The organism is Brevibacillus borstelensis, from assembly GCF_037834415.1.
In the GTDB taxonomy this organism is placed as follows: Bacteria; Bacillota; Bacilli; order Brevibacillales; family Brevibacillaceae; genus Brevibacillus; species Brevibacillus borstelensis_A.
In genome coordinates this window covers 57,672-105,746 of the sequence record NZ_JAUMSJ010000016.1, presented here as the reverse complement: position 1 = coordinate 105,746, position 48,075 = coordinate 57,672, and the positions used below count along the sequence as shown (strand labels likewise).

Annotated in this window: 48 protein-coding genes (1 of these 48 cut by a window edge); 38 read left to right on the top strand and 10 right to left on the bottom strand. The window is 48.9% G+C overall.

What is annotated here, in order from left to right; translation table 11 throughout:
• Window positions 1–386 precede the first annotated feature (386 nt).
• From Q3F21_RS14650 to Q3F21_RS14625, 6 genes are all read right to left on the bottom strand, one after another.
• Window positions 387–830 carry an NUDIX domain-containing protein gene (locus Q3F21_RS14650; RefSeq protein ID WP_340254150.1) on the bottom strand — a complete coding sequence of 148 codons (444 nt, stop codon included), beginning with the start codon at window positions 828–830 and terminating at the stop codon, window positions 387–389.
• Window positions 831–1,637: 807 nt separating this feature from the next.
• Entirely contained in the window at window positions 1,638–2,027 is a 390-nt protein-coding gene (locus tag Q3F21_RS14645) for a hypothetical protein (RefSeq protein WP_340254147.1), read from the bottom strand.
• Window positions 2,028–2,416: 389 nt separating this feature from the next.
• Window positions 2,417–2,845 (bottom strand): IS3 family transposase, encoded by a 429-nt coding sequence (locus tag Q3F21_RS14640; RefSeq protein WP_340254145.1) that lies wholly within the window; start codon window positions 2,843–2,845, stop codon window positions 2,417–2,419.
• Between the two features lie 89 nt (window positions 2,846–2,934).
• Entirely contained in the window at window positions 2,935–3,219 is a 285-nt protein-coding gene (locus Q3F21_RS14635) for a hypothetical protein (protein ID WP_340254143.1), read from the bottom strand.
• 538 nt (window positions 3,220–3,757) lie between these two features.
• Window positions 3,758–4,081, bottom strand: coding sequence for a hypothetical protein (locus tag Q3F21_RS14630; RefSeq protein WP_340254141.1), 324 nt, complete (start codon window positions 4,079–4,081; stop codon window positions 3,758–3,760).
• 78 nt (window positions 4,082–4,159) lie between these two features.
• Window positions 4,160–4,594 carry a DUF3888 domain-containing protein gene (locus tag Q3F21_RS14625; RefSeq protein ID WP_340254139.1) on the bottom strand — a complete coding sequence of 145 codons (435 nt, stop codon included), beginning with the start codon at window positions 4,592–4,594 and terminating at the stop codon, window positions 4,160–4,162.
• Between the two features lie 675 nt (window positions 4,595–5,269).
• Between Q3F21_RS14625 and Q3F21_RS14620 the strand changes: the two genes are divergently transcribed.
• Window positions 5,270–6,802, top strand: coding sequence for a YifB family Mg chelatase-like AAA ATPase (locus tag Q3F21_RS14620; protein ID WP_340254136.1), 1,533 nt, complete (start codon window positions 5,270–5,272; stop codon window positions 6,800–6,802).
• Window positions 6,803–7,333: 531 nt separating this feature from the next.
• Here Q3F21_RS14620 and Q3F21_RS14615 read toward each other — a convergent pair.
• Entirely contained in the window at window positions 7,334–7,963 is a 630-nt protein-coding gene (locus Q3F21_RS14615; protein WP_340254134.1) for a hypothetical protein, read from the bottom strand.
• Between the two features lie 2,366 nt (window positions 7,964–10,329).
• On the opposite strand from Q3F21_RS14615, the gene Q3F21_RS14610 reads away from it, so the two are divergent.
• Window positions 10,330–10,791, top strand: coding sequence for a hypothetical protein (locus Q3F21_RS14610; RefSeq protein ID WP_340254132.1), 462 nt, complete (start codon window positions 10,330–10,332; stop codon window positions 10,789–10,791).
• Window positions 10,792–11,022: 231 nt separating this feature from the next.
• On the opposite strand, the gene Q3F21_RS14605 is transcribed toward Q3F21_RS14610, so the two are convergent.
• The 3 genes from Q3F21_RS14605 to Q3F21_RS14595 form a co-directional block, all read right to left on the bottom strand.
• Entirely contained in the window at window positions 11,023–12,408 is a 1,386-nt protein-coding gene (locus Q3F21_RS14605; protein WP_425341258.1) for a TrkH family potassium uptake protein, read from the bottom strand.
• Between the two features lie 38 nt (window positions 12,409–12,446).
• Complete coding sequence (locus Q3F21_RS14600) at window positions 12,447–14,651, bottom strand: YhgE/Pip family protein (protein WP_340254126.1); 2,205 nt, start codon at window positions 14,649–14,651, stop codon at window positions 12,447–12,449.
• A gap of 125 nt (window positions 14,652–14,776) precedes the next feature.
• Window positions 14,777–14,953: a hypothetical protein gene (locus Q3F21_RS14595; protein ID WP_340254124.1), complete on the bottom strand. Its 177-nt coding sequence runs from the start codon at window positions 14,951–14,953 to the stop codon at window positions 14,777–14,779.
• 326 nt (window positions 14,954–15,279) lie between these two features.
• Here Q3F21_RS14595 and Q3F21_RS14590 point away from each other — a divergent pair, with 326 nt between their 5' ends.
• From Q3F21_RS14590 to flhA, 36 genes are all read left to right on the top strand, one after another.
• Window positions 15,280–15,594 (top strand): YbjQ family protein, encoded by a 315-nt coding sequence (locus Q3F21_RS14590; RefSeq protein ID WP_340254121.1) that lies wholly within the window; start codon window positions 15,280–15,282, stop codon window positions 15,592–15,594.
• Between the two features lie 201 nt (window positions 15,595–15,795).
• Window positions 15,796–16,119, top strand: a complete 324-nt coding sequence (locus Q3F21_RS14585; RefSeq protein WP_340254118.1) for an SCP2 sterol-binding domain-containing protein — start codon at window positions 15,796–15,798, stop codon at window positions 16,117–16,119.
• Between the two features lie 131 nt (window positions 16,120–16,250).
• Window positions 16,251–17,144: an AlbA family DNA-binding domain-containing protein gene (locus tag Q3F21_RS14580; RefSeq protein WP_340254115.1), complete on the top strand. Its 894-nt coding sequence runs from the start codon at window positions 16,251–16,253 to the stop codon at window positions 17,142–17,144.
• 41 nt (window positions 17,145–17,185) lie between these two features.
• A complete protein-coding gene (locus Q3F21_RS14575; protein ID WP_340254112.1) occupies window positions 17,186–18,241 on the top strand; it encodes a hypothetical protein in 1,056 nt (351 codons plus the stop codon).
• 191 nt (window positions 18,242–18,432) lie between these two features.
• Window positions 18,433–19,593, top strand: coding sequence for an ADP-forming succinate--CoA ligase subunit beta (sucC, locus tag Q3F21_RS14570; protein WP_340254109.1), 1,161 nt, complete (start codon window positions 18,433–18,435; stop codon window positions 19,591–19,593).
• An 84-nt stretch (window positions 19,594–19,677) separates the two neighbouring features.
• Window positions 19,678–20,580 carry a succinate--CoA ligase subunit alpha gene (gene sucD, locus Q3F21_RS14565; RefSeq protein WP_340254106.1) on the top strand — a complete coding sequence of 301 codons (903 nt, stop codon included), beginning with the start codon at window positions 19,678–19,680 and terminating at the stop codon, window positions 20,578–20,580.
• A gap of 219 nt (window positions 20,581–20,799) precedes the next feature.
• Window positions 20,800–21,927, top strand: coding sequence for a DNA-processing protein DprA (dprA, locus tag Q3F21_RS14560; RefSeq protein WP_340254104.1), 1,128 nt, complete (start codon window positions 20,800–20,802; stop codon window positions 21,925–21,927).
• Between the two features lie 109 nt (window positions 21,928–22,036).
• A complete protein-coding gene (gene topA, locus Q3F21_RS14555; RefSeq protein WP_340254101.1) occupies window positions 22,037–24,115 on the top strand; it encodes a type I DNA topoisomerase in 2,079 nt (692 codons plus the stop codon).
• A gap of 21 nt (window positions 24,116–24,136) precedes the next feature.
• Window positions 24,137–25,459 (top strand): FADH(2)-oxidizing methylenetetrahydrofolate--tRNA-(uracil(54)-C(5))-methyltransferase TrmFO, encoded by a 1,323-nt coding sequence (gene trmFO, locus Q3F21_RS14550; protein WP_340254098.1) that lies wholly within the window; start codon window positions 24,137–24,139, stop codon window positions 25,457–25,459.
• A 55-nt stretch (window positions 25,460–25,514) separates the two neighbouring features.
• Window positions 25,515–26,456 (top strand): tyrosine recombinase XerC, encoded by a 942-nt coding sequence (gene xerC, locus Q3F21_RS14545; protein ID WP_340254095.1) that lies wholly within the window; start codon window positions 25,515–25,517, stop codon window positions 26,454–26,456.
• 16 nt (window positions 26,457–26,472) lie between these two features.
• On the top strand, window positions 26,473–27,015 hold the full coding sequence (gene hslV, locus Q3F21_RS14540; RefSeq protein ID WP_340254092.1) for an ATP-dependent protease subunit HslV: 543 nt from the start codon (window positions 26,473–26,475) through the stop codon (window positions 27,013–27,015).
• 19 nt (window positions 27,016–27,034) lie between these two features.
• The gene (gene hslU, locus Q3F21_RS14535) at window positions 27,035–28,429 is read left to right on the top strand and encodes an ATP-dependent protease ATPase subunit HslU (RefSeq protein ID WP_340254089.1); all 1,395 of its coding nucleotides are present in this window, start codon (window positions 27,035–27,037) and stop codon (window positions 28,427–28,429) included.
• A 39-nt stretch (window positions 28,430–28,468) separates the two neighbouring features.
• A complete protein-coding gene (gene codY, locus Q3F21_RS14530) occupies window positions 28,469–29,248 on the top strand; it encodes a GTP-sensing pleiotropic transcriptional regulator CodY (RefSeq protein ID WP_340254086.1) in 780 nt (259 codons plus the stop codon).
• Between the two features lie 407 nt (window positions 29,249–29,655).
• Entirely contained in the window at window positions 29,656–30,069 is a 414-nt protein-coding gene (gene flgB, locus Q3F21_RS14525) for a flagellar basal body rod protein FlgB (RefSeq protein ID WP_340254162.1), read from the top strand.
• 2 nt (window positions 30,070–30,071) lie between these two features.
• Window positions 30,072–30,530 (top strand): flagellar basal body rod protein FlgC, encoded by a 459-nt coding sequence (flgC, locus tag Q3F21_RS14520; protein ID WP_340254083.1) that lies wholly within the window; start codon window positions 30,072–30,074, stop codon window positions 30,528–30,530.
• An 18-nt stretch (window positions 30,531–30,548) separates the two neighbouring features.
• Window positions 30,549–30,848, top strand: coding sequence for a flagellar hook-basal body complex protein FliE (gene fliE / locus Q3F21_RS14515; RefSeq protein WP_340254080.1), 300 nt, complete (start codon window positions 30,549–30,551; stop codon window positions 30,846–30,848).
• Window positions 30,849–30,879: 31 nt separating this feature from the next.
• A complete protein-coding gene (gene fliF / locus Q3F21_RS14510) occupies window positions 30,880–32,460 on the top strand; it encodes a flagellar basal-body MS-ring/collar protein FliF (protein ID WP_340254078.1) in 1,581 nt (526 codons plus the stop codon).
• Between the two features lie 13 nt (window positions 32,461–32,473).
• Window positions 32,474–33,487: a flagellar motor switch protein FliG gene (gene fliG, locus Q3F21_RS14505; RefSeq protein WP_340254076.1), complete on the top strand. Its 1,014-nt coding sequence runs from the start codon at window positions 32,474–32,476 to the stop codon at window positions 33,485–33,487.
• Window positions 33,471–34,289 (top strand): flagellar assembly protein FliH, encoded by an 819-nt coding sequence (gene fliH, locus Q3F21_RS14500; protein WP_340254074.1) that lies wholly within the window; start codon window positions 33,471–33,473, stop codon window positions 34,287–34,289. Before fliG ends, fliH begins: the two co-directional genes overlap by 17 nt.
• Window positions 34,286–35,605, top strand: coding sequence for a flagellar protein export ATPase FliI (fliI, locus tag Q3F21_RS14495; protein ID WP_340254071.1), 1,320 nt, complete (start codon window positions 34,286–34,288; stop codon window positions 35,603–35,605). The genes fliH and fliI overlap by 4 nt, the downstream gene beginning before the upstream one ends.
• Window position 35,606: 1 nt before the next feature.
• On the top strand, window positions 35,607–36,053 hold the full coding sequence (gene fliJ / locus Q3F21_RS14490) for a flagellar export protein FliJ (RefSeq protein ID WP_340254068.1): 447 nt from the start codon (window positions 35,607–35,609) through the stop codon (window positions 36,051–36,053).
• 12 nt (window positions 36,054–36,065) lie between these two features.
• Window positions 36,066–36,965, top strand: a complete 900-nt coding sequence (locus tag Q3F21_RS14485; RefSeq protein ID WP_340254065.1) for a magnesium transporter MgtE N-terminal domain-containing protein — start codon at window positions 36,066–36,068, stop codon at window positions 36,963–36,965.
• Window positions 36,966–37,037: 72 nt separating this feature from the next.
• Window positions 37,038–38,375, top strand: a complete 1,338-nt coding sequence (locus Q3F21_RS14480) for a flagellar hook-length control protein FliK (protein ID WP_340254060.1) — start codon at window positions 37,038–37,040, stop codon at window positions 38,373–38,375.
• Between the two features lie 24 nt (window positions 38,376–38,399).
• Window positions 38,400–38,795 carry a TIGR02530 family flagellar biosynthesis protein gene (locus Q3F21_RS14475; RefSeq protein ID WP_340254057.1) on the top strand — a complete coding sequence of 132 codons (396 nt, stop codon included), beginning with the start codon at window positions 38,400–38,402 and terminating at the stop codon, window positions 38,793–38,795.
• 98 nt (window positions 38,796–38,893) lie between these two features.
• Complete coding sequence (gene flgG / locus Q3F21_RS14470) at window positions 38,894–39,712, top strand: flagellar basal body rod protein FlgG (protein ID WP_340254053.1); 819 nt, start codon at window positions 38,894–38,896, stop codon at window positions 39,710–39,712.
• A gap of 66 nt (window positions 39,713–39,778) precedes the next feature.
• Window positions 39,779–40,003: a flagellar FlbD family protein gene (locus Q3F21_RS14465; RefSeq protein WP_340254048.1), complete on the top strand. Its 225-nt coding sequence runs from the start codon at window positions 39,779–39,781 to the stop codon at window positions 40,001–40,003.
• Between the two features lie 15 nt (window positions 40,004–40,018).
• A complete protein-coding gene (locus Q3F21_RS14460; protein WP_340254045.1) occupies window positions 40,019–40,477 on the top strand; it encodes a flagellar basal body-associated FliL family protein in 459 nt (152 codons plus the stop codon).
• 38 nt (window positions 40,478–40,515) lie between these two features.
• Window positions 40,516–41,511: a flagellar motor switch protein FliM gene (fliM, locus tag Q3F21_RS14455; protein WP_340254040.1), complete on the top strand. Its 996-nt coding sequence runs from the start codon at window positions 40,516–40,518 to the stop codon at window positions 41,509–41,511.
• Window positions 41,504–42,829: a flagellar motor switch phosphatase FliY gene (fliY, locus tag Q3F21_RS14450; RefSeq protein ID WP_340254037.1), complete on the top strand. Its 1,326-nt coding sequence runs from the start codon at window positions 41,504–41,506 to the stop codon at window positions 42,827–42,829. The genes fliM and fliY overlap by 8 nt, the downstream gene beginning before the upstream one ends.
• 29 nt (window positions 42,830–42,858) lie before the next feature.
• The gene (locus Q3F21_RS14445) at window positions 42,859–43,221 is read left to right on the top strand and encodes a response regulator (protein ID WP_340254031.1); all 363 of its coding nucleotides are present in this window, start codon (window positions 42,859–42,861) and stop codon (window positions 43,219–43,221) included.
• The gene (locus Q3F21_RS14440) at window positions 43,221–43,895 is read left to right on the top strand and encodes a flagellar biosynthetic protein FliO (RefSeq protein WP_340254028.1); all 675 of its coding nucleotides are present in this window, start codon (window positions 43,221–43,223) and stop codon (window positions 43,893–43,895) included. The genes Q3F21_RS14445 and Q3F21_RS14440 overlap by 1 nt, the downstream gene beginning before the upstream one ends.
• A complete protein-coding gene (fliP, locus tag Q3F21_RS14435) occupies window positions 43,892–44,653 on the top strand; it encodes a flagellar type III secretion system pore protein FliP (RefSeq protein ID WP_340254023.1) in 762 nt (253 codons plus the stop codon). Before Q3F21_RS14440 ends, fliP begins: the two co-directional genes overlap by 4 nt.
• 36 nt (window positions 44,654–44,689) lie before the next feature.
• A complete protein-coding gene (gene fliQ, locus Q3F21_RS14430) occupies window positions 44,690–44,959 on the top strand; it encodes a flagellar biosynthesis protein FliQ (RefSeq protein WP_340254019.1) in 270 nt (89 codons plus the stop codon).
• 3 nt (window positions 44,960–44,962) lie between these two features.
• Window positions 44,963–45,745, top strand: coding sequence for a flagellar biosynthetic protein FliR (gene fliR, locus Q3F21_RS14425; RefSeq protein ID WP_340254014.1), 783 nt, complete (start codon window positions 44,963–44,965; stop codon window positions 45,743–45,745).
• Complete coding sequence (flhB, locus tag Q3F21_RS14420) at window positions 45,742–46,839, top strand: flagellar biosynthesis protein FlhB (protein WP_340254011.1); 1,098 nt, start codon at window positions 45,742–45,744, stop codon at window positions 46,837–46,839. The genes fliR and flhB overlap by 4 nt, the downstream gene beginning before the upstream one ends.
• A 26-nt stretch (window positions 46,840–46,865) precedes the next feature.
• Window positions 46,866–48,075: the 5' portion of a flagellar biosynthesis protein FlhA gene (gene flhA / locus Q3F21_RS14415; protein ID WP_340254008.1), read on the top strand. It continues 833 nt past the right edge of the window; 1,210 of the gene's 2,043 nt are visible here — the first part of the coding sequence; it begins with the start codon at window positions 46,866–46,868; its stop codon lies beyond the right edge, outside the window.

Here is a 48,075-nt window from a genome sequence, read left to right as displayed (position 1 = left end):
AAGATACAGGAAAGAGGTGCTCAGGTGGTCAACTTTTTTATGAGCGATGTGCCACTAGGTGGTCAATTATTAGATTAGCATTCACAGATAGTTTTCTTCACTAAAAAGTGTTAGTCTTGGAAGGCGAAGTCGGGTCTTAAGCATTGTTCCATTCCCCCTAATGTGAATTCCTATAAATTATGCTTGGATGCGAGCTGGGGGTTGGACTATCATCACGTACGCCTCTATAATTGGCCTTTTTCACTGACGGGCGAATTTTGATTCACCGATTATGAGGATTTGGGTAAAATCCATACCCAATTATCCATGAAAAAGAAACTGCATCTCCCATAGTACACATGTTGACTTGGCTGCTTATCAAAATGTATATTTTGTCACACAAGATACTATGAAATTTGTCCGACGTAAATTGGAGTTTGTTTACTGCCTACCTTCTCAAGAATTAATTCTCGCAATTCGACAGGATAGAGCGGTTGTTGGAGCAAATTACCGATCGGCAACCAATCAATTCCAACTTGTTTATCGTCATAGACGGATAAGGAGCAATCCAATGGTTGATCTGGATTAAGATTACAGGCAAACATAAATTCTACACGATGGATATTGGACTGCATAAAGCATTCTCGGATGAAGAGCAACTCGTCCGGAGTAACCGAAAACCCAGTTTCCTCCAGGCATTCTCGTATTAAAGTTTGATGAAGAGTCTCACCTGGTTCTTGTCCGCCACCTGGCAAAAGGTAATAAGTACCCTCTACCTCATCTTCATACTTCGAAACGAGTAGTTTACCTTGATCTATAATGATCGCTTTTACAGAGTTTTTAATCTTCATAATAATCACCTATGACGATAAAGAGTTTCAGCTACTTCGAAAAATGGATACCCTGAGCCCGTTCTGGATTGGCTCAGCGACGACGAATGTGAAGGCGAATGCGAGACGGTGGAAATCGTATGACCGAGCAACAGAGCATTACGGAGTTGGCCACGAAGATGATATTAGAGTTGATCTTCTTTTACAAGGATTATTCCTACGACGTAAGCGATAAATTCAAAAACATAGAGGACAGCCGCGAAAATAAATTCCAAGGCACTACACCCCCATTATTATTCATCCGTATTAAATACGAAAGTTACAGAATTTGGTTTCGAAACATCTGACAACAAAATACCTAAAGGAGAAAAGAGCATGAAGATCGGTGACAAAGTGAAATGGAGGCAGGCGCAACTCCTAATTGAAGGTGTGAAATATTGTTGCGAGCAGGATGAGTCTTTGGAATGTCGTTGATTTAACACGATAGCTGTGATGTCAACTGGTAAAATATATAGCCCCCAATAAAGAAAGCCTGTGGTGCCATTAACGACGTAATGGATGTATCATCATTCTATGGTGATGTGCCTTCATGCAATGGAAATATTCCCTTTCAGCAAACGCATGATGCCTCATTCGGTCATGTCGATGTTGGATACTTAAAGAACGAAAGTGATCGGCTCGCCTTAGGTGATGACGCTTCTCTCCCAATGAAAATCAATGGTTTAGGAAAATCATCATCTACACCTCATTGCAAGATAGCAAATATTTGTCTTAGATTACAGGCTGGCAGTATTTTACACAACATTGCCTGTGTAAATGAGGTGAAGATCAGTCCACTTTTGATTCGGAATAAGAAACACTAAACTCCTCATTTATCCAGATATCACCTTGTTTCTTAATCTTTGCATCAACGTTGCGAATAGAACCTTTCCCAGAGTATGAGGCACGAATAATGTACACATCGCCTACCTGTTTTGCTTCATGAATATGAAAATCTCTAATCCAGGTAGCACCGCCGATTTTTGATGATTCATATTGCTCGCAGGTATATCTGATATGCCTTTCTAAAGTAAAACCCTTTCGATACCATTGGTCTAACCAGTTAATAAGTTTCCTAATGGGAGGCTCCGGATATTTTTCTTCAGCAAGTGCAATTAATGGGAAAGTGGGTAAGTAACAAAGCAAAATAAGTGAGGTGAGGAATTTTTTCAGATACACCACTCCTTTTCAAATATGTTTCCCTGTGGAATGGTGAATATTATGGTCGCAAAGAGAAATTGTGTGGAGGAGATGGAAATGTCGGTTTTTAAGAGAAAACTGTTCTGGAAGTTGTTAGGGGTTCTGCTTATTGTCGTTCACATCATCCTCCAAACCAATCTCTCACCTTTTCCAAAGTATCTGGTTATTTTACCGGTACTTGGGATAGTTTGCTTTTTTGTCTCAGATCATTTTGAAAAGAAATGACTTAACACATATTTCAAGAGTAAAAAAAGAAAGACCCCAGCAAGGACAAAGTGAACTGTGACCTTAAATGTAGACAGTTTAAAAAAAGTCCATTGGCTAGGCAGTCAAAAGATGGCTTCTGAATTCATCAGGAGTCATCTTTTTTAATGACCAATCTGTTTTGTCGACCCATCTTTGACTACCGAGAGGTAGGCACATTGACCATTACCGTAGTGCATATAAGTAATATCCGTGAGCAGTACTTTCTCTGGCTCCCCTTGGTCAAACTGGCGATTCAACAGATTAGGGCATATCTGATGCTGTTGTGTTGCTTTCGCCATTTTGCGATAGGGATTAGCACGCCTAATCGTAGCTGTAAGATTATATTTGCGCATTAATCGACGAATCTTTTTATGGTTCATAATGATTCCATTTACACGTTCCAGCCGCATTTTAATCACAAGAGCTCCTGCCTTGCCACGAAGAGCATCAAAGTGCTCTTTGATAAGTCGGAAGTCGTTTTGATCAGTATTCTCACGGAACTGGCGAACCTCTTCGGCAGTACGCCAGCGATAATAACCGCTCGCACTCACACAAGCAAGCTTCCACAGATAACGCGTCATTCGCTGCAAGTTGTGTTGACGGATGGTCTGGTTGATCAATTGGTAGCGCTCGGAAGGCGTTAATGTTTCCTTTGCATCTTCTGCTTTTCGAGCGCATCGAGCTTTTTTAGAAAGTCGTTCTCCGCCTCTAGCAGCTTGATGCGGGCTTCGGCACGTTTTAGCTTTTCCTCGGTAGACAACCTTTCTCCTGTTGGTCTGCCAGTACTTCCTTTCCCTCGTTGTTCCTCTAAAAGTCCGTTCTCTCCAAGAGCTGTATATGTGTTGCGCCAACGTTTTAAGCACTGCTTGGGTTTCTCATGACCAATGACATCTAGGTCAAAACCTGCGCTACGAAAGATCACCATAGGTGTTTAATCGCTGATGTATGCTTTAACGGCAGCTAGATTAAATGCTGGAGCATATGTAATACTTTTATCCGTTTCATGCAAGACGTTTGGATTCGACTCCAGTGCTTTATTTCATGCTCCGAAAAAATCTTTGCACTGTTCCTTTTTTTGCCCATTAATTTTTCCCCCGCTCTTTTCGAATTAGGTTGATTAAAACACAAAATGCCCCACAAGAAGGTCACTTTTTTTAAAGTGTCCATCTTGTGGGGCACAGTTCAAAGGAGTCCAAACGTTTTTTTCTCCAAGAAAAATAGACCATGGGCAACCTGAAAAGGGGAAGCGAAGATGAGCATACCTCTTGACTGGTAGCATCCGATAGCACTCCAACGGCTGAGGTGGAAGAGGCAACATGCTCGCCTTATCTTCAACAAAAGCATCTGCTTGCTGCCGTAATTGTTGACAATCCACCGATCCAAGTGAGAGCCGGAAAACAAGGCGGCCAAGTTTGCTAAAAAGCTAAAAAAGCTAGTTCCTGCCATGAATGATACGCTGCCGATCACTTGCCCCGTTCTTCAAGCGTGCCATTGAGGCGGAGAAGAACACAGCCGAGCGGGTTGTCCTGATGAAAGAGGTGCAAGCTGGCAAAGAGTCGGGAGGAGGGGCCTTTCAGCATGACCAGAGCTATGTCGCCCTCCCGAATGCTATCCACTGCGGCGGCAAACGGCGACAAGCTGGAGGGCTGGAACAATCTGGGCTTGTCAAGAAAAGGCGCTGGCGGGCTGCCAACAACAAGCGGTCGCGAAAGGATCATCGAGAGGCCAACGGCCAAACAATCGATATCGACAAGCCTTTCAAAGTAGGAGGTGAAAAGCTGATGCATCCAGGCGCCCCGGCAGGAAGTGCAAAGCAAATCGTACAGTGCCGTTGTAGCATGCAGGCTTTGTTTGATCAGGGACCGTTATCTATATTTCATAATGCGTTTCCAGTGTGCCGGTAGCTCAAATGTTTTTATATGCTGAAACTTTGTCATTTCAACTGTGCCGGTTCCACCTATTCGAAACGTTAGGTGGTCAATTCCAACACCAATATGCGGCCCAACAACTGGAACAACCTTTAGTTTTACCAAAAAGTCGAAAGAGCGATAGCCTTGAATTCTCTCCGCGGTTAAGACATCTACGAAATATGGATAAACAGTTGGTGATTCCGTTAAGAAATCTTTGTAATAATTATCTACCGCTTTCTCAATATGCGGCATGAGTAAGGATACAAAGATATCTTGATACAGTTCTTCTTTTGATTGCTCAGGAGGCGTGTAATTACTTTCAGCATAACTAAAGGGCATACCGACGCCAAAACTCATCGATAAGCATATTACGATCGCTATTATCTTCATGGATCACCTCGGAGAGAAAAGTATTACTTAGATTTCCCTTAGTTGTACTCATTAATGAAAAACTCTATTTCCTTGGCGGACAAGGGAGCCAATGGTCGGCCTTTTGCAATCATCCTTTTGCAATCATCAAGGAAGAAGGTGAGGAACCATTACAAAAAGATATCCCAATCACAAAAGCTGACGCTTCTAAACAAATTGTTGATAGAGTCGTGTATGAGCCGGATACTGAGGATGCCCACGGCTTCAGGGAGCGGCAAAACACGTACAACAACGCGATCTGGATGCAGACACCTGGGCACAAATTGAAAGAGACGAAATTACCGAATTCTCCATGTACGGGAGTAGGAAAACGAGAAGAAACTGAGGAAACCTCTTCGGATACCGATGATGAAACGGTAGAGAAGGGGCTTTTGCATTTAATTGCAAAGGCCGTGTTCCCGATACTCAAGGGTGACGTCAACGGCTAATACGAAAAGGAGATTACCAAAGCTGGCGGTAAGATTTCCGTCCGTATGGAGAAGCAGAAAGAAGCCCAGACCACTCTTATTCTGAAAAGATGGAATAAAAGGAGAGGCTCGATGCTGAATCAGCAGTCCACATCCCCTTCCCGGAAAATTTCTTTGCAAGCCACCGCTATCTTTTCCTACAGTGGCAGCAAGAGGTGATACTTGTCCTATGTACGCACGCAGTTTTTCTGGAACCGTTTACGGGATCAACGGTATGGTGGTCGCTGTTGAAACCGATATAGCAAATGGACTGCCGCAGTTTGATCTGGTCGGCTTGGGGGGTTCAGCTGTGAAGGAATCGCGGGATCGCGTCAGGGCCGCACTTCGCAACTCCGGCTTTGAGTATCCGATGCAGCGGATTACAGTCAATCTCGCGCCCGCTGACCTGAGAAAGGAAGGCTCCGGCTTTGATTTGTCCATCGCGATGGGAATCCTGCTTGCTTCCAAACAAATCCAACCGCGAAAAGAGGCTGTTTTGCTGCTGGGAGAGCTTGCCCTGGACGGCTCTTTGCGGCCAGTCAGCGGAGTTCTTCCCATTTTGCTGCAGGCACAGGCAGAAGGGTTTACACATGTGATCCTGCCTGAACAAAACGCGGCCGAGGCAAAATTGGCAGAACTGGTAGTGCTTCCTGCTGCCAGTTTGTGTATGGCTGTAAAGTATTGGTCAACTACCTTGGAAGCGCCGGATGCTGTGGAGGACTGTCCAGCCGACTCTTCTTCCGGTCATTCCTTGCCCGACTTCGCCAACGTATACGGGCAGACTTTTGTCAAACGGGGCCTTGAAGTGGCGGCTGCCGGTTTTCACAATGTCATGCTCATAGGGCCACCCGGCTCGGGAAAGACGATGCTGGCGACATGCTTGCCCTCGATTATGCCAAAAATGAATCTGGACGAATCGTATGATGTTACAAAAATTTACAGTATCGCCGGACAATTGACGGAGAAAAGAGGACTCATCCGGGAGCGGCCGTTTCGCTCGCCGCATCACACCGTTACGACAGCTGCGCTCGTTGGGGGCGGAGCGCAATGTCCAAGACCGGGGGAATGCAGCCTGGCACATGGCGGAATCTTGTTTCTTGATGAGCTGCCAGAGTTTTCCCGGCATGTATTGGAGGCGCTCCGGCAGCCACTGGAATCGGGAGTAGTCACGATCGCCAGATCCCGGCATGTATTTACGTACCCCGCCAGATTTTTGCTGATCTCATCGTTAAATCCTTGTCCGTGCGGATTCTTCGGCTCAAAAGACCAGCGTGAATGCACATGTACGCCACAACAAATCTTCAGATACCGCGCCAAGCTCTCCGGACCTTTGCTTGATCGAATCGATCTTCATCTCGAAGTGCCCCGGGTCCCGGTGCAGCTGTTGAACGAAAGGAACGCAGCCGAGAGTTCAGCCGAAATTCGCGCGAGAGTAGAGGCGGCCAGGGCTGTTCAAAGCGAGAGATTTGCGAAACGCCCAGCGTCACCGTTCAACAGCGCCATGAACGGAGAAGAGCTGCGCCGTTGCTGCAAATTGGATAAAGAAGGGCAGGAGCTCCTTCAGATGGCGTTTGAAACACTGGGGCTGAGCGCGAGAGCATATGACAGGATCGTAAAGCTGGCCCGGACGATAGCCGATTTGGCTGGAGCGATTGATATTGCATCCGCGCACGTGGCAGAAGCTATCCGATACAGGGCGCTGGATCGCAATATAGCGGTGTGAAAAGCACGTCACGTCGCCTAAACAATCGTGACGACATGGAACACGAACTGAGCGCACTCCTTATCATCCTACGGCCGGCAATATTTAAAGGAAAGACTGGTTGCTCAGACTGCACGAAATAGGATTGGTTGCCCATATTGCCCAACCAGATGAGATTTACCCGTTTGGATCGGAAGAACTGGAACTGCTCAATTCAACACGATAGTTACTGAAAAAAACCTTGGGTTTCCTAAGGGATTGTTGATGGAAATTACGATATATTTTCTAGCCTGCACCGTTCGGGCGAATATCATCGCACACGGCGTAAATCAATCTTCAGGATATGATAGGAAATTTCAGGTAATAAACCACACGATTTGTTAAATGTAGAGGTTCTAAATACTCTTGAGCCAAAGGCATATCCGAAAAAATGAACAGGAAGCTGGCCAAAGCAAGAATTCACGAGTTTTTACAGAAACAATGAAAAGGGTGTGCCCCTTTTGAAACAGAGACACACCGAATGCTGTTTGGCGTAAAAAGAATATACGGTTTTCAGTTATTACTGATAGGAATGATCTTATGTGTTTTGAAATCCCATTTGTATAGATCGGTTTTAACGTGTTTTTCCTCACCAGTTGTAGTGTCAAGCACACTCGCCCACAACTTTAGACCATCATAGGAAAAGTCTAGAATGTGCATGTCAGGTAATTTTTCGGTGGTAAGTTTATCCACTTCAACCAAGCTAGCTTGCTGGTATTTCAGTACTGACACCTGAATATAATCCGGATCGACACCTCCATCTGAATTTTTCTTATGCATCATGTAATACACAAGGAGGTATAGGTTTCCATCTTTCTCATCTTTGATAGTGTCCAGTACCCCGAAAAAAATGTTTTCACTGTTTGGGCCGTATTGCATTGCATCGATCTTAACCACTTTTCCATTCTTCTTCCCTAAAAAAGCATAAGTTGTATCTGCAGCCTTGTGGTTTTGCTCTAGCAGGTATAAATCATCCTTAATATGTCCAATGTTGTCCATTGCACCCGAATCGAATACTTGATATTCACTCGGAATAACCAGGTTTGATGGGTAGTGAACAGAACTACCATTTTGAGGCAAAGCATATGCGGTACTGGCAATCGACATCAGTGCGACTAACAAAGAAACTGCCCTTTTTTTCAAAATAAATCCTCCTATTTCAAATTTGTGGAAATATTTTATCATGTTTCCTGTAACCTGCACAAGATAAGCCTGGGTCAAGGGTATTAAATTCAAATGAAACACAGCCATTCTTACAAAACACTTTGGTTACAGCATAAACCAACCGTTTAACAAACATTACGTTTGTTCCCAAGGTCGTCATTGGAATTAGGGAGGGGAACAGGATGCATTCAGGACGTGAGTTGGAAATAAGAACACGTGACGCAGAGGAGGATCTGGATCTTTGCAGATTGCTGCTACAGGGTCTTGGGTAGCCAATGGAGAAATCGCGATAGAGCTAGGTGGAAATGAGAGTCCAGAGGATCATGATTTCATCGCAGAAACCCGTGAAGCGCCGCCTTACTGTTTAAACGAGCAATAGCGGCTGATAAAAAGCTGAAGTGGGAAGCCGGGATGCGGCGTGAATGCTTGACGATTGGATAGATTCTTCGCCAAGGGCAACGGCTGCTGGACTGCATCCTCTTCATACCTTGCATAAAAGCCTAAGCTTCGTCCCCTCGCTTACATACGATGCGATTCTCCGCAAAAAGCCAACCCCAGAAAGTGACAGCTTCCTGAGCCGTCGCTTCGCTATATGGCTGGCTTTCAGCTTCACGAATTTTGAGCTGCGTCGGAGGGGCCGGAAAACCTTTACGATTTCATCTGGCCGCCGGAGTATTTACTACTCATTAAACAAAACGTCGCGGGTGTCAGGATCAGCAAACTGACGCACTGCATTTCACCCACATTCGTTCTATTGATATTGAGAATTGTTAATTTTCAAGCAAGGAACCTCTCATATAAACCGGAACACTTGCATAGTTAACAAACTCTAAGTAATACGTGCCGGGCTCTAGAATAAAGTCTTCTTCCTTATAATCTCTTGCAACAATCGACATGGACACACTTTTTCGGTCACTGACTCTAACAATACTGACCTTTGAATCCGGATACACGGGAGCCCAATATATATTAGCTGTACGGACTTGTAGCTTTACTGATTTCGTTGAGTCGATAAAGAACGTGTCTGAGTTATGCCAACGATCTAATCTAGAAATATCAAACGAAAGAAGAACCTGACCTTGGGCTTGTGCTTGGGTTTGAACTTTCTCCTGACTTAGTTTCTGGATTCCAGTCTGTGTGTTTTCATTCGCGAATGCAGCTTGAGAGCTAAATGTTAATGCAGAAGAACAGCAACACCACATAGTAGAAGCTTTTTGAATGTATTACTCAGCATCTTCTCTCCCTCCGAAATTTCCATTTAATTACATTTATAGATTATCAGTGGAATACACTTCCTGCAAGAGGTTTTTAAAAAAGACTTATGGAAATACCCATTAAGCAATAGGCAGGTGGCCGGAGCCTTCAAAAGCGTAGTCACCGCTGTGTGTGTGCTCCAACTCCAGTTTAGGCTGCGATTTGCGTTTTTCTTTCACTCTAAACATCAGAACGCAATCTTTCTACTCTTTGATCGGTAGTGTGATCTTAATCAATTTTTATCCTCAACGTCAACAGAACCGCTCCAACTTAAAAGCACCCTGAATCGCGGGTGCCTAATAGCCATCGTTTATTTTGCAGTAAGAGGTCGTAAGCAGGCTAATTTTCTCTTGTATAACATCGCTTTCCTACCTTGCCACAGATGATCTGTGGTTTTGGTCAGGCCTACACCGAGCGGGCGATTTTCATCGCACACGGCGTTTCATCGACGGATAAGAAGACATTTAGAACGGACAGTTTCAATTGTAACAGGTGTATTCTCAGACTCGAGTCACCATTTGGTCAAAAGAGAGCCGCGTTTTCTGCTGCTCCCCCATGAAGAAACGCCTATTCCGTTTTGAGAAAAGGCATTAGGCAAGCGGCTTGTGAACGACGACTCGGAGGGCTTGGAATGCTTTCAATTCCCGGATCACCGCATAACGAACTTCTCTTCGTTCACTGGCTGTTGAAACAATAATTGTTTCTGTGCGCTTATCTTCCGTCCCCCTCGAGGATTGTTCATGTTCTCATGTTAGAAGCGAAACTACTTTCGGTTCCCTGGGCGGGTTCCTTCTTTCGGCTCCCTACGAGGGGGCTTTTTTGTTGATATAAGAATTGTTTCGATTTCCAATGAAATTTTTAAAATTGCTCAACCGTATTCGTTTTAGGGATTTATTCCCTTTGGATACATTTAATTGAAAAATGGTGATTCTATCGAAAAGGTTTCTATACTGTTCTACTTTTGATCTGCTTTGACAGTCGCTGTCTATTGTTTTATTGCTGTACCCCAAAACGTTTATCAGGAGGTTCTCAAAAAATCCATATATAAACTATTAATATAATTAAATGGAAATTAAAAAGGAGAGAAGATGATGAAAAGAGCATTCAGAAAGATTCTGCTATGTGGTGTTGCTGTATCAGCTTTAACGCTTGGCAGTCAAGCCGCTTTTGCAAGCGAGATCAAACAAAACCAAACGCAACAATTGAACAAAGGGGAAAGCAAGGTTCAAGCTGAAACACAAAATCAGAATGCATTCTTTTGGTTTAACCGTTCCAGATTGGATAGCCGTGGCGTAGCTTCCTCAGGAAAATTCACCATTGATTCAAGAACATCAGTTAAGCTAGCTGCATTTTTAGGTAGTGTAAGCTATCCAGTGTTCCCAGATGCAAAGGTCTATATCGTTAATGATTATGGCCAAGTCTTGTCTATGTCCATCATTGGAAAACAATATAATGAGGAAAATTTTGTACTTGAGCCTGGAGCCTACTATTTAGAGTGTGTCAACTATTCCAGTGGACCCATTTATATGAACGTATCCTTATACAAAAATTAGCATACGTGAAGATCAAAGCCAGCCAAAAAGGCAATGCGATGGCCGAGGAAGCCGTCACTCGCTTTGAAGACCGCACGATATACAAGCGAGGGGAACAGTAGCCAAAAGTTGTCGGCGTCGGCGAGAAAAGCTTACACTTTCCCGCAAAGCAACGACCCTCTTCATCGGAAGAGGGCCGCAAGAAACGGATGCATGGCAAGAACGCATCCCGTGTTACTATTTTCAAACAGTTTATTGACCAATGATAATCCGTTCCTTCGGATAGTGATACGTAATAATGCGCTCGTCTTTTTTGAGAAACAGCAGCAGGTTGATGATCCCGATCCGGCCGATGACCATCATGACGATCAATATCATCTTTCCGGCACCGCTCAGTTCGGATGTGATGCCCATCGATAGCCCTGTTGTTCCAAAGGCCGAGCACACCTCAAACAGCACTTGCGGAAGCGGGAGCTGCTCGATCCACATCAAGGACACAACCGCAGCGATGACGAGCATGATGGCAACAAAAAAGACGATGAACGAACGAATGATGTCTTCTTCGACAAGCTCTCTGCGAAAAACCTTCACGTCTTTTCGGCCTCTCATATATGCGACCACCGTAGCGACGAGGACGAAAAAGGTTGTCGTCCGAATCCCGCCTCCCACGCTGCTTGGAGAAGCCCCAATGAACATGAGCGCTGAGAGAACCACGATCGTAGGCGTGGACAAAAGGCTGCTGTCCATGGTGGACAACCCGGCGCTTCGCGTAGTGACAGACTGAAACAAAGAGTAAAACAGCGATTCGTGCCAGGTTTTTCCTTGCAAAAAAGAGTCTTTTTCAAACAGGAAAAACAGCAGGGTCCCAACTGCAATCAAGGAAAAAAAGGTAACAGTTGTAATCTTTGTGAATAGAGAGAAGGCAAACCGTTGCCTCACTCTCCGATGGGCCAGGTAGTTTCTCAGTTCGATCAGCACAGGAAAGCCCACCGCGCCGCAGATGATCAGGCCCATCGTAATGGATTGCAGGATATAGTCATGGGAAAAGCTCTGCAGCGAATTTCCGTAGATGTCAAATCCGGCATTGGTAAAGGCGCTGACCGCCCCAAAAAATCCGTAGTAATAAGCTTCATACCAGTCTTGGTGATAGCCGGCGATCAGAAAATAGCTGCCGAGAAGAATGGTCCCAACGAGTTCAATCACGACAGCAAGAACGATGATGTTGCGCATCAATTCCACAAGGCCGGCCAATGTCGGGCGATTGTGGTCAGTTGCAATCCACTTGCGGTACTCCAAGCCGATTCGCTGTCCCAGCATCATCCAAAAAAAGGTTCCCAAGGTCATAATCCCGATCCCGCCCACCTGAAAGAGCAGGGTAAGCAGGATGATTCCCTTTTGATTGAAGACCTCATGAATCGTGATGACGTTCAGTCCTGTTACGCTGATGGCACTGGCCGCGGTAAACATGGCATCAATAAAGGACAGCTTTACGCCCGGAAGGTGGAAGAACGGCAACCATAACAATAGAGAGGATACCAGTACACTGCATAAATACAAGAACACGATAATCTGAACGGAACTAAATCTCTTCTTTTTATAGGTGAGTGCCAAAAAAACTGCCTCCTGACCATGATTCATACCGGTAATCATAACGGAATCACAGACAACTTGCAAAGCTAAGCCGATTGACTGATCTCCTCAAAAATGCTCCGGCGCTTTGTGACGTAAAGCAGAACCAACGCTCCGAGCCCAAACAAAAAGAGAGCCAATGCGTCGATCTGCAGGATTCCCGTGTTTCCGACAGAGATAAGCTGTCGAAGCCCCTCTACCGCATAGGTCATCGGCAAAAACGGCTGAATAAAGGAGAACAGACCAGGCTCCAGTTCAACCGGGTAAGATCCGCTGCTAGACGTAAGCTGGAGCATTAATATGAGTACAGCAGCAAATCTTCCCACATCATTGCCGAGAACAGACAAGAGCATAAACAATATGGCGGTAAAGCACAGTCCGATCAGGATGGCAAAACCGTAAAGCAGAAGAGGGGGCAGCTCTGTATGGACGCCAAGCCCAGCGTGCAGGATGAACACGGAAATAACCGCCTGCAGGATGCTGACCGAGGCTAGGGCAAAATATTTATTCGTGATATAGGAAATCGGACGCTTCGGCATCGCGTACACCTTTTTTATGTCGATCACAAAGAACAGCACCAGCGAGCCTACCCATAGCGAAAGCGCGAGAAAATAAGGGGCAAACCCAGTGCCGTTATTGGGCACGGGATGCAGGTTTTGCTCAACCGCAAGGACCGGGTCGGCGATAACCTGTACCCGCTGATCAACCTTCCCATCTTGCTTGGCCATCCCTGCCGCTTCTTGGAGCTTCTGGGTCAGCTCATGCTGTCCGCGGGAGATTTCCCCAAGACCGCTGCTTAATTGGTTGGCACCGTCCAACAGTCGGGTGTTTCCTTCCTGCAAGCGGGAGAACCCTTGGCTGAAGGTCTGTAAACCGTTGACTAGAGCAGTACTGCCCTCCTGTAGCTTGTGGATATTTTCAGACAAGCTACTAAGCTGTTCAGGCAACGAAGCGAGGGCAGCGTCATTCTTTAGTTTGCCGGAAAGGCTGCTTATTCCGCTATGAATACGGTTCAGTGCAGTCTTTAATTGATCGGTTTGTTTTTGAATGCTCTGGTCTGTTTCCTTTAGTCGGGAATGGGCATTGGCCATATCGGCGCGAAGCTGCTCGACAGATCGCTTTGCCTGCTCCATATCATCCCGTACGGTTTGGCGGTAGCTATAGGCATTTTCCAAAGCAGTCAAGACCCTTTTTCCCGCTTCCGAATTCTTCAGCTCCGGATTGGTTTCAAACAAGCCGACGAGCGAACGGTTAAGTTCGTCCATCGCTGCCCGCTGCTTCTCCAGAGTTGTGTTGACCGGAGCCAATGCGTCATCGCGGAGTTTAGCCGCAGCCTGTGCGCTTGTATTGATGGAGTCCGCAACAGACGCGATAGCCTGACGGCCGCTGCGAAGCTCGCTGATTGACGCTTGTGCTCCAGCGGAAAGGGCATCCAAATCACTGGACAGCTTTTCAGAAGCTGAAACGACCGATTGCAGGCGCTCCGCAGTTTTCCCAATTGCCGCTGACGATAGACCGGCCACAGTGTCCAGGCGAATAATCCCGTTTTCCAGTTGATTGGCACCCTTTGATAGATCAGCAAGTCCCGCGGACAATTTTTCCATGCCCGAGTGCGTCTCCTGCAATCCGGCTGTGAGTGCGCTGGCTCCGTTTAAGGCTTGATCTGTTCCGGCAGCAAGCGCGGCTGATCCATCGGCCGCTTTTTGAAGGCCTTCTCCACCTTCCATCAGATTTTCAAAGACAACCTGAAGATATCTGGTTGTCAGCTCATGCTGGAGCTGTTTTTCCACCGTTTCTGCTATCGTTCTGGAAATTTTTGCACCCAGCATGCTTGCTCCCTCATTGATACGGTATTGAAGCTGCGTCTGTTCAGGAGCGGAGGTACCTGCACTGTACGCTTTCTCAGAAAAATCCTCAGGGATAATCAGCAAGATGAAAAAGTCAAGCTTGTTAATCCCTTCTTCGCCTTCAGGCAAGCTGACTTCCTTCCAATTGGTTTTCTCGTCGGCAATCAGTTTATTCGCCAAGTCTTGTCCCAGGTTAACCTTGCTCGCTCCCTGTGTCATTCCCCGATCCAGATTGACCACAGCCAGGGGAAGTCGATTGACAAGCTCAGTTGGATTCCAAAACGCCCACAGATAGAGAAAACTGTACAAGAGGGGGAGAACCATCAAGCCGAGCACGGATCTTCGCAAGATGTGGGATGACCACATCTCTTTAATGTCTTGTAAAGCAAGCCGAATTCCATTCATCTCCAAGTTCCTCCGAATCAATTCCTTCGCTTTCAAATTCAATACGAATAATGTATCACCAAAAGAGTTGGGGGAAAACCAAAAAAGAGTTCCTCCTGTATAGAAGGATACTCTTTTTCAGATTGTCAGGGCCGAAGATCGTCTGCTTCGGAAAGCGGTTCACTACCGTTTGATCCGCTCTCTGACAGTATCTGTTCGATTTCGCCGGTGTCTCCCTTCGCGTTTATGAGCTCAACCAGCTGCTGCAGGCCTGTTGAATCTTCCATCTCCGTATGCTGTCTTGTCCTTAAAGGCTCTTTCATCAGGTGCCTCCTACGTTTCCATTATCGTATAGAATGCACTTCGGCTTATGATAATATGAGGGGTTGTTCCGGAGCATACTGAAGAAAACGATTGTCCCAGGAGGATATCCAATGTCCAAAAACAAAAACATCGATTTGCACAAGCAAGGTAGCAAAGGCAAAGCTGCAGAAGTGGCACCGCAGAAAGAGCGTACACCCGTAGAGCGGACGCAAACGAATCGCTAGTGGGCAAATATTATGTAACGACTACAAGTGAAACCCAACGTAAATTTCGACGTATTACATAGAAAGAGCGACTTAGTTTGATACAAACGGGAGGGTCCGGAATGATTGTTACAACAACCAATACATTGCAAGGGAAAGAGATCGAAGAGTATATCGATATTGTAAGCGGGGAAATTATCTTGGGCGCCAATGTTGTGCGCGATTTCTTGGCAGGCATTACGGACATTATCGGCGGAAGAAGCGGCGCATACGAAAGCAAGCTGGCAGAAGGCCGGGAGATGGCCCTTCGCGAGATGAAAGACAAAGCGCGTGCTTTAGGCGCGAATGCCGTCATTGGTGTCGATCTTGACTTCGAAACGCTCCGTGAGGGCATGATGATGGTGATCGCCACCGGAACCGCAGTTAGAGTCAGATAGCCATAGCCATTTCTGCACCGCAAAATCGTACCCGTGACAGCAGCGATACACGTTCACAAAAAGAAGAGAAGCCGGTTACTAGGTTAGTCCGGCTTCTTTTTTTGTCTTTACTCCATACCTTGTATGAGACTATGCTGTAAATAGAAGGAATATTTGGGCAGAGCGGACAGAAGCTGATAATTCCGGTTAGGAGTGATCCAAATGACAGTACAAGAAACGATTTCAACGTTGGCAGAAAAAATAAACGCTAATCCGGCTGGTTTGGAGGGGCTTCGCGCAATTTTCCATTTCCAGCTGAAGGACAGCGGCCTATTCCAGATAGCCTTTTCAGGGAATGCTGTAACGGTAGTCGAAGGGGGCCAGGAAGAAGCGGCTTGTGTATTGGAGATGTCGGACGCAAACTTCATCAAGCTGGTTCGGGGAGAATTAAATCCGACAGTTGCCTTCATGATGGGAAAGCTTAAAGTAAAGGGTGATATAGGGTTGTCCTTAAAGCTGCAGTCGATTCTGCAAAGATATCAATAACGCCGGGATCAAAAGCAAGTCATTTTTCTGGAAAAACCGGTTCATTTCCGCAATTAACAGAAAAATACTGGTCAATGGTCGAAAGGCTGATATAGAATAAGACAAATGAATCAGGAGCAAAAGAGGGAACTATGCGCCATACATGTACATTCTTAGCGATCATCAAGGAAGTGGATGAACAAAGTGTTCTCTTTGACTTTTACAACGTTACGAAACGGCCGGCAATGTCGAAAGAGCTGCTGAAGAATGCTGTCATACTGCCTCGCCATTACTTCGACTACCTGATGTACAACGGAGTTATGGAAGTGGAAAGCAGCGTTCTTTATCAGCCGCTGGAGGCGCAACCGGCAGCCATCGGGATGAATATTCGTTCCCTGGGAAGTTCTGTATTGTTTGATATGTGTTTTTCGCCACAAACCTACAAGCTCTGGCAAAACGCGGACATGATTATCACCGACATCGCATTGCCGGCTGACATTTTCGAGGAGTATGTGTACCGCTTGGGCGCAATCAGCCGCTTTCGTTATTTGGGGCGTGTGGATGACCCTGCCGTGGCCACGCAACTCGGCGAAAATGACATGATTGAGTTCAAGCGGGACTTTCTGCTTTCCAAAAGCGGCATTATTAAAACGGTGGTAGCCTTTGCCAATTCCAATAACGGCAATCTGTTTTTAGGAATTTCCGATGAGGGGGAAATCATCGGCGTAAACCATGAAGTAGAGCATTATGGGGACCCGGACAAATACGTTTTGGCCATCACGCAGTACATCCAGGACAAAACGGTTCCGTTTTTGACTCCATTTCCCAAGATAACGTTACGAAAAGTGCAGGATAAATATGTGGTCGCTATTTTCGTGGAAGTGGGCTCAGAATTGGTATGTGGCTTGGACAAGAACAACGAGAAATTCGTGGCCATTCGAACGAACAATCGCTCTGTCGCTGTTAAAGATCCGCATCAGATCGGTGAAATCTACGTGAAGCGTAAATTGGGCAGCGAAATCAGCCGTCGATTGGGGCTTCTGTGAGTGTATAGACAGAAAAGCGAACACGATGGGGAGGTACCTGCATGAAAGTGAATTTGCGGACGTATCTGTTTCCGGTGCTGATGGCCGGCTTGCTTTTGGCTGGGTGTGCAGAAAACTCAAATGGACAGCCGGATGACATGAAAAAGCAGATCGACAACGAACTAGGGTCGGTTGAAAAGGTTACCGTGCTGTCTACAGATGGTGTCGAAGTTCCTCTGGAATTGCAAACATTTCTCAAGGAATTGCCCCAGCAAGGGGGAGACTTGCAAAAGTCGGATCAATTGCTGGCCCGCGATGAAATCAGGTACACGCTTGTCTTATACAGGGCAAAACAGGCTCCGTTGGTTGTCGAAGTAGGAGAACAGGCAAGCCAGTACGGAGAAAATACGTACCGGGGACAGGGGGCAGTGAAGCTGTATCAATGGATTTACCGTCAGGCCGGAATGGGCCTGATTTCGGGCACATACCGGAACGCTGTGCTGTCGGCGGTGGATCTGAACCAGACCTTGTCGCTTGACAACGGACAGACGGAAGTTGTGCAGCAGACGTTTTTGGCGGCAGAACCGCTTGCCGAAAAAGAAAAGCAGCAATATCCGCTTCATCCGTACTATCAACTGAGGATAGACACCGGGGAGAGAATGCTGGACGTGACTTTGCTTACTCCGACGATGATCGCCATTCCGTTCGGTCGGGAGACGCAGTATTACCGGATTCAAGGTTCGCTGTTTTCCAAACTGACCCAGTGGATGCCTCCTCGCAAAACGACCGATGATTCCTTTCAGCAGCTTTATCAAGCTACGACGATCCGCTTGGTTGCGACCGGGGACGAAAAGGTGGCCGCGATGGAACAAAAGCCGACGGAGACCACTGTCGAGCAGGGAATGGCCCATCAATGCATCCGGTTGTTAAAAAACAGTGTTCCGCTCGCAAAGGCACCGCAAAATGCAGGGCAGGAAAGATACCAGCTGACGTTTATAGTAGGCGAGAAAAATCTTACCATACACTTTTTCAACGACTATTTCCGCTACCAAGGGAAGTGGTATGCGCAAAACAAGCTTGATGACGAAATTATGCGCCTCCTTGGGGCAAAAAAGTAGAAGCCAAATTTCATGAAGTTCGCCTCATATGGTCAGGATAAAAGAGAAGAAACCGATGATGAGACTACCACTTTTGCGAATTTTGTCGTAGAATAGTCATGTTGCACTGATAGTGGCAGTTTTTATCATGCAAAAGTTAGCGTCTGGCACGGTTGGACTGCCGATCTTTATCTGCCATAGGAGGATGGAGAATGAACATTCATGAGTATCAAGGCAAACAGATACTTAAGCAGTACGGTGTAAAAGTTCCTGAGGGAAAAGTTGCCTTCACAGTTGATGAAGCGGTTGAAGCGGCGAAAGCACTGGGCACTTCGGTCGTTGTGGTGAAAGCGCAAATCCATGCAGGTGGCCGTGGTAAGGCTGGTGGCGTGAAGGTTGCGAAAAACCTCGATGAGGTTCGTACATACGCCCAAGAAATCCTCGGCAAAGTTCTGGTGACACACCAAACCGGCCCGGAAGGAAAAGAAGTGAAGCGCCTTTTGATCGAACAAGGCTGCGACATCAAGAAAGAATACTATGTAGGTGTTGTTGTTGACCGTGCAACGGGTCGCGTCGTGATGATGGCATCTGAAGAGGGCGGTACGGAGATTGAGGAAGTTGCAGAGCGCACTCCAGAGAAAATCATCAAAGAAGTAATCGACCCTGTGACTGGCTTGACTGCTTTCCAGGCACGAAAGCTGGCATATGCGATCAACATTCCGAAAGAACTGGTTAACAAGGCTGTCAAGTTCATGATGGGCTTGTATCAGGCATTTGTTGACAAAGATTGCTCCATCGCTGAAATCAACCCGCTTGTTGTTACCGGCGACGGCGAAGTTATGGCACTCGATGCCAAGCTGAACTTCGACAGTAACGCTCTGTTCCGCCACCCTGACATCCAAGAGCTGCGCGATCTGGACGAAGAGGATGAAAAAGAAATCGAAGCTTCCAAATACGACCTGTCCTACATTGCCCTTGATGGAAACATCGGCTGCATGGTAAACGGTGCCGGTCTTGCCATGGCAACCATGGATATCGTGAAATTCTACGGCGGCGACCCAGCCAACTTCCTCGATGTAGGCGGCGGCGCAACGGAAGAAAAAGTTACGGAAGCGTTCAAGATCATCCTGAAAGACCCGAAAGTAAAAGGGATCTTCGTCAACATCTTCGGCGGTATCATGAAGTGCGATGTCATCGCAAATGGTGTCGTGGCCGCTGCCAAACAAGTGAAGCTTGATCGTCCGTTGGTGGTACGTCTGGAAGGTACCAACGTCGATTTGGGTAAAAAAATTCTTAACGAATCCGGTCTGAACATCGTTGCTGCCGAGTCCATGGCGGACGGCGCTGAAAAGATCGTAGCGTTGGTAAAATAACGAACATCCCCTGACGTACAGGTTCGATGGGCCATATTTTCGAACGGTATCTACACGTGATGAAAAAGGTGGGAAATATACGCGATGAGTATTCTTGTTAATAAAGACACGAAAGTCATTACCGTAAACATTACTGGTGCAACTGGACGTTTCCACGCGCAAGGTGCTGTCGAGTACGGAACAAAAATGGTCGGCGGCGTGAACCCTGGCAAAGGCGGCATGGAAGTTGACGGCATTCCTGTATTCGACACTGTGCAAGAAGCGGTAGACAAAACGGGCGCGAACGTTTCCGTGATCTACGTGCCAGCTGCGTTCGCTGCCGACTCCATCATGGAGTCTGTCGATGCTGGCCTTGACCTCGTAATCTGCATCACTGAAGGCATCCCTGTCCTGGACATGGTGAAAGTAAAACGCTATATGGAAGGCAAAAAGACAAAACTGATCGGACCGAACTGCCCTGGCGTCATCACTCCGGGCGAGTGCAAGATCGGCATCATGCCAGGCTACATTCACAAGCCAGGTAAAGTGGGGATCGTTTCCCGTTCCGGTACCTTGACTTATGAAGCGGTGCACCAAACTTCCACCCGCGGCATCGGTCAATCGACAGCGGTAGGTATCGGTGGAGACCCTGTAAAAGGAATGGAATTCATCGACGTTCTGGAAATGTTCAATGAAGATCCGGATACCGAAGCTGTTATCATGATCGGTGAAATCGGCGGTACTGCCGAAGAGGAAGCAGCAGAGTGGATTAAAGCCAACATGAAAAAACCGGTTATCGGTTTCATTGGCGGCCAAACAGCGCCTCCAGGAAAACGCATGGGCCATGCTGGTGCCATCATTTCTGGCGGTAAAGGAACAGCCGCTGAAAAAATCGCCAAGTTGGAAGAATGCGGTGTTCGCGTAGCGAAAACTCCGGCAGTAATTGGAGAAACCCTGGTTGAAGTTCTGAAAGAACGCGGCCTTCTCGAAAAAGTAATGAGCAACTAAGCAGAATTTCTGCTTGTGCAATAGAAAAGGACAGGCTCTGTGCCTGCCCTTTCTTTTTTTGTCCCTTTTCATGGCTGCGTCTTGCCAGTGCCCTGTTTTTACAGAAGTCCAACACGTTTCGACAAACAGGAAAAGACCTGAGCAGTCAAGTTTTCTAGAGCACCCCTCTGTCTCTTTGTAGAATAAAAGCAAAAGAGTGCGAGGGAGGTTGCAATGTAGATGACAGCTGTCGACAGACATGCAGAGGAGATGGGGTGGTATTGCGGGCTTGTGAGCATTCCGGGTCTGGGAAGAAAGAAGCTGCGAGAACTGTACGAAAAGCATGGATCGTTTTCGACAGTGGGAAAAGAGTGGCGTCACGTGGCGGCAGAGGCAGGCTTCTCAGCCAGAGTGATCGGAGCGGGAGTCGAGAGGCTGACCGAAGAAAGGACGTCGAAACAGCTTTCTTTTTTGAGAGCAAACAAAATCGGATTGATTGGATGCTGGGAAGAGGCCTTTCCTCCTTTGCTCCTCGATATACCCGATCCTCCGCTGGCTCTCTTCTACAAAGGCGACCGTGACCTCATGATTGGCCCGGCTATCGGCATTGTTGGCTCCAGAAAACCAACCCACTATGGACGTGCCGCCTGTACACATCTGGTAAAGCAGCTGTGCGGCGAAGGGCTGGTGATCGTCTCCGGCCTCGCGCACGGGATCGACGCGGAAGCCCATAAGACTGCTCTGCGGGTCAATGGGGCGACGATTGGCGTATTGGGTTGCGGCATTGATATCGTTTACCCTACTGCTCACCGTTCCCTGTTCCGGGAGGTTGAATCCGCAGGCTTGCTCATTTCCGAGTATCCGCCCGGCGTACCGCCTGTTCCGGGGCTGTTTCCCGAGCGCAACCGGATCATCAGCGGTTTAAGCGCAGGAGTAATCGTGATTGAAGCCGCGGAGAGGAGCGGCTCTTTGGTTACGGCCGATTGCGCGCTGGATCAAGGGCGTGAGGTTTTTGCCGTGCCCGGTCCGATTTTTTCCGAGGTGAGCGTCGGACCGAATAACTTGGTCAAACAAGGAGCAAAGCTAGTAACAGGTATCGAGGATGTCCTGAATGAGCTCCCTGCACACTGGAAGCCGATCGCGCAAGGAAAGAAAAGCAGTTCGGCGGCGGGCGAGGAAGGAATTGCCTTGCTGGATGCCGAAGAACAAAGGCTGTTTGCGCATATCCGCTACGAGCCGATCCATATGGATGAAGTAGGCCGGCACCTTACGGAAGCGGACCAGGCCCATTTGTATCGAACGCTGCTTAAGCTGGAAAGCAAAAATGTGATTGCCAGCCTACCGGGAGGGTATTATGTGAGACGATAGTCACTTCTGTCTGGAATCCTCCCGGAGCCTCAGTACTTCAACTGTTTGACAAATCGGATAAGCATATTTAATAATAGGGGAGATTCCTAACAGAAAGGGGAGGAAAAAAATGGCTGACACGCTAGTGATTGTCGAATCCCCGGCGAAAGCAAAAACAATCGGTAAATACTTGGGAAGCAAATATATAGTAAAAGCGTCCATGGGCCATGTGCGCGACCTCCCAAAAAGCCAAATGGGCGTTGATGTTACGCAGCAGTATCAACCGAAATACATAACCATTCGCGGCAAAGGCGACGTGCTGAAGACGTTGAAAGACGCTGCGAAAAAAGTAAAAAAAGTCTATCTCGCAGCCGACCCGGACCGCGAAGGGGAGGCGATCGCCTGGCATCTGGCTCAATATCTCGGCCTTGATCTGAACCAGCCTCTGCGGGTAGTTTTCAACGAAATTACGAAAGACGCCATCAAGGAAGCTTTCAAGCACCCGCGCCATATCAACATGGATCTGGTGAATGCGCAGCAGGCGAGGAGGATTCTGGACCGTCTCGTTGGCTACAATATCAGTCCGATATTGTGGAAAAAGGTGCGCAAGGGTCTGAGTGCCGGGCGGGTTCAGTCCGTCACTGTCAAGATGATCATGGACAGGGAACGGGAAATCCAGCAGTTTATTCCCGAAGAGTACTGGACGATCAGCAGCATGTTGATCAGCAAAGGAAAAGCTTTTGAAGCCAAATTTTACGGGATTGGCGACGAAAAAACAGAGCTGAAGTCCGAAGCTGATGTAAAACAGGTCATGGAGCGGATTGGCGACAATCCTTACCGGGTAAAAAAAGTCACCAAGCGGGAAAGAAAGCGAAATCCCGCACCGCCTTTCATCACCAGCTCGCTTCAGCAGGAAGCTGCTCGCAAGCTGAATTTCCGGACAGCGAAAACGATGCGGATTGCCCAAGAGCTTTACGAAGGGATTGACCTGGGCAACAAAGAAGGTGCAGTAGGTCTAATTACCTATATGCGAACGGATTCAACGAGAGTTTCCGTGACCGCCCAGAATGAAGCAAAAGAGTACATCTTGGAGAATTTCGGTGCAGACTACATATTGACAGAACAGCGTACACAGGCAAAAAACGAAAATGCGCAGGATGCGCACGAGGCGATACGCCCGACCTCTGTGCTGCGGGCTCCAGATCAGCTGAAGGAGGTGCTCAGCCGTGATCAGCTTCGCTTGTATCGCCTGATCTGGGAGCGCTTCCTGGCGAGCCAAATGGCATCTGCTGTTCTGGACACGATGAGTGTGGATATCGACGTAAACGGGGTAATCTTCCGGGCAACAGGCTCCAAGGTAAAATTCCCCGGATTTATGAAGGTATATATAGAAGGAAGCGACGACAATAAAGAGGAAGAGTCCTTCCTGCCCCCGATTGAGGAAGGCGAAACCCTCGAATTGAAGGAAATCGAACCCGCCCAGCACTTTACACAGCCGCCTCCACGCTATTCGGAAGCAAGGCTGATCAAGACGCTGGAGGAGCAGGGAATCGGGCGTCCTTCGACCTATGCTCCTACGCTCGAAACCATTCAAAAGCGCGGCTATGTGACTTTGGAGGAAAAACGCTTTCTGCCGACAGAGCTGGGGGAAATCGTCATCACCCTGATCGAAGAATTTTTTCCGGAGATTCTCGATGTGGAGTTTACGGCAAACATGGAGTCGGATCTGGACGGAGTGGAAGACGGCAAGGCGGATTGGGTAAAGGTGCTGGATGAGTTTTATCAAGGTTTCGCCAAACGGGTGTCCGTCGCTGAAGAGCAGATGGAGGAAGTCGAAATAAAAGACGAAGAATCAGACGAGTTTTGTGAGCTCTGCGGAAGTGTCATGGTTTACAAGCTTGGACGCTTCGGGAAGTTTCTCGCCTGCTCCGGATTCCCTGATTGCCGAAATACAAAGCCGATCGTTAAAGAGATTGGCGTAAAGTGCCCAAACTGTGAAACCGGATCGATCATTGAACGTAAATCCAAGAAGAACCGTATTTTCTATGGATGCAACAGGTACCCGGACTGCGATTTTGTCTCTTGGGATAAGCCAATATCGCGCCCCTGCCCGAAATGCAGCAGCTTGCTGGTCGAGAAAAAGCGCAAGAAACAGGGCGTCAGCGTGGTGTGCACCAAGTGCGATTACCAGGAAGAAGCAGATTCCTGAGAACGTATGGAGGATAACAGCATGACAAATCAACCGTATGTGACAGTGGTCGGCGCCGGGCTTGCGGGGAGTGAAGCAGCCTGGCAGATCGCCCAATCGGGCGTACGCGTAAAACTGTACGAGATGCGCCCGGCAAAGCAGACGCCGGCCCATCATACCGATAAATTTGCCGAACTTGTTTGCAGCAACTCTTTGCGTGCCAACTCGCTGACCAATGCAGTAGGTGTGTTAAAGGAAGAAATGCGCTGCTTCGAATCTGTCATTATCGGAGCAGCGGACAAATGTGCGGTGCCTGCCGGCGGAGCGCTGGCAGTAGACCGGCATGAATTTGCCGAGTACGTCACCGATGCCGTACGGAACCATCGGCTGATTGACGTAATGACAGAAGAAGTTGCAGAAATCCCGGACGGTATCGTCGTCATTGCGACAGGACCGCTTACTTCGCCGGCTTTGTCTGAGCAGCTCAAGTCCTTGACCGGCGAGGAGTACCTGTACTTTTACGATGCAGCTGCTCCTATTATTGAGAAGGATTCCATCGACATGGAGAAGGTCTTTGTGGCTTCCCGCTACGACAAAGGCGAAGCGGCATATCTAAACTGCCCGATGTCGGAGGAAGAATTCAATCGCTTTTACGATGCTCTGATCGAAGCGGAGGCTGTTCCGCTCAAGGATTTCGAGAAGGAAATTTTCTTTGAAGGCTGCATGCCGATCGAAGTCATGGCAAAAAGGGGCCGGCAAACCATGCTGTTTGGTCCATTAAAGCCGGTTGGACTGATTGATCCCCGTACCGGAAAACAGCCGTATGCGGTTGTTCAGCTTCGTCAGGATAACAGCGCGGCAACGCTTTACAACATCGTCGGCTTCCAGACGCATCTCAAATGGCCAGAGCAAAAGCGAGTCTTTTCCATGATTCCCGGTCTTGAGAACTGCGAAATTATCCGTTACGGCGTCATGCATCGGAATACATTCATCAATTCCCCGAAGCTGTTAAAGCCGACATACCAGTACAAAGACCGGGATACGCTGTTCTTTGCAGGGCAGATGACGGGTGTTGAAGGATATGTGGAGTCTGCTGCGTCAGGCTTGCTGGCTGGTCTGAATGCGGCCAGGCTGGCCAAAGGCGAAGAGCTGCTCGTTTTGCCTCCGGAAACGATTATGGGCAGCATGGCCCGCTACATCACAACAACTGATCCGAATAATTTCCAACCGATGAATGCCAACTTTGGGCTTGTTCCGGAGCTTGAGAAGCGCATCCGCAACAAACGAGAGAAAAACGAAAAACTCGCTGAGCGGGCGCTAGACACAATTCAGAATTTTACACAAAAACGACACAAATTAGGTTGATATCAGATTTTTGGCTATGTTACTATATAGGTGCCTTTGAGGAGGTGCGTGTCAGATGGACAATTCACAGCAAATATCCACGGCAATTGAGCTGTTTGTAGGCTATTTGCGCGTCGAAAAAAACGCCTCTCCTCACACGGTGAAGCAATACGTGGCAGATATCAGCGAATTCGTCGCCTTTATGGAACAGCACCAAATCCCTGTATTTGCTGCTGTTTCTTATTTGCACGGCCGCTCCTTTCTCGCGCATTTGGCTAAAAAGGGTCTATCGCGGCGCAGCATCGCCCGCAAGCTGTCCAGTTTGCGAAGTCTTTACCGTTTTTTGTTAAGGGAAGGTCAACTGGCGCAAAATCCGTTTCAGTTGGTATCGACGCCCAAAGTGGAGAAAAAACTGCCATCCTTTCTGTACCCGAATGAACTGCAATCGTTTTTCGACCTGCCTGACACTTCAACCCCACTTGGCATGCGGGATCGGCTCATTTTTGAGCTGTTGTATGCGAGTGGGATTCGCGTGTCCGAGCTGGTAACTCTCACATTGGATGCAGTGAACGCAAGCATGGGAGTCGCCCTGGTTTACGGAAAGGGCGCGAAAGAAAGATATGTTCCGATCGGCAGTTATGCGTGCGACATTCTTCGGCAATACCTAGATAATGGAAGGAAAAAGCTTCTCGCCGACAAGGCTGACCACGGGTATCTTCTTCTCAATTATCGCGGGGAGCCGCTCTCCGACCGCAGTGTCCGCCGTATCGTCGACAAATACGTGGAGACGCACGCGCTCAATTTGCGTGTATCGCCTCATACGTTTCGTCACACATTTGCTACCCATCTCCTCAACGGAGGTGCGGATTTGCGTACGGTACAGGAGCTGCTTGGTCACGTCAATATTTCGACAACTCAGGTGTACACGCATGTGACCAAGGAACGGTTGCGCCATGTTTACGACGCAGCCCATCCACGCGCGGGTCATTCCCGCCCAGGATCGGCCGGAAGTACATAAGCGGGAGGAATCTGCAATGGAACAGTTTCACGCTACTACTATTTTTGCCATACACCATAACGGAGAAGCGGCCATGGCTGGCGACGGTCAAGTCACGTTCGGCAACAGCATGGTAATGAAGCGCGGCGCGAAAAAAGTAAGACGGTTGTATCGCGGCGAGGTACTTGCCGGTTTCGCCGGCTCGGTAGCCGACGCGATCACCCTGTTTGAAAAGTTTGAAGCAAAGCTGGAGGAGTACCACGGGAACCTGCAAAGAGCCGCTGTGGAATTGGCCAAAGAATGGCGGATGGACAAAGTTCTCAGGAGACTCGAAGCGATGATGATCGTTTGCAACAAAAACAATTTGCTTCTGATCTCCGGGAACGGCGAAATCATCGAGCCGGATGACGGTATTCTGGCCATTGGTTCAGGCGGAAGCTTTGCGCTGGCTGCAGGCAGGGCGTTGAAACGGTATGCGCCGCATCTGAGTGCAAGAGAGATTGCCGAAGCTTCTTTGCGGACAGCTGCTGAGATTTGCGTATTCACCAACGACAATCTCGTTGTCGATGAGATGAAGTGAAAGGAAGGGAGGACTCCTGGTGCTGAGCCTTGAACAATTAACCCCGCGCAAGATTGTAGAGCATCTGGACAAATACATCGTCGGCCAAGGCCAAGCCAAAAAAGCGATTGCCGTGGCCTTGCGCAACCGATATCGCCGGAACATGCTGCCGGAGCATATGAGGGATGAAGTCATACCGAAAAACATCCTGATGATCGGCCCGACCGGTGTGGGGAAAACAGAGATTGCTCGCAGGATCGCCAAATTAACAGGCGCGCCTTTCATCAAGGTGGAGGCCACTAAATTTACGGAAGTCGGATACGTTGGCCGCGACGTGGAGTCGATGGTTCGTGATTTGATAGAGGCAGCCATTCGCACGGTAAAACAGGAGAAGATGGAATCCGTCAAGGAAAAGGCTGAAAAATTGGCCAACGAGGCCATCGTGAATATCCTCGTTCCAACGCGAAAGCAGCAGCAGTCGTTTAAAAACCCGCTGGAAATGCTGTTCGGCGGCGGGCAGCAGCAGCAGCAATCCACTGAGCCGGAAGACACTTCGATTGAGCAGCAGCGCCGGCAAGCGAAGTGGCAGCTGGAAGCCGGACAACTGGAAGATCAGATGATTGAGATCGATGTGGAGGATCAATCCCCCTCCATGTTTGACATGTTCCAGGTTCCGGGTACAGAACAAATGGGGATGCAAATGCAGGACATGTTGGGCAATCTGCTGCCGAAGCGGACGAAGAAGAGAAAATTGCGAATTAAAGATGCACGAAAGGTATTAATTCAGCAAGAAGCGCAAAAACTGGTGGATATGGATGAAGTTACGCAGGAGTCGATCCGGCGAGCCGAGAATCATGGCATCATCTTCATTGATGAGATCGACAAGATCGCCGGCAAGGATGGGAGAGGTCCCGACGTATCGCGTGAAGGTGTACAGCGAGATATCCTGCCCATCGTGGAAGGTTCTACCGTGATGACAAAATACGGTCCGGTAAAGACTGACTTTGTTTTGTTTATCGCTGCCGGCGCTTTCCACATTGCCAAACCATCCGATCTGATTCCGGAGCTTCAGGGACGCTTTCCGATCCGGGTCGAACTCACCAGCTTGCGGGTAGAGGATTTCGTCAGGATTTTGACGGAGCCCAAAAACGCTCTCCTGAAGCAATACATCGCTCTTCTTGAAACAGAAGGGATTCGGGTAGAGTTTACCCTGGATGCCATTTCGGAGATTGCCCGATTGGCCGCAGAAGTAAATCAGTCCACCGACAACATCGGTGCAAGACGGCTTCACACCCTGTTGGAAAAACTTTTGGAGGACCTTTCTTTTGAGGCCCCTGAGATTCATCTGGATGTGGTGCAGATCACGCCGGAATACGTGCGCGAGAAGCTCGGCTCTATCGTCGGCAACAAGGATTTGAGCCAGTACATCCTATAAAACATACGATAGTCAATTATTGACTGGGAGGAAACCATAATGGATCTGTTGTCAAAAACAAGAAGAATCAACCGTCTGCTGCAAAAGTCAGCAGGACACGCGGTCAACTTTAGTGAGATGGCTCAAGTATTGAGCGATGTGATCGAAGCCAACATCTTTGTGGTCAGCCGCAAGGGAAAATTGCTTGGCTTTTCGATCCACCAGGAAGTAGACAATGAGCGCATCCGTAAAATGCTGGAGGAGCGCCGCTTCCCTGAAGAGTACAGCCTCGGCTTGCTCAAAGTGGAGGAGACTTCCGCAAACCTGGACGTTGACAGTCCGTACACCATTTTCCCTGTAGAGATGAAAGAAGTATTCCGCACAGGCTGGACGACATTGGTTCCAGTTATGGGCGGCGGTGATCGATTGGGTACTCTGATCCTTGGACGGGTCAATAATCAGTTTGTCGATGATGATCTGATCCTTGCCGAAGTAGGGGCAACTGTAGTCGGAATGGAAATTCTGCGCGAGCGTTCTGAGGCGATTGAGGAAGAAGCGCGCAGCAAGGCAGTCGTACAAATGGCGATTGGTTCCCTATCCTACAGTGAACTCGAGGCTGTTGAACATATTTTCGAAGAGTTGGAAGGCAAAGAAGGTCTGCTGGTTGCATCGAAGATTGCGGATCGTGTGGGTATTACGCGTTCTGTCATTGTAAATGCGCTGCGGAAGCTGGAAAGTGCCGGTGTGATCGAATCTCGTTCCTTGGGAATGAAAGGTACCTTCATTAAGGTGCTGAATGAGAAATTGCTGCCAGAACTGGAAAAGCTGAAAACTTCATGACACTTTTTTGATTCAAGTAAACCTGTTAGCCAGGTTTCAACTGTATAAATAACGGGTAAAGGTAAGGTGTAGCTAAACAGGCTACACCTTTTTCTAGGTCTTTAGACCTAGCTATTTGTCGAAATTGGGGGAATTGAATCGAAACTGTAAAAAAATATTAAGAAAAAAAGCTGGTAAATTCAAATATATGTAAGGTTCTTTTACAATTTTCCATCACACTAACAAAAACAGGAAGCTTCAGGGATTTAGTCCCATTGAATCATTTTGTCACAACTTGTGAGAATAGGGCTTTTTTCGTCATACCAGTTTTGCTATGATGGAGTCGTATTCTGGTGTCGAATTAACAGGAAAAAATGGAATTTTTGTGGGAATGGAGCGAAAAAGAAAGGTTTGGGGAGTTGAAAAAAATGCTCGTAAATAACCATTTAGGGATCTTGGAGCGATCCTTGGACGCGGCCACGCTTCGACAAAGAACGATAGCCAACAACGTTGCTAACATTGACACCCCGCAATTCAAGAGCAAGCAAGTTGTGTTTGAAGACCTACTTAAACAAGAAATGAGTGGGGCTTCTGGACAACAAAAGCTGCAGGCGTATCGTACCAATGCCCGGCATCTCCCATTCGCAGACAGCGGTCTGAATGTGGTGCCGAGAATCGTCTCCAACTCAGAAAACTTCGTTCAGAACAACGGCAATGATGTAGATCTCGAGTTTGAAATGAGCGAGTATGCCAAAAACCTGATTTGGTACAACGGGTTAACTCAGTTGACAGCGGGGCATTTTCAAAAATTGCGCAGCGTAATAGAAGGCGGAGGTAGATAAGAATGAGCTTGTTTCAAGGAATTGATACCAGCGCCTCCGCTCTGACGGCAAACCGGCTCAGACTGGATACGATTGCGGCCAACGTGGCCAACGCAAACACGACCCGCGCTACATATGTAAACGGGGCCTGGCAGCCGTACAGAAGAAAAATCGTTGAGTTGTCCCCGAGAGCGGCGAGTCAGTCCTTTGACAGCGTATTGCAGGGAGCAATAGGCATGGTATCCGGCAAAACGGAGCAAGGCGTACGGGTAACCTCTATCCGTGAAGACAATACCCGCTTCCAGCGAGTGTATGATCCAACGCACCCGGATGCTGATGGCGAAGGCTATGTTTTGATGCCGAATGTCGACATGATGAAGGAAATGGTAGACATGATATCGGCATCGAGAGCCTATGAAGCAAACGTAACGATATTGAACGGTGCGAAGAGCATGATGATGAAAGCACTGGAAATCAAGTAGGGAAAGGAGTTGTAACTGATGGATATTAACGCGCTTTCCCAGATTGGCGGAGTGCAGCCCCAATTTCAGACCAAAACCTATACGCCGGCTGAGGTAAGCAAATCGTTCTCAGCGTATCTATCCGATGCGCTAAGTCAGGTCAATCAAGCTCAGGTAGACTCGGCAAATTTGGCAGACCAGTTTGCGATGGGCCAAATTCAGGATGTCCACCAGGTCACGATTGCAGGGCAGAAGTCCTCGATCATGCTGCAAATGACCATGCAAGTTCGTAACAAAGTCATAGAATCCTATCAGGAAATCATGCGCATGCCACTTTAATGTTTTGGCGGTATCATTGGTGAGGTGAACCATGAACGAGCGTCTAGCACTATATAAAGATCAAGCTTTGGCGAAATGGAACCAGCTGCCTGCAAAACAGAAATGGATGATTTCCGGTATCGCACTCTTTTTGATCGTCTCACTTGGCCTATACATATACATCGCTTCACAGCCGGTGTACAAGCCGTTATACAACCAGCGGCTGAGTGAACAGGAAATCGGAATCATCAAGCAGGAGCTGGAAGGAAAGAAAGTACCATACCGAATTACAGACAACGGCACCGGTATTGAAGTGCCTGAGAAAATGGCACAGGATGTCATCGTTGACCTGGCAGCCCAAGGTATACCCAGCAAAGCAGGGATCAACTCTGAAATTTTCTCCAACACCTTGGGTGTGACTGACCGTCAATTTGACGTAATGAAGAAAGAAGCTCTCCAGCAGGAATTGCGCAAGATGCTGGAACGGGTAAAAGGTGTTCGCACCGCGCAGGTAATGATTACGCTGCCGCAGGAAAGCGTTTGGGTGACCGAGACGCCTGAGAGTGCGACAGCTTCGGTTATCGTCGATGTCGAACCAGGAACCAGATTGGACCAAAAACAAATCAACTCGTTGTACCTGCTTGTTTCCCGCAGCGTCCCCAAGCTGTCTCCGGACAACATTACGATTTCCGACCAGTACTCCAACTTGCTGGAGCGGACCGATGGCAGCGAGCCGGAGGGCAACCTGAGCGCTTACGAACAGCAAGAAAAAATCAAGGCTGACGTGGAAAGAAAGATTCAACAGAACCTCTACACGCTCTTGGGCACGATTATGGGCCGAGACAAGGTTATTGTTCATACCTTTATCACCATGAACTTCGATAAGGAAAACCGTGTTGAGAATCTGGTTGAAGCGCCAGACAAGGAAAACAACGAAGGACTTATCATCTCATCGCAAAAATTATCGAAAGCGTTTAGCGGCCAAGGCGCTCCTCCTGGAGGCATCGCAGGAACGGGAGCAAACGACACGCCTGGCTACCCGGGCAGCACGCCACAGGGCAATAACAGCCAGTATGAAGAATTAAATGACACAATCAACCGGGAAGTGAACCGGATCACCCGCAACATTTCCATGAGTCCTTATAAAATCGATGACATCACGATTAACGTAGGGGTAGAACCTCCCGAAGGCGCACAGATCGATGAACAAACAATCGAGAGCATCAAGCAAGTCCTTCGCAATGTGGTTCGCGTAACCTTGAGTGACAAAGGCATCGACTTGACACAAGATGAATTGGACAAGCACATTTCGGTTCTGCCGCGTCCATTCTCCGGAAAAGTCACGGTTGATAATTCCGGAAGCCTGACACCGGCAATCCTGTATGGTACGGGTGCAGTTGCGCTGCTGGCTCTGGGCGCTGTTGCCTACCTGATCTATCGCAGACGCAGCCAGGCGAAGCAGCAAGAAGAAGAATTGACAGATGTCATGTCTATGCAACCGACAGAGATACCCGACTTAACTTATCAAGACGACACAGATCAGGCAGTGGTGCGGAAACAACTGGAAAAATTGGCGCGCAGCAAGCCGGACGAATTCGTTGTTTTGCTTCGTACGTGGTTAGCTGAAGATTAAGGAGTGAAAGCAAATGGCTCGCGGCGCAAAGGAATTGTCAGGAAGACAGAAGGCTGCGATCCTGCTCATCTCTCTCGGGCCGGAAATTTCCGCCCAGGTGTTCAAGCACCTGAGAGAGGACGAGATCGAGCAGCTCACGTTGGAAATCGCCAACGTTCGTAAGGTAGACACGGATGAAAAGGACAAGGTCTTGGCAGAGTTCCATCAGATTGCAGTCGCTCAGGAAGTCATCTCTCAGGGCGGCATTACATACGCCAAGGAGATCCTGCAAAAAGCACTGGGCGAAACCAAGGCGATGGATATCATCAACCGCTTGACTGCAAACCTCCAGGTACGTCCATTTGACTTTGCAAGAAAAGCGGACCCAGGTCAGATCCTGAACTTTATCCAGAATGAGCATCCACAAACCATCGCGTTGGTCCTCTCTTATCTGGAGCCTCAGCAGGCAGCGATGATTCTCTCCGCGCTCCCTCAAGAAAGACAAGCAGAGGTTGCCAAGCGGATCGCTTTGATGGACAGTACGTCGCCGGAGGTTATTACACAAGTAGAGCAGGTTCTGGAACAAAAACTGTCAGCTACCGTTACCCAGGATTATACCCAGGCTGGCGGTATTGAAGCGATCGTCGCCGTTCTTAACGGAGTGGATAGAGGGACAGAGCGTACCATTCTGGACTCTTTGGAAATACAAGACCCGGAACTGGCAGAAGAGATCAAAAAGCGGATGTTTGTCTTCGAGGATATCGCTACTCTGGACAACCGTTCTATTCAGAGGGTTATCCGGGATGTGGAAAATGCAGATCTCCAGCTTGCGCTTAAAGTTGCCAGTGAAGAAGTCCGTGAAGTTATCTTCCGGAACATGTCCAAACGGATGGCAGATACGTTCAAAGAAGAAATGGAGTTTATGGGACCTGTCCGTCTGCGTGACGTAGAGGAAGCTCAGTCCCGTATCGTCGCAATCATTCGCCGTCTGGAAGAAGCTGGTGAGATCATCATCGCCCGCGGCGGAGGAGATGATATCATTGTCTAGGATTATCAAGCTGTCTCATTACCAGACATCGGACGAATCATTTCTTCTCTCCGTAAGCTCTTCACCCATACAGACGGTTGAACCGGCTGAAAGGTTGCAAGAAAATGTGCAGATTGTAAAAAATGCAGAAGAAGAAGCGAAAATGATTCTCCAGGATGCGGAAGAAACCGCTCAGGGACAGCTTCGCGAGGCGATGGAGCAAGCAGAAAAAATCCGGCAGGAGGCGCTTGCGGAAATCGAGCTTTGGTGGGAAAACAAACGGCAGGAAGCGGCCGAGCTCTTTGCCCAAACCGAGAACCAGGCCAGGGAACAAGGATTTCAAGCGGGTGTTCAAGAGGGCAAGCAGCTGGCATGGGAAGAAGAGCGGGAAAAGGTGGACGAGGCCCGCAACCTGCTGGAATTTGCCCATCGGGAAAAAGAGCGGATCATCGCTGAAGCAGAACCCTTTCTGGTGGAGCTAAGCTTGGAGATTGCGAAAAAAATCATTGGCAACGAGTTGGGGACATCGCCAGAAGCTGTACTGGAAATCGTGAAGAATACGCTTCAGCGGTCGCGGGTTCACGGAGAAATAACAGTCTGCGTAAATCACCGCCACTTTGATTTTGTTCAACAGCACCGGGCGCAGCTGCTCGCTCTTCTGGATGGACAGGCTGAGCTTGCGATCTACCCCGATCACACGGTAGATGAAGGCGGCTGTGTCATACGGACGCCGCTGGGCAGTGTCGACGCCCGAATTGATACGCAATTGACGGAGATCAGACAAGCGCTGCTGGATATCGCCAAGGGAAGTGAAGAGGCATGACTGTTCTTGATATCGGCAAGTACAGACATATCCTGCAAGGAATTGATCCTGTGCGCGTCAATGGAAAAGTGACCCAAGTAGTTGGATTGACGATTGAATCACAAGGTCCTGAGGTCAAGCTGGGGGAGATTTGCCACATCTACGCAAGTCAAAGTGAAGAACCGGTTGCAGCAGAGGTCGTCGGATTTCGGGACAACAAAGTGCTGATGATGCCGCTCGGCGAGCTGACTGCGATCGGCCCGGGCAGTGATGTGGTAGCCACCGGCCGTTCCCTGCACGTCAAAGTGGGCCCGGAAATTCTCGGACGAATTCTCGACGGGCTGGGCCGTCCGCTTCAAGGCAGTCTGCCGCTGGGGCTTGCTTCTTACCCGACATCGAACATGCCGCCTAATCCGCTGCTGCGGCCACGCATTCAGGAGCCTTTAAGTGTCGGCGTACGAGCGATTGACGGGTTGCTTACAGTGGGAAAAGGACAGCGCGTTGGTATTTTCGCCGGCTCCGGGGTCGGGAAGAGTACGTTGATGGGAATGATCGCTCGCAATACGACAGCAGATATTAATGTGATTGGATTAATCGGAGAGCGCGGCCGCGAGGTCATGGAATTTATCGAGCGCGACCTCGGCGAAGAGGGTCTGAAAAGGTCGGTTGTAGTCGTAGCGACGTCGGATCAGCCGGCCATGATACGGATCAAGGGAGCGATGATCGCAACCTCGATCGCCGAGTATTTCAGGGATCGCGGACTCAATGTCATGATGATGATGGATTCAGTGACGCGGTTTGCAATGGCTCAGCGCGAGATCGGCCTCGCGATCGGAGAACCGCCTGCGACACGCGGTTATACCCCTTCCGTTTTTTCCATGCTGCCAAAGCTGCTGGAACGCGCAGGAACAGCGGACAAGGGAAGCATTACCGCTTTTTATACCGTGCTTGTCGATTCTGATGACATGAATGATCCGATTGCCGATGCTGTTCGCGGAATTTTGGATGGCCATATCGTCCTGGACCGAAAAATTGCCTATAAGGGTCACTTTCCGGCTATTGATGTCATGGCGAGCGTCAGCCGCGTGATGAACGAAATTTGTACCGACGAGCATCTCGATGCGGCACGTCAACTGAAAAGTTATCTGGCTACATACAAGGAAGCAGAGGATTTAATTAATATAGGCGCTTACAAGCTAGGCACGAACAGGGAGATCGATCAGGCGATCCGCTACCGCGATGTCATTCGAGATTTTACCGTACAAGGCACCCACGAACCCTCGGATCTCCAAAGTGCCATCAAGGCGCTGACAGCTCATTTTGGGGGAGTGAACTAGTGTGAAAGTGTTCCAGTTTCATCTCCAGAAGGTCCTTGATGTAAAAGAGAAGGAAAAGGAGCAGGCTGAATGGGCCTTCGGGAAATCGATCCAGCGGAAAAATGAAGAAGAGTGGAAGTTGGGACAGCTGCACGAACTTCATGAAGAAGCGACAGGGATGCTGCACTCTGCGCAAGCTCAAACCGTCAGTGTAGCTCACTTGATGGAGATTACCCGTTACCGCCAATCAGTCGAGCGTTCCATCTCCAACCAGAAGCTGACCGTGTACGGATGCGAACAGGAAATGGAACGGTGTCAGCAGCATTTGACCGAACGCATGAAAGAAACGCAATTGTGGCACAAGCTGCGGGAGAAAGCCCATAGGCAATTTCTCGAGGCTGAAAAACAACGGGAACAAAAAGAGTTGGACGAAATTGGCACGCAGCTCTATCTTCGCAAAAGCAACTGATGGAGGTTCACTATGGAAGAGATCCAAGAAGAACGGGAATACAGCAGGTGGGAATGGTTTTTTTACATGATTGTCATCCCTGCTCTGTTTGCCACACTCCTTGGGGGCGTCTTTCTCAGCTTTCTGGGTGTCAACGTCTTGGGACAGGTGCTTAAATGGGCCAACAGCATTCCCTACGTGGAAAAAATAATTCCCGATGACTATGCGGCAGACGATGGAGAAGCGCTAAGTGCTGATAAGGGAAAACAGGTGCAGAGCCTGCAAGAGGAACAAACCAAGAACCAGCAAACCATCGCCAGCTTGCAAGGAGAAGCAGAGAGGAAAGACGCCGCCATTCAAGCGCTGGAGAAACAAGTTCAGGATTTGCAAAAAATGATCGAGGACAAGCGTACGACCGAGGAAGAACGCCAAAAACAGTACCAGGATTTGGCGAAACTGTACTCGACCATGTCCCCCAAAAATGCGGCGGCGATTGTCGAAAATTTAAGCCTCGAAGAAGCCGTTACCGTGATGAAGAAGATGAAGGCGGAGCAGCAGGCCAATATTTTGGCCAAAATGGATCCGAAAAAAGCGGCTGATATCTCGATCCTGCTCAAAGACTCGGTTGTTAACAAAGATGACGACATCGCAGCCTTGCAGGAGAGAGTCCAGGTGCTGACAAAGGCATTGAGCGAAACGCGGAAGGATTCCACCAGTTTGGACTCGCTCGTCAATACGTTTTCACAAATGCCTGCAGAGGATGCGGCTTCGATCATCCGCTCGCTCATGGGGACCAATAAAAATCGCGCAATCTCGATTTTGGCGGGCATGTCAAATGACAAGCGGGCATCCATTCTGGCAGCAGTAGCCAAGGAAGACAGCCAAAAGAAAGAGGATGTGGCAGCCCGAATTACTAGCGAGTTGCTTCGATAAGCGAAGGAGAAATTGATTCTTGTTCGCTTGTCGTTACCATAAGCAACAAAAAAACAAGAGGAGGTGACAGAGATGAATGCAGCTAATGTAACCGCGCCAGGCGTACCTGTTTCGACGGGGACCGTGCCCAACGGCTCGCCGATTCCGACAGGGACAGCTGCTCAACAGCAGACAGGGACTATGGGGAACTTGTTTGCCATGCAGATGTTGTCGGCCCTTGATCAATTGCAGGGAGCTGAGGATGCAGTCATCCAGGTAGAGACGGATGGAAGTGACGAAGAAGAGCTGGGGGAAATTGCCGATTTATTAGCCCTGCTTCAACAGTTGTTCAGCACATCCGCAATAAAGAACCAGGAAACCTCCAACGAGGAAACCATCAACGCCTTGGAAGCAAAAACAAAAGAGTTGTCTAGCCTCATGAATAAGCTTTCAGAGCCATTGACTTCGCCTGGCAATCAAGCCCAAAGCTTGCTGGCTATGTTCACTCAGCGGGGTGTTTCGCAACCAACTGCAGAGAAGCTTGTCGAGTTTTTGACTGCACTCACTCAGACCCATGAGCCTGTCCATCAAGCCGGATTGGTGAAAATGGGCAAGCAAGCAGAGGAATTGCTCCAACAATGGGGAGTTCCAGTGCCAAAAGGGGAAAAAGGAAAGGCTGAAGACGCAAAATCAAGCGGACAAGCCTTGCTAGCAGGTCAAGCGGCTCGTTCCAAGGAAGTGACAACGACCGTGCACGTGTCACAGCGGGCAAGCCTGATGTCGGCAGCGCAGCCGATCCGAGTCTCGCAGGCATTGTCCAGCTACCAAGCCGAGGCTGGAGTGCAGGCCAAGTCAACCACTTCAGGAAATCAGCAGCAAGCTTCAGATTTGATTTTGGAGCCTGATGCCAGCGTCTTGACTGCTCAACAGAACAATGCGAATGTGCAGACCTTTGGACAGAAACTAACTGTTCCGACTGGGGGTCATCCGATTCATTCGAATCAGTTCAGTCAGCAAGTGACACAGTTGTTTGTCAGGCAGATGAAGTTGACGCAAGTGGACGGAGTTCACGAGGCAAGGCTGATTTTGTATCCTCAATCGCTGGGGCAGGTTGACGTAAAAATTACCTCACACAACGGGGTGATTACCGCCCAGTTTTCGGCGGAAACAACCGCTGGCAAAGAATTGCTTGACAACCAGCTTCCACAGTTGCGCGCTGCTTTGACACAGCAGGGACTGCAAGTTGACCGCTTGGAAGTCAATCAGCAGCAGCAGACGGGAAGCTTACCCTTCCAGCAACAGCAACGGGAACGTCAACAGCAACAAAACAGTGAGAATCAGCAAAACAGCAAGCAAGACAAAGCTGAATTTTCACTTGAAGCCCTTGTAGATGGCAGTGCTGATATGGACAAAATCGGGTATTCCGGTTAGAGATAGGGACAAGGAGGAGCCGCCATGTACTCGTTTCACGTCGGGCAGACCTACTTTCCTTTAAAACCAAGCCATACAGTACCTGTCCGTCCGAGCAGTTCCCCACCGGATGGAAAAGCCTTTCAAGATTATCTGACGGAATCCGTTGCGAGAACAAGACCAACCCGGGAGCTTACGTTCAGCCAGCATGCTTTAAACCGTCTGAATGAGAGAGGAATCAGCTTGGATGAGGCAAAGATGGATCGGCTGGTCAAAGGGGTTAGAAAAGCTGCCGATAAAGGGGCGAAGGAATCTCTGATCATGATGGACAATGTGGCGTACGTGGTCAGTATCCAAAATCGAAAAGTGATTACTGCCGTCGATGACGGACGAATGAAGGATAGCGTTTTTACCAATATTGACAGTGCTGTTTTTGTGTAATGACAGAAAGTGGGCTGGACCTCTTCGGAGGAGGCCCTGTAGGCTGCCGACTGACTGAAGCAGTCAACCACAGAACAATTTCGAGGGGGAATCGCGTTATGTTACGTTCCATGTATACCGGCATCTCTGGTTTGCGCGGGTTTCAGACAAAACTTGATGTGATCGGCAACAACATCGCCAACGTGAATACAGTAGGTTTCAAAAAGGGACGCGTCATGTTCCAGGACATTCTCAGTCAAAACCTTGCAGGCGCAACTGGTCCAGCTGAAGAGGGTGGAAAAGGCGGTTCAAACCCTATCCAAATTGGCTTAGGGTCGCAAATGGCGTCGATTGATACAGTCTTCTCGGCAGGTAGTCCCATGCAAACCAACCTGCTAACCGATTTGTCCATTGAGGGCGATGGTTTCTTTATGGTAACTCCTGACGATGGAACCACTTTCTACTATACGCGAGCAGGCAACTTTACGCGGGATTCCCAAGGATACTTGCTTAACTCTCAAGGACTGAAACTCGTTGCAACCGGTGGAGGAACCATTCAAATCCCGCAAGACACTTACACTTCTTATTCAATTGGAAAGGATGGCGTGATTACGACTGTTGACCCTCAAGGCGTTTTGGACACGCCCTTTACCGTCGGCATCATGAAATTCAACAACCCGGGCGGTCTCAAAAAAATCGGCAACTCGCTGTATGAGAACACAACGAATACCGGTCCATTCGATGAAGCTCCTGATACGCCAATCACCGCTACTCAGGCAAAAGTAAACATCATCTCCGGCCAGCTGGAAATGTCCAACGTTGACCTTTCCGAGGAGTTTACCGAGATGATCGTTGCTCAACGTGGTTTCCAGGCGAACTCTCGGATCATTACGACATCCGATTCGGTGCTGGAAGAACTGGTGAATCTGAAACGATAATGTGACAAGGGAAGCGGGGAGGAAGGCTTGACGCTTTCTCCCCCCGCAACCCGAAAGGAGCGGCAGATGATCCAATTAACCCGATTCAACGGCGCACAGTTTTATCTAAACGCGACGCACATAGAAACGGTGGAGTCCACTCCCGATACGGTTATTACCTTGCTTACGGGGAAGAAGCACATCGTAAAGGAAACGGCAGAGGAAGTGATTGCGCGGATCCTGCGTTTCTACCAGCACGCGTTTCCGGCGTTTACTCCGCCGCGCATGCCGGATGACGATTCCATTGAATAGCGGGAGGCGCAAACAATGTTTCAAAATCGCTTGTTTAACATGGCCCTTATCATCATTATTGCGATATCGCTTCTAGGCGTCATATCGTTCGTGCTCTGGCAAACATACCTCTCCCCTGCAGCACAGTCAGCAAGCCAGGATGGATCCAAAGAGGTAAAGGCTCTCTCTGCCAAGGAAATGCAAGAGTACTCGATTGACACCGGAGAGATAACCACAAACCTGCTTTCCAAAAGCTACATCATCGTTCGGTTCACGATCACAGCAGACAGCAGCAGCTCCAAGGAAGAGCTTGAGAAGCGCCTGCCGCAGGTGAACCAAATTATCATCAAGACGCTCGCGGGTCTGGAACCGGATGATATCAAGGGAACAGAGGGAATCAACAAGCTGGAAGCCAAGATCATGAATGAGATCAGCGCGTTGATGCAGGAAGGCAAAATCGTCCAGGTTATCACAACGAAGCATCTTTTGTCCTAAAGATGATGAATGAATACATAGCAAGGAGGTGACGACAGATGGCCGAGGTTCTCTCACAAAGTGAGATTGACGCGTTGCTGGCAGCACTCTCTTCCGGGGAGATGGATGCCAACGAGCTGAAAAAAGAAGAGACTGAGCGGCGGATTAAAGTATACGACTTCAAACGGGCATTGCGATTTTCCAAAGACCAGATTCGCGGCTTGACGCGAATTCATGAGAACTATGCCCGGTTGTTGACGACATATTTTTCAGCTCAGCTTCGTACCTTCGTGCAAATAACAGTTGCCTCCGTCGATCAATTGCCGTATGACGAGTTTATTCGCTCCATTCCAAAGATGACGATTCTCAATATTTTTGAGGCGCCGCCACTTGAAGGGCGAATGGTATTGGAAGTGAATCCGAACATCGCGTACACGATGCTGGATCGACTCCTCGGAGGACAGGGGATTATCCCCGACAAGATGGGGGCACTGACAGAAATTGAGACAACTGTGATGGAACGCGTGTTCGGAAAAGCGCTGGATACCTTCCATGAAGCGTGGAAACAAATCATCGAGTTGGATCCTTATTTGGAAGGGCTCGAAATGAATCCCCAATTCATGCAGATCGTCTCCCCGAACGAAATCGTGGCGGTTATCTCGTTCAGTACAAAAATTGGCGATACGACAGGGATGATCAATCTGTGCTTGCCGCACGTGGTCTTGGAGCCAATCATGTCGAAGCTGTCCGGACAGTACTGGTTTTCCAAACAGAAGAAAACGAGGGATGAAGAGGAGCGTTTGCGGGTTGAGGAGCGGGTAAAGGCAGCCAGTCTGCCGATTATCGCAGAGCTGGGGACTGCTACCATCACCGTAGGCGAGTTCCTGCAGCTGCAGGTTGGGGATGTGATTCAACTCGATCATCTCGTCGAGAGCAAGTTGAAAATTAGAGTGGGAGATCAACTGAAGTTCCTCGGACAGCCCGGCACGCAAAAAGGTCGTGTTGCGGTGCAGATCGATGAAGTCCTTGAGGAAGGGGAGGAAATGAATGAGTAGAGACATGCTTTCTCAAGATGAGATTGACGCGCTGCTTCGAGTAAACAATTTGGTGGAAGAGGAAACGGAACAACCGGGCGCGCCAGATGTTGCCGACTATCTTTCCCCGTTTGAGCAAGACGCACTCGGAGAGATCGGAAACATTTCGTTTGGCAGTGCTGCGACAGCTCTCTCAACATTGTTAAGCCAAAAGGTGGACATTACGACACCGACCGTTTCCATGGTTCAAGTCAGCGATTTGGAAAAAGAATTTCCCATACCGCATGTAGCGGTCCATGTAGAGTATACGGATGGCTTTAAAGGCGTCAACCTGCTCGTCGTCCGGATGGAAGATGCGGCCGTCGTAGCCGATTTGATGATGGGCGGAGATGGTCGTCCCAGCACGACAGAAATGTCGGATCTGCATATCAGCGCTGTCCAAGAAGCCATGAACCAGATGATGGGGTCTGCTGCCACATCCATGTCTACCATTTTTAATCAACTGGTGAACATTACTCCTCCGGGAATTGATGTGATGGATCTCGCCCAAGGGAAAGGCGGAGACAGCTTCACGGAGGATGACACTCCATTGGTCAAAGTTTCTTTCCGTCTGAAGGTAGGAGAACAGGGAGAGCTGATCGACTCCAATATCATGCAGCTATTGCCGCTTTCCTTCGCGAAAGATATGATTGGCCGATTGACTGGGGCCTCTGATGGGGACGCAGCTGCTGCCAGTCTTGCAGAAGAGGTTCAGGCAGCGACTGCTCCAAGTCAGCCTGTCGGACATGCGGAGCCGACGATTCCGCCAAGTCCAGCCAGCCAGCCTCAAGCAGCTGCCCAGCCGCCGTACCCGGAACAGCCGGTACAAGCTCCGCCTCATGGGTATGCGCAGCCACCGATGTACCAGGAGCCGTATGGACAGCATCCTTATCCGCCGGCTTACGGATATCCGCCGCAGTATGCGCAGCCGCCAGTACCGCATGCTCCCCAGCATTTCGGGGCGCAGTCAATGAATGTGGCCAACGTAAAGGCAGCGCAATTCTCGCCGTTTGGAAACGGGATGTTTGCTGCACCAGACGAACAAAATCTCAACTTGCTTCTCGACATACCGCTGCAGGTCACGGTTGAGCTTGGCCGCACGAAGAAGCTGATAAAAGACATACTCGACCTGTCGGCTGGTTCTATTATTCAATTGGACAAGCTTGCCGGCGAGCATGTGGACATTTTGGTAAACAACAAACTGATTGCCAAAGGCGAGGTTGTGGTCATCGACGAAAACTTCGGGGTTCGCGTTACCGACATTATCAGTCCGATCGACCGCGTCTCTAAATTGCAATAACAACGGTAAACACGAGGAGGAGCTTATTCATGTCTAACAAAGTTCTCATTGTCGATGATGCTGCATTCATGCGCATGATGATTAAAGAAATTCTGTCCAAAAACGGTTTCAGTGTCGTCGGAGAAGCAAGCGACGGAGCACAGGCGGTCGAAAAATACAAGGAACTGGGTCCTGATCTTGTAACCATGGACATTACCATGCCGGAGATGGATGGAATCTCCGCCTTGAAAGAAATTAAAAAGATTGATCCGAATGCGCGCGTTATTATGTGTTCCGCGATGGGGCAGCAAGCGATGGTAATCGACGCGATTCAAGCGGGAGCAAAAGATTTTATCGTGAAGCCGTTCCAGGCAGATCGCGTACTGGAAGCGATCAAAAAGACGTTGAGCTAATGATAAAACTCCGGGACACAAGGGTGCGGCTCATCTGGATTTGCTGCCTGCTGTTGCTGCTCGTCGCTTCCCTTCCGGCTCAGGCTTCGGCGGAGAACAGCTCTGTCGCCGATGCGCTGAAAAAAGGCACGCTATCGACTGATGGGTCCGCCGGTCCACAAGAGCCGGCACCCATTCCAGGAAGCGGGTCTGGTAGCATGTGGGGCTACCTCGTCCAGGTTATTTTTTCGCTGGGCATCATCCTGGTGCTCATCTATCTATTGCTCCGGTTCCTGTCAAAAAGGCAGGCGGGGGTGGCGCAAGGGCCGATAAAGGTCATCAGCATGGCGCCGCTGGGTAATGGGAAATCGGTACAAGTAGTCATGATTGGAGAGTCTTTGTACGTACTCGGTGTCGGAGAAAATGTTCAATTGCTGCACCACATACCAGCTGGTGATGAGGCGGATCTGATATTGGCGGATGCTGAAATAAAAGGAGCGCTGCCATCGCCGCTGCAATGGCTTCCGTTTGGCAGCAAACGGAAGAACCGCGATGAACATTTCCAAGCCTCCGACGGACAAGGACATGCCTTTGAAGAAATGCTCCGAAATCAGTGGGGAACGGTTAGGCAGCGACCGGAGCAAAACGTCCGCTGGATGGATGAGCAAGGTAAGGACAGAGGAGATTTGGGATGAAACAATTTCTGCAGCTGCTCGCGATTGTGCTCGCATTGCTGGCCATACCGGATATGGCGGCGGCAGCACCAGTTCAACCATCATTGATCCCTACAGTTGACTTGAAAATAGGGGGTGGTTCCGGTACGCCGCAAGAGACCTCAACAGCCATTCAACTGCTGTTGATCCTGACGGTTCTGTCTGTAGCGCCTGCTATCTTGCTGCTCATGACCAGCTTCACGCGAATTGTCGTCGTCCTGTCGTTTGTCCGCAATGCATTGGCAACGCAGCAAATGCCTCCAAACCAGGTATTGATCGCACTCGCTCTGTTTATGACTTTTTTCATCATGTCCCCTACGTTAGCCAAGGTAAATGAGACGGCTGTCCAGCCGTTTATGCAGGGGAAGCTGTCACAAGAACAGGCGTTTGCCGCTGCGGTCATCCCGTTCAAGGAATATATGGCCAAACAGACACGCGAAAAGGATCTGGCGCTATTTTTGGAGTTTGCAAAAGCGGAGCGGCCGAAGACGGTACAGGACATACCGCTTACCGCATTGGTTCCGGCATATGCGATCAGTGAGCTGAAAACAGCATTTCAAATCGGTTTCATGATTTTTATTCCGTTTCTTGTGATCGATATGATCATTGCAAGCATTTTGATGGGGATGGGGATGATGATGCTTCCCCCCGTGATGATCTCACTCCCGTTCAAGATTTTGTTGTTTATCATGGTCGATGGATGGTATTTGGTGGTCAAGTCTCTTCTGACCAGCTTTTAGCCGTACGAGAGGTTTTTCAGCTTAGGAGGGTAGAGCATGACACAAGAGTTGCTGATGAGAGTTGCCCAAAGCTCTGTCTATACCATTTTGCTGATCGCCGCTCCGGCGCTGGGCGTAGGTCTGCTGGTAGGGTTGATCGTCAGTATTTTTCAAGCAACGACACAAATTCAGGAACAAACGCTCGCTTTTATTCCCAAAATCGTCGCCATCCTGATCACCATCCTGGCTGTCGGTCCCTGGATGCTGCGAATCATGCTTGAGTTCACTATGGGGATATTTGGAAATCTCCATAAGTTTGTAGGGTAACCGATGGCAGCCTTTCTGATTCACCTTCCTGTGTTGTTGCTTGTCTTTGTCCGTCTGACCGCTTTCTTCGTATCGGCCCCGTTCTTTTCGATGAAAGGCGTGCCGAATCAGTTCAAAATCGGTTTGGCTTTGTTCATGGCTGTGATCAGTTTTGGTTCTGTCCCTGTCCAAGGGGCGATCCCGATGGATTTGACATTTATCCTTCACGTCATCAAAGAGGCGTTGGTCGGAGTAATACTGGGCTATATTTGCGAGCTGATCTACGTCACGGTACAGGTAGCGGGCGGGATTATGGACATGCAAATGGGATTGGCCATGGCCAACGTTATCGATCCGCGCACCGGAGCGTATGTCCCGCTTACAGGGCATTTTAAAAACATTTTGGCGATGCTGTACTTTTTGAGCATGAATGGACATCATATGCTGATCCGCGGGATCATCAAAAGCTACCAAGCGATTCCGCTTGATGCCGCATGGGCAGCTTTTGGCAGTGAACAGGTCATGTGGCTGGCGGTAAAAGTATTTCGGGAAATGTTTTTAAGCGCATTTTTGATCGCGACGCCGATTGTCGTCTCACTGTTTCTCGTGGACCTTTCTCTTGGTATTATCGCCAAATCAGTCCCGCAATTTAATATTTTTGTTGTTGGACTTCCGATCAAACTGCTGGCAAGCTTTCTGCTGCTAATGGTAGTGATGCCTGCTTTTCTTCTGACGTTGAGCAGTTTGTTCGAGAAAATGTTTCGATCGTTTGCGGAGATGATGAAGCTGCTCGGAGGAACAGGATGAACCGACTTATTTTTTTGTATCCTGTCGATCTTCAATATTTTAGCGGGGAGAAGACAGAAAAGGCGACACCAAAAAAGAAGCAGGATGCTCGGAAAAAGGGGCAAGTGGTAAAAAGTGCAGACTTGTCTCCTGCTCTAAGCCTGATGGCAGTGTTTCTAGTGCTCGTCGCTTTTGGTGCAACCATGTTTCATTCCTTCGAAAATCTGATGAGGGAGTCGCTGATCACTTTTTCGACGTGGCAGGTAAATGAAGAAAATCTGGCCATCATTATCAGGAAGGTTGCATGGGAAGCAGTAAAGATTGCGGGGCCTGTGCTCGCCGTTGTTTTTGTGGTTGCCCTCTCGGTAAACTACGCCCAGGTAGGGTGGCTGTTTACTACGGAAACGATCCAGTTCAAACTGGAAAAGCTGGACCCGATCAAGGGTGCAAAACGGATGTTCAGCCTCCGTTCGCTGGTGGAGCTGGCCAAATCGCTCTTGAAAATCAGTACGGGGATTTTGGTTGCGTACATGATTTTATGGGATGTTCGGGATGAGTTGCTCAGGCTCTCCATGCAACCGCTGGAAGCAACGCTGTCGTTTGCGGCATCGGAGGCAGCCAAGCTAGGGCTGTTGATCGGGCTGTTGCTGGTCGTCCTGGCCGTCATGGATTACGCCTATCAACGGTATGAGTACGAAAAAAATCTGCGAATGTCCAAACAGGATATTAAAGATGAATACAAGCAGTCGGACGGTGACCCTCTCATCAAAGGGAAGATCCGTGAACGTCAGCGCAGCATGGCCATGCGGCGCATGATGCAGGAGCTGCCGAAAGCTGATGTGGTGATTACCAACCCGACTCACTTTGCGGTTGCGATTCGCTACGACAGCCAAGAGATGCACGCTCCGACAGTCATTGCCAAAGGACAGGATTACATGGCTTTAAAAATTAAGGAAATTGCCAAGAAACACCGAATCATAACGATGGAAAACAAGCCTCTTGCCAGGGCTCTACATAGCCAGGTAGAGATAGGTCAGCCGATCCCGGAGGAATTGTTTAAAGCGGTTGCCGAAGTTCTCGCCTATGTATACAAACTGCAAGGGAAAGTGAAGTAAAAACAAAGAAGAGAGGAGGACAAACGGTGGGATTGAAATTGAAAGAACTGGGTACGGTCTTGTTCGTCATAAGTATCGTTGTCATGATGGTGATCCCACTGCCTTCCGAGTTGTTGGATCTGCTTCTCATTTTGAACATCTCCCTTGCTTTGACGATTTTGCTTGTGTCCATGTACACGCGGGAGACGTTGCAGTTCTCCATCTTTCCTACCGTCCTGCTGATTACGACGCTCTTTCGGCTGGCGCTGAACGTCTCGACGACGCGGAACATTCTCTCCCATGCCGAGGGCGGAAAGGTTATCGAAGCGTTTGGAAGTTTCGTCGTAGGGGGCAATCAGGTCGTAGGCTTTGTCGTTTTTCTGATCCTTGTCATCATTCAGTTTATCGTTATTACCAAAGGCTCGGAACGCGTAGCCGAGGTTGCAGCCCGCTTTACTCTGGATGCTATGCCAGGGAAACAGATGAGTATTGATGCGGATTTGAACGCGGGGATGATTACCGATTCGGAAGCCCGTACACGGCGGAAAAAAATCGAAGAGGAAGCGGATTTCTATGGCGCCATGGACGGTGCCAGCAAGTTTGTAAAAGGGGACGCCATTGCCGGTATCATCATTTTTATCGTTAATATTATCGGTGGATTCATCATCGGTATGGTGATTCACGACATGAGCTTTACTGAAGCGGCTTCCAAATTTACGACCATGTCCGTTGGGGACGCGCTTGTGAGCCAAATCCCGGCGCTGCTCATTTCGACCGCGACCGGTATCATCGTCACGAGGGCAACCTCAGGGGAAGGACTGGGCGAGGATATCGCCAACCAGATGTTCAGCTATCCGCGTCTGCTGTTCATTGTGGCGGGTGGAATTTTCCTGCTTGGCTTGCTCACTCCCATTGGCCTTGTACCCGTTGTACCCGTAGCTGGCCTTTTGGCCTTTGCGGGATGGAAAATGACCCGGAAGCAAAAGGTCGCCTGGGAAGAGACCGCTCAACAGGAAGAAGACCAGCAGCTTGAGGAGGTGCGGAGTCCGGAAAGCGTCGTCAACCTGCTCCAAGTCGATCCGATTGAGTTTGAATTTGGCTACGGACTGATACCGCTGGCGGACAGCAAGCAAGGCGGAGATCTGCTTGATCGCGTCATTATGATCCGTCGCCAGGTTGCTCTGGAGCTCGGAATTGTAGTTCCAGTCATTCGCATCAGGGACAACATTCAGCTTCGACCGAATGAATATGTGATCA

Coding starts and splice junctions, on each gene's coding strand:
- Q3F21_RS14650 (WP_340254150.1), bottom strand. CDS start 830: ATGAAGATTAAAAACTCTGTAAAAGCGATCATTATAGATCAAGGTAAA.
- Q3F21_RS14635 (WP_340254143.1), bottom strand. CDS start 3,219: ATGGTGATCTTTCGTAGCGCAGGTTTTGACCTAGATGTCATTGGTCAT.
- Q3F21_RS14630 (WP_340254141.1), bottom strand. CDS start 4,081: ATGCATCAGCTTTTCACCTCCTACTTTGAAAGGCTTGTCGATATCGAT.
- Q3F21_RS14625 (WP_340254139.1), bottom strand. CDS start 4,594: ATGAAGATAATAGCGATCGTAATATGCTTATCGATGAGTTTTGGCGTC.
- Q3F21_RS14620 (WP_340254136.1), top strand. CDS start 5,270: ATGTACGCACGCAGTTTTTCTGGAACCGTTTACGGGATCAACGGTATG.
- Q3F21_RS14610 (WP_340254132.1), top strand. CDS start 10,330: ATGAAAAGAGCATTCAGAAAGATTCTGCTATGTGGTGTTGCTGTATCA.
- Q3F21_RS14605 (WP_425341258.1), bottom strand. CDS start 12,408: ATGAATCATGGTCAGGAGGCAGTTTTTTTGGCACTCACCTATAAAAAG.
- Q3F21_RS14600 (WP_340254126.1), bottom strand. CDS start 14,651: ATGAATGGAATTCGGCTTGCTTTACAAGACATTAAAGAGATGTGGTCA.
- Q3F21_RS14595 (WP_340254124.1), bottom strand. CDS start 14,953: ATGAAAGAGCCTTTAAGGACAAGACAGCATACGGAGATGGAAGATTCA.
- Q3F21_RS14590 (WP_340254121.1), top strand. CDS start 15,280: ATGATTGTTACAACAACCAATACATTGCAAGGGAAAGAGATCGAAGAG.
- Q3F21_RS14585 (WP_340254118.1), top strand. CDS start 15,796: ATGACAGTACAAGAAACGATTTCAACGTTGGCAGAAAAAATAAACGCT.
- Q3F21_RS14580 (WP_340254115.1), top strand. CDS start 16,251: ATGCGCCATACATGTACATTCTTAGCGATCATCAAGGAAGTGGATGAA.
- Q3F21_RS14575 (WP_340254112.1), top strand. CDS start 17,186: ATGAAAGTGAATTTGCGGACGTATCTGTTTCCGGTGCTGATGGCCGGC.
- sucC (WP_340254109.1), top strand. CDS start 18,433: ATGAACATTCATGAGTATCAAGGCAAACAGATACTTAAGCAGTACGGT.
- sucD (WP_340254106.1), top strand. CDS start 19,678: ATGAGTATTCTTGTTAATAAAGACACGAAAGTCATTACCGTAAACATT.
- dprA (WP_340254104.1), top strand. CDS start 20,800: ATGACAGCTGTCGACAGACATGCAGAGGAGATGGGGTGGTATTGCGGG.
- topA (WP_340254101.1), top strand. CDS start 22,037: ATGGCTGACACGCTAGTGATTGTCGAATCCCCGGCGAAAGCAAAAACA.
- trmFO (WP_340254098.1), top strand. CDS start 24,137: ATGACAAATCAACCGTATGTGACAGTGGTCGGCGCCGGGCTTGCGGGG.
- xerC (WP_340254095.1), top strand. CDS start 25,515: ATGGACAATTCACAGCAAATATCCACGGCAATTGAGCTGTTTGTAGGC.
- hslV (WP_340254092.1), top strand. CDS start 26,473: ATGGAACAGTTTCACGCTACTACTATTTTTGCCATACACCATAACGGA.
- codY (WP_340254086.1), top strand. CDS start 28,469: ATGGATCTGTTGTCAAAAACAAGAAGAATCAACCGTCTGCTGCAAAAG.
- flgB (WP_340254162.1), top strand. CDS start 29,656: ATGCTCGTAAATAACCATTTAGGGATCTTGGAGCGATCCTTGGACGCG.
- flgC (WP_340254083.1), top strand. CDS start 30,072: ATGAGCTTGTTTCAAGGAATTGATACCAGCGCCTCCGCTCTGACGGCA.
- fliE (WP_340254080.1), top strand. CDS start 30,549: ATGGATATTAACGCGCTTTCCCAGATTGGCGGAGTGCAGCCCCAATTT.
- fliF (WP_340254078.1), top strand. CDS start 30,880: ATGAACGAGCGTCTAGCACTATATAAAGATCAAGCTTTGGCGAAATGG.
- fliG (WP_340254076.1), top strand. CDS start 32,474: ATGGCTCGCGGCGCAAAGGAATTGTCAGGAAGACAGAAGGCTGCGATC.
- fliH (WP_340254074.1), top strand. CDS start 33,471: ATGATATCATTGTCTAGGATTATCAAGCTGTCTCATTACCAGACATCG.
- fliI (WP_340254071.1), top strand. CDS start 34,286: ATGACTGTTCTTGATATCGGCAAGTACAGACATATCCTGCAAGGAATT.
- Q3F21_RS14485 (WP_340254065.1), top strand. CDS start 36,066: ATGGAAGAGATCCAAGAAGAACGGGAATACAGCAGGTGGGAATGGTTT.
- Q3F21_RS14480 (WP_340254060.1), top strand. CDS start 37,038: ATGAATGCAGCTAATGTAACCGCGCCAGGCGTACCTGTTTCGACGGGG.
- Q3F21_RS14475 (WP_340254057.1), top strand. CDS start 38,400: ATGTACTCGTTTCACGTCGGGCAGACCTACTTTCCTTTAAAACCAAGC.
- flgG (WP_340254053.1), top strand. CDS start 38,894: ATGTTACGTTCCATGTATACCGGCATCTCTGGTTTGCGCGGGTTTCAG.
- Q3F21_RS14465 (WP_340254048.1), top strand. CDS start 39,779: ATGATCCAATTAACCCGATTCAACGGCGCACAGTTTTATCTAAACGCG.
- Q3F21_RS14460 (WP_340254045.1), top strand. CDS start 40,019: ATGTTTCAAAATCGCTTGTTTAACATGGCCCTTATCATCATTATTGCG.
- fliM (WP_340254040.1), top strand. CDS start 40,516: ATGGCCGAGGTTCTCTCACAAAGTGAGATTGACGCGTTGCTGGCAGCA.
- fliY (WP_340254037.1), top strand. CDS start 41,504: ATGAGTAGAGACATGCTTTCTCAAGATGAGATTGACGCGCTGCTTCGA.
- Q3F21_RS14445 (WP_340254031.1), top strand. CDS start 42,859: ATGTCTAACAAAGTTCTCATTGTCGATGATGCTGCATTCATGCGCATG.
- Q3F21_RS14440 (WP_340254028.1), top strand. CDS start 43,221: ATGATAAAACTCCGGGACACAAGGGTGCGGCTCATCTGGATTTGCTGC.
- fliP (WP_340254023.1), top strand. CDS start 43,892: ATGAAACAATTTCTGCAGCTGCTCGCGATTGTGCTCGCATTGCTGGCC.
- fliQ (WP_340254019.1), top strand. CDS start 44,690: ATGACACAAGAGTTGCTGATGAGAGTTGCCCAAAGCTCTGTCTATACC.
- fliR (WP_340254014.1), top strand. CDS start 44,963: ATGGCAGCCTTTCTGATTCACCTTCCTGTGTTGTTGCTTGTCTTTGTC.
- flhB (WP_340254011.1), top strand. CDS start 45,742: ATGAACCGACTTATTTTTTTGTATCCTGTCGATCTTCAATATTTTAGC.